At 34.8% G+C, this 57,671-nt stretch carries 45 protein-coding genes, 1 tRNA gene and 2 pseudogenes (1 of these 48 running past the window's edge); 11 read left to right on the top strand and 37 right to left on the bottom strand.

Annotated elements, in window-relative coordinates; all coding sequences use genetic code 11:
* The 13 genes from BMZ76_RS13045 to truA form a co-directional block, all read right to left on the bottom strand.
* Positions 1 to 200, bottom strand: a 200-nt coding sequence (locus BMZ76_RS13045) for a helix-turn-helix domain-containing protein (RefSeq protein ID WP_143071093.1), incomplete at its 3' end; no start/stop codon positions are given.
* A gap of 339 nt (positions 201 to 539) precedes the next feature.
* Positions 540 to 986, bottom strand: coding sequence for an endo-arabinase (locus BMZ76_RS13050; RefSeq protein ID WP_091207499.1), 447 nt, complete (start codon positions 984 to 986; stop codon positions 540 to 542).
* 172 nt (positions 987 to 1,158) lie between these two features.
* A complete protein-coding gene (locus tag BMZ76_RS13055) occupies positions 1,159 to 1,833 on the bottom strand; it encodes a hypothetical protein (protein WP_091207502.1) in 675 nt (224 codons plus the stop codon).
* 346 nt (positions 1,834 to 2,179) lie between these two features.
* Positions 2,180 to 2,764, bottom strand: a complete 585-nt coding sequence (locus BMZ76_RS13060) for a fasciclin domain-containing protein (protein ID WP_091207505.1) — start codon at positions 2,762 to 2,764, stop codon at positions 2,180 to 2,182.
* 299 nt (positions 2,765 to 3,063) lie between these two features.
* Positions 3,064 to 3,912, bottom strand: a complete 849-nt coding sequence (locus tag BMZ76_RS13065; RefSeq protein WP_091207509.1) for a hypothetical protein — start codon at positions 3,910 to 3,912, stop codon at positions 3,064 to 3,066.
* A 178-nt stretch (positions 3,913 to 4,090) separates the two neighbouring features.
* Positions 4,091 to 4,495 carry a hypothetical protein gene (locus BMZ76_RS13070; RefSeq protein ID WP_143071094.1) on the bottom strand — a complete coding sequence of 135 codons (405 nt, stop codon included), beginning with the start codon at positions 4,493 to 4,495 and terminating at the stop codon, positions 4,091 to 4,093.
* A gap of 142 nt (positions 4,496 to 4,637) precedes the next feature.
* Entirely contained in the window at positions 4,638 to 4,898 is a 261-nt protein-coding gene (locus tag BMZ76_RS13075) for a hypothetical protein (protein ID WP_091207515.1), read from the bottom strand.
* A 420-nt stretch (positions 4,899 to 5,318) separates the two neighbouring features.
* Entirely contained in the window at positions 5,319 to 6,233 is a 915-nt protein-coding gene (gene cysK, locus BMZ76_RS13080) for a cysteine synthase A (RefSeq protein ID WP_091207518.1), read from the bottom strand.
* 5 nt (positions 6,234 to 6,238) lie between these two features.
* Positions 6,239 to 7,075: a serine O-acetyltransferase gene (locus BMZ76_RS13085; RefSeq protein WP_208857667.1), complete on the bottom strand. Its 837-nt coding sequence runs from the start codon at positions 7,073 to 7,075 to the stop codon at positions 6,239 to 6,241.
* Between the two features lie 280 nt (positions 7,076 to 7,355).
* Positions 7,356 to 8,141, bottom strand: coding sequence for a hypothetical protein (locus BMZ76_RS13090; RefSeq protein WP_091207522.1), 786 nt, complete (start codon positions 8,139 to 8,141; stop codon positions 7,356 to 7,358).
* A 282-nt stretch (positions 8,142 to 8,423) separates the two neighbouring features.
* A complete protein-coding gene (lpdA, locus tag BMZ76_RS13095; RefSeq protein WP_091207525.1) occupies positions 8,424 to 9,812 on the bottom strand; it encodes a dihydrolipoyl dehydrogenase in 1,389 nt (462 codons plus the stop codon).
* A 442-nt stretch (positions 9,813 to 10,254) separates the two neighbouring features.
* Positions 10,255 to 12,009 carry an ABC transporter ATP-binding protein gene (locus BMZ76_RS13100; protein ID WP_091207529.1) on the bottom strand — a complete coding sequence of 585 codons (1,755 nt, stop codon included), beginning with the start codon at positions 12,007 to 12,009 and terminating at the stop codon, positions 10,255 to 10,257.
* A gap of 85 nt (positions 12,010 to 12,094) precedes the next feature.
* Positions 12,095 to 12,835: a tRNA pseudouridine(38-40) synthase TruA gene (gene truA, locus BMZ76_RS13105; RefSeq protein ID WP_091207533.1), complete on the bottom strand. Its 741-nt coding sequence runs from the start codon at positions 12,833 to 12,835 to the stop codon at positions 12,095 to 12,097.
* A 251-nt stretch (positions 12,836 to 13,086) separates the two neighbouring features.
* Here truA and BMZ76_RS13110 point away from each other — a divergent pair, with 251 nt between their 5' ends.
* Positions 13,087 to 13,584 (top strand): metallophosphoesterase family protein, encoded by a 498-nt coding sequence (locus BMZ76_RS13110; protein WP_091207712.1) that lies wholly within the window; start codon positions 13,087 to 13,089, stop codon positions 13,582 to 13,584.
* On the opposite strand, the gene BMZ76_RS13115 is transcribed toward BMZ76_RS13110, so the two are convergent.
* The 3 genes from BMZ76_RS13115 to BMZ76_RS13125 all read right to left on the bottom strand — a co-directional run bounded on the left by BMZ76_RS13115 (position 13,559) and on the right by BMZ76_RS13125 (position 16,697).
* Complete coding sequence (locus BMZ76_RS13115; protein WP_091207536.1) at positions 13,559 to 15,286, bottom strand: tetratricopeptide repeat-containing sensor histidine kinase; 1,728 nt, start codon at positions 15,284 to 15,286, stop codon at positions 13,559 to 13,561. The two genes, BMZ76_RS13110 and BMZ76_RS13115, sit on opposite strands and share 26 nt — an antisense overlap.
* A gap of 78 nt (positions 15,287 to 15,364) precedes the next feature.
* Positions 15,365 to 16,027, bottom strand: coding sequence for a response regulator (locus BMZ76_RS13120; RefSeq protein ID WP_091207539.1), 663 nt, complete (start codon positions 16,025 to 16,027; stop codon positions 15,365 to 15,367).
* Between the two features lie 256 nt (positions 16,028 to 16,283).
* On the bottom strand, positions 16,284 to 16,697 hold the full coding sequence (locus tag BMZ76_RS13125) for a DUF4293 domain-containing protein (RefSeq protein ID WP_091207543.1): 414 nt from the start codon (positions 16,695 to 16,697) through the stop codon (positions 16,284 to 16,286).
* A 182-nt stretch (positions 16,698 to 16,879) separates the two neighbouring features.
* Here BMZ76_RS13125 and rho point away from each other — a divergent pair, with 182 nt between their 5' ends.
* The gene (rho, locus tag BMZ76_RS13130) at positions 16,880 to 18,646 is read left to right on the top strand and encodes a transcription termination factor Rho (RefSeq protein WP_091207546.1); all 1,767 of its coding nucleotides are present in this window, start codon (positions 16,880 to 16,882) and stop codon (positions 18,644 to 18,646) included.
* A gap of 420 nt (positions 18,647 to 19,066) precedes the next feature.
* Here the strand turns inward: rho and BMZ76_RS13135 are convergent, their stop codons facing one another.
* Both BMZ76_RS13135 and BMZ76_RS13140 read right to left on the bottom strand, forming a co-directional pair.
* Complete coding sequence (locus BMZ76_RS13135; protein ID WP_091207549.1) at positions 19,067 to 20,266, bottom strand: LETM1-related biofilm-associated protein; 1,200 nt, start codon at positions 20,264 to 20,266, stop codon at positions 19,067 to 19,069.
* Between the two features lie 281 nt (positions 20,267 to 20,547).
* Positions 20,548 to 21,324: a superoxide dismutase gene (locus tag BMZ76_RS13140; RefSeq protein ID WP_167547467.1), complete on the bottom strand. Its 777-nt coding sequence runs from the start codon at positions 21,322 to 21,324 to the stop codon at positions 20,548 to 20,550.
* Positions 21,325 to 21,622: 298 nt separating this feature from the next.
* On the opposite strand from BMZ76_RS13140, the gene BMZ76_RS13145 reads away from it, so the two are divergent.
* Both BMZ76_RS13145 and BMZ76_RS13150 read left to right on the top strand, forming a co-directional pair.
* Positions 21,623 to 22,570, top strand: coding sequence for a YihY/virulence factor BrkB family protein (locus BMZ76_RS13145; RefSeq protein WP_091207553.1), 948 nt, complete (start codon positions 21,623 to 21,625; stop codon positions 22,568 to 22,570).
* Between the two features lie 54 nt (positions 22,571 to 22,624).
* Complete coding sequence (locus BMZ76_RS13150) at positions 22,625 to 23,056, top strand: META domain-containing protein (RefSeq protein WP_091207556.1); 432 nt, start codon at positions 22,625 to 22,627, stop codon at positions 23,054 to 23,056.
* A gap of 77 nt (positions 23,057 to 23,133) precedes the next feature.
* Here BMZ76_RS13150 and BMZ76_RS13155 read toward each other — a convergent pair whose 3' ends face one another.
* The 11 genes and pseudogenes from BMZ76_RS13155 to BMZ76_RS13200 form a co-directional block, all read right to left on the bottom strand.
* Positions 23,134 to 24,939 carry an acyl-CoA dehydrogenase family protein gene (locus BMZ76_RS13155; RefSeq protein WP_091207559.1) on the bottom strand — a complete coding sequence of 602 codons (1,806 nt, stop codon included), beginning with the start codon at positions 24,937 to 24,939 and terminating at the stop codon, positions 23,134 to 23,136.
* A 65-nt stretch (positions 24,940 to 25,004) separates the two neighbouring features.
* A complete protein-coding gene (locus tag BMZ76_RS13160) occupies positions 25,005 to 26,186 on the bottom strand; it encodes an acetyl-CoA C-acyltransferase (protein WP_091207563.1) in 1,182 nt (393 codons plus the stop codon).
* A 73-nt stretch (positions 26,187 to 26,259) separates the two neighbouring features.
* On the bottom strand, positions 26,260 to 28,650 hold the full coding sequence (locus tag BMZ76_RS13165; RefSeq protein ID WP_091207566.1) for a 3-hydroxyacyl-CoA dehydrogenase/enoyl-CoA hydratase family protein: 2,391 nt from the start codon (positions 28,648 to 28,650) through the stop codon (positions 26,260 to 26,262).
* A gap of 63 nt (positions 28,651 to 28,713) precedes the next feature.
* On the bottom strand, positions 28,714 to 29,205 hold the full coding sequence (locus tag BMZ76_RS13170; RefSeq protein ID WP_091207569.1) for a MarR family winged helix-turn-helix transcriptional regulator: 492 nt from the start codon (positions 29,203 to 29,205) through the stop codon (positions 28,714 to 28,716).
* 409 nt (positions 29,206 to 29,614) lie between these two features.
* Entirely contained in the window at positions 29,615 to 30,667 is a 1,053-nt protein-coding gene (locus BMZ76_RS13175; RefSeq protein ID WP_091207571.1) for a proline iminopeptidase-family hydrolase, read from the bottom strand.
* Between the two features lie 20 nt (positions 30,668 to 30,687).
* Positions 30,688 to 32,463, bottom strand: a complete 1,776-nt coding sequence (locus BMZ76_RS13180) for an AMP-dependent synthetase/ligase (protein ID WP_091207575.1) — start codon at positions 32,461 to 32,463, stop codon at positions 30,688 to 30,690.
* Positions 32,464 to 33,869: 1,406 nt separating this feature from the next.
* Positions 33,870 to 37,523 (bottom strand): phosphoribosylformylglycinamidine synthase, encoded by a 3,654-nt coding sequence (gene purL, locus BMZ76_RS13185; protein ID WP_091207580.1) that lies wholly within the window; start codon positions 37,521 to 37,523, stop codon positions 33,870 to 33,872.
* A 92-nt stretch (positions 37,524 to 37,615) separates the two neighbouring features.
* Positions 37,616 to 37,882: a T9SS type A sorting domain-containing protein gene (locus BMZ76_RS13190; protein ID WP_091207583.1), complete on the bottom strand. Its 267-nt coding sequence runs from the start codon at positions 37,880 to 37,882 to the stop codon at positions 37,616 to 37,618.
* Positions 37,883 to 37,987: 105 nt separating this feature from the next.
* A complete protein-coding gene (locus BMZ76_RS15750; RefSeq protein WP_143071095.1) occupies positions 37,988 to 38,218 on the bottom strand; it encodes a hypothetical protein in 231 nt (76 codons plus the stop codon).
* Between the two features lie 68 nt (positions 38,219 to 38,286).
* Positions 38,287 to 38,562, bottom strand: a pseudogene (locus BMZ76_RS15755) (endonuclease); the annotation flags it as partial.
* Positions 38,563 to 38,589: 27 nt separating this feature from the next.
* A complete protein-coding gene (locus BMZ76_RS13200; protein WP_091207591.1) occupies positions 38,590 to 40,191 on the bottom strand; it encodes an FAD-dependent oxidoreductase in 1,602 nt (533 codons plus the stop codon).
* Between the two features lie 640 nt (positions 40,192 to 40,831).
* Between BMZ76_RS13200 and BMZ76_RS13205 the strand changes: the two genes are divergently transcribed.
* Positions 40,832 to 41,113, top strand: coding sequence for a hypothetical protein (locus BMZ76_RS13205; protein WP_091207594.1), 282 nt, complete (start codon positions 40,832 to 40,834; stop codon positions 41,111 to 41,113).
* A 299-nt stretch (positions 41,114 to 41,412) separates the two neighbouring features.
* Here the strand turns inward: BMZ76_RS13205 and BMZ76_RS16420 are convergent, their stop codons facing one another.
* Together BMZ76_RS16420 and BMZ76_RS13215 are read right to left on the bottom strand one after the other, a co-directional pair.
* A complete protein-coding gene (locus BMZ76_RS16420; protein WP_091207599.1) occupies positions 41,413 to 43,968 on the bottom strand; it encodes an endonuclease in 2,556 nt (851 codons plus the stop codon).
* Positions 43,969 to 44,204: 236 nt separating this feature from the next.
* On the bottom strand, positions 44,205 to 45,731 hold the full coding sequence (locus tag BMZ76_RS13215; RefSeq protein WP_091207604.1) for a hypothetical protein: 1,527 nt from the start codon (positions 45,729 to 45,731) through the stop codon (positions 44,205 to 44,207).
* Between the two features lie 115 nt (positions 45,732 to 45,846).
* On the opposite strand from BMZ76_RS13215, the gene BMZ76_RS13220 reads away from it, so the two are divergent.
* The 5 genes from BMZ76_RS13220 (at position 45,847) to BMZ76_RS13240 (ending at position 49,943) form a co-directional block, all read left to right on the top strand.
* Positions 45,847 to 46,284, top strand: coding sequence for a PaaI family thioesterase (locus BMZ76_RS13220; protein ID WP_091207606.1), 438 nt, complete (start codon positions 45,847 to 45,849; stop codon positions 46,282 to 46,284).
* 125 nt (positions 46,285 to 46,409) lie between these two features.
* A complete protein-coding gene (locus BMZ76_RS13225) occupies positions 46,410 to 47,480 on the top strand; it encodes a chorismate-binding protein (protein WP_091207610.1) in 1,071 nt (356 codons plus the stop codon).
* A gap of 95 nt (positions 47,481 to 47,575) precedes the next feature.
* Entirely contained in the window at positions 47,576 to 48,292 is a 717-nt protein-coding gene (bshB1, locus tag BMZ76_RS13230) for a bacillithiol biosynthesis deacetylase BshB1 (RefSeq protein WP_091207614.1), read from the top strand.
* Between the two features lie 74 nt (positions 48,293 to 48,366).
* Positions 48,367 to 48,442: transfer RNA gene (locus BMZ76_RS13235), tRNA-His, on the top strand.
* 310 nt (positions 48,443 to 48,752) lie between these two features.
* Complete coding sequence (locus BMZ76_RS13240; protein ID WP_091207618.1) at positions 48,753 to 49,943, top strand: PAS domain-containing sensor histidine kinase; 1,191 nt, start codon at positions 48,753 to 48,755, stop codon at positions 49,941 to 49,943.
* Positions 49,944 to 50,137: 194 nt separating this feature from the next.
* Here BMZ76_RS13240 and BMZ76_RS13245 read toward each other — a convergent pair whose 3' ends face one another.
* From BMZ76_RS13245 to BMZ76_RS13270, 6 genes and pseudogenes are all read right to left on the bottom strand, one after another.
* Positions 50,138 to 51,169: a M28 family metallopeptidase gene (locus BMZ76_RS13245; protein ID WP_091207622.1), complete on the bottom strand. Its 1,032-nt coding sequence runs from the start codon at positions 51,167 to 51,169 to the stop codon at positions 50,138 to 50,140.
* A 3-nt stretch (positions 51,170 to 51,172) separates the two neighbouring features.
* Positions 51,173 to 52,171 (bottom strand): annotated as a pseudogene (locus BMZ76_RS16525) (DUF3667 domain-containing protein).
* Positions 52,172 to 52,286: 115 nt separating this feature from the next.
* Positions 52,287 to 53,057: a dienelactone hydrolase family protein gene (locus tag BMZ76_RS13255; protein ID WP_091207625.1), complete on the bottom strand. Its 771-nt coding sequence runs from the start codon at positions 53,055 to 53,057 to the stop codon at positions 52,287 to 52,289.
* Between the two features lie 112 nt (positions 53,058 to 53,169).
* Entirely contained in the window at positions 53,170 to 55,371 is a 2,202-nt protein-coding gene (locus tag BMZ76_RS13260; RefSeq protein WP_244281818.1) for a penicillin acylase family protein, read from the bottom strand.
* A 1-nt stretch (position 55,372) separates the two neighbouring features.
* Positions 55,373 to 56,236 carry a cyanophycinase gene (locus tag BMZ76_RS13265; protein ID WP_091207630.1) on the bottom strand — a complete coding sequence of 288 codons (864 nt, stop codon included), beginning with the start codon at positions 56,234 to 56,236 and terminating at the stop codon, positions 55,373 to 55,375.
* A gap of 40 nt (positions 56,237 to 56,276) precedes the next feature.
* Positions 56,277 to 56,729: an Lrp/AsnC family transcriptional regulator gene (locus BMZ76_RS13270; protein ID WP_091207634.1), complete on the bottom strand. Its 453-nt coding sequence runs from the start codon at positions 56,727 to 56,729 to the stop codon at positions 56,277 to 56,279.
* 229 nt (positions 56,730 to 56,958) lie between these two features.
* Here BMZ76_RS13270 and rocD point away from each other — a divergent pair, with 229 nt between their 5' ends.
* On the top strand, positions 56,959 to 57,671 hold the 5' portion of the coding sequence (rocD, locus tag BMZ76_RS13275; protein ID WP_091207638.1) for an ornithine--oxo-acid transaminase. It continues 571 nt past the right edge of the window; 713 of the gene's 1,284 nt are visible here — the first part of the coding sequence; it begins with the start codon at positions 56,959 to 56,961; the stop codon falls past the right edge of the window.

The following is a 57,671-nucleotide window of genomic DNA, read 5'->3' on the forward strand; positions in this document are numbered from 1 at the left end:
TTGGCTTTCTGTCGCTTTTCATATTTGCGTTGAGCTAAATCTGCATCGTATTTACCACTGCGTAAATCACAATTACGTTGTAGCTCTCGTGTTAAGACAGACTTGTCCTTTTTAATAAATAATGCTATTTGGCTTTTGCTGAAATTTTGTTCTAATAATACGCTAATAGTATATCTTTGTTCGCGGGTTAAATGGCTCATTATTTACAACTTTGGTCAGGAGCAAATAAAGACAATTTATTCCATTCGAGAGAGAGGGCTTTTTTGCCCTCTCTCTCGAAAAAATTGTCTTATCGATTTTCCTGAGAGTTGCATTAATTAATTGAATCTAGTTTCATAAAAACATAGTTTTATATATTTCTATTAAGACATTTCCTTTATTACTGTAAATCGAAGCTCTGTAGACTCAAGAATTAGGCTGTATAAATCCTTTTTCCGTTTGAGGAGCTTGCATTTAGCTGAGTTGAAATGCGTTTGTTTTTTTGTTTTTTTCCGAAATTCTTAATGATGAGTAACTTTACTCAACAAGTTAAAAATAAATTATTCTGATTTGTAAACATGAATGGACTGTCCCACTAATTTCCATTTTCCTTTAATTTTCTCTAACATTCTAATTTCATAAGAGTAACTTTTTGTACCGTCTTTAGCCGTTGATACTTCGTCATGGCTGACCCATGCAGTATTTTTCTGAATGCTCATTTTGTAATTTGTATTTACGGAAGAGCCGCCGTTGCCCATTTTTTTTGTGTCGGTATATGTCATTACGGCAGGAGGGACATCGATTGTTGTTCCGGTTGTAGTTGAAATCAAGATGCGGCTGTACGGTTGTATGTGCCAGCATTCGGCATGGCCTTTTCCGTCGCTGGCGCGCCATGTTGCCGATTCTTTTTCTAAAAGGCTGATAATTTTGGCTGATTCGTCAGTTTTCTGGCTATACGCCAAAAATGGTATGATAAAAAGAAGAAAAAAGGATAATTTCCATTTCATAGTATTAATGTGGTTAATGGTTATAGTTTAGGTTAATTTATTAAAAGGAATATACTAAAAAAAATTAGTTACTGTAATTGTAAATTTTATTTTAACGTAAATAAATCTTATTTTAGACTACTATTTTTCAGAATTTTAAGTTTTTAAATCCATTGGTTGAACCGTATTTAATTTATCTGAAATTACAACTTACACCACTCCATAAATTTGTAATTTTTGCTTGTTTACCTGGCCCATCAAAAATACCAAATAATCCCGATGAAGTCGAAAACTCGTGTCCTAAACTGGTTTTGGAAACCGTGATCACATAAGCGCTTTCCATTTCAGCTCTAGTTGATCCAATGCTAATTCCTGCCATTGTAGCAATCTTTGGAATATTCGCTGAATTACCGCCCAGGAACCAACCCGCAAAGTACCATTCGGTTTCTGCTGTTTTTGATTCAGATTCTTTTTTTATAAATACTACTGTTATACCATTGTTCCATGTTACCATATTTAAAGGTCCGGCACCGCATTCACTATTTACCTCAATAGATTTTGGTTTGGATTGGAGAACGTTATTTACGATTTCAATCATTTGGTCCAATGGTTTGCCAAAAGGAATTTCAGACGTAGAACCGGTGTTTTTATTTATAACTTGTAACGCATTAGAAGTCAGAATCAATCCTTGCGTGATTTTAGTTTCAACAATCGCAGTACTATCTGGAATCTTTTCCTTGCTTTCTTCAGCAATAATAACGGTGTCTTGCGCATCGTTTGTTATTGGAATTGGTAATGAATTTTTATCTTTGTTTTCGCAACCGATTAGGATTGCGAAAAGTAGAAGTATAAGAGTAAAGTATTTCATAATATGTATTTAGCTAAATTATTTAATTTTGATATAACCTTTTAAATGTTAGGAATGTCCGCGAATACTTGTCGATTATTTCAGCTACGAATTCTTATTTAATTTTAAAAAAAAGAGTATAATTTGTGGTTAACTTTTTCAAGCATTCGGGTCCTATGACTTTTGTTTTAAACGCACATTCACAACAAATGATTGCTGTTTGAAATTATAGTTAAATGTGCTTCCATTTCAAAGTAAGTCAAAGCTCTTGTTTGTGACAAAAAAAGAACTTTTATTTGTTCGTGACATCTCATAAAAAAAACCGTTGCATTACTACAACGGTTTTTAAAAGAATAAGTTAAAAACCTTATTTAGGCATAACTACAGTATCAATTGCATGAATGACACCGTTAGATGCAGCTACATCAGCAAGAACAACTGTTGCAGTTCCGCCTTTTGCATCTGTCAACATCACTTTTCCGTCTTTCAAGCTTAAAACGATTGTACCACCTTGAACAGTTGTAACGGTATATTTTCCGTTATTTTTGTTGATTGCATCAATTACTGTTGCAGCGTCAAATTTTCCTGATACAACATGATACGTTAAAACTGCTTTCAGTTTATCAAGACTTTCTGGTTTCAATAAACCATCTAAAGTTCCTGCAGGAAGTTTATCAAATGCTGAATTATTTGGTGCAAAAACGGTGAAAGGACCATCCCCGCTTAGTGTTTCCACTAATCCCGCTGCTTTTACTGCCGTAACCAGCGTTGAAAATTCAGTATTCCCTGAAGCTACACCTACAATGTTTGGTGTTTCAGCAACAGCCATTGTGTCTACTGCCACTACTGTAGTATCAGCCATTTCTGTTGTATCAGCTTGTTTTTTCTCTCCACAAGAAGTAGTGATTACTCCTAATAATACAAATGCACTAATTGTTGTTACTAATTTCATAATCAATGTTTTAAGTTTAAATTAAATTAAGATACTCAAATATACACATTTATATTATTTGTTTAATTAATTTAACAAATAATAAAGTAGCGATTAATTTGAAGCAATGCTTGCAGTAATTTTAACAATATAGAATGGCATCAGAAAGTTCAGATGTGAAAAAAAAAATGAAAAATCTAAGCTGAAAAACATTGCAAAAATGCCATATTATTAAAGTACTTAAAATCGGTTCCGTTCCACACGAATTTATTTGTTGTTGCGAATTAAGTTGCTACACTTTAGTTTTTGCAGATATTTTTTTACAATGTTGTTTCAAATTCTGCATTTGTGAAATTATATTCTTCAATTCCGTTGTAAGTTGCTGTGAAATTTAATTTAAGTTTTACGACTAAACGGCCATCAATCATTGTTTTTTCAACAATTGTAAAACTGCCATTTGTTGAATATAATTTCCAGTCTTCAGCTATGATGGTGTGTGTGCCAAAACATTTTGGAATTCCAATATATTTTCTAAATTCTAGTTTTTCGGTGTTACTTAAATCGTCGAAATAATAAGTGCCAAGTGGCATCTTAGTCAGGAATTTTGTGAAGTTTTTGAATTGAATGTTGTATCCACTTAAAGAATTTGATTCATACCTAACTGATAAATTTGCCGAAGATTCTTGTTCAGTTCTAGTTATATCAGAAAATTTGATTTGATCATTTAATTTTATGTAATCATTAAAAGTATTACAAGTACTCTTTCCAAATTCATTAATTTCAATAGTGCCATTTATTTGTATGGATTCGGAATTGCTTTTTAAAGTGTAAATTCTTTTTAATAAAGTGCCACTAAATTTAATTTTCAGCTTCTTATTCGCAACGAATTCAAATTCTTCAATACGAATAGTTGAAGATGGTATATAATCAGGCGTTGAAAAGTCCTTATTAGAAAAAGATTTTTTGTTAACAAATTTCGCATAAGATAATTCTCCATTTCGTAATATTTCAATGGTGAATAATTCAGAGGTAACATTACCTTTTTTTGACTTTACACTTACATTTATTTTTTCATCGCAGATATAAAAAGAACTAACATCAATTATTTCATCAGTAATTTTCTCTCCATTAATTTTCAATTCTACTTTATTGGCAGGTTTTTGCTCCAAAATCAGAATTTCTTCTTCCTTATTTGGTGAGCAACTTAAAAAAAAATTGTGAGTAATAACAGTAAATTTTTCATATTTTATTAGTTAGGTAATTTTTGCAATCCGGTTACTGTTCGTTAAATATAGGTTGCATTATTCATTTACAGTATTTAACGATACTCTGGCTGTTGGAACACTTTTATTTGGATAAGTGATATTTAATTTTTCCGTCTGAATAATTAGTTAATATTAAATTTTTACCGTCAGAATCTATTTCTATAACAAACTTATTATTTCCAATTTTTAAAATATTGTTTTTGGGTTCTATCAAATCAGGATTAAAATAATTTTCATTACTAATTGTGTATGAATAGTTACCAGTTTCGTTTAAATAGGTATTTCCATTAATATTAACACTATTTGATTTAAACTCAAACTTAGAATTGCCGTTTTGTAAAACCTTTAGTTGGTTGTCCTTTTGTTGCGTAATATTTGTTAAATTCCAGCCACCGATAATTTTTTCATTCATAGTTGTTGAATCATCTGGCGAGCAGGAAACAAAAATCATCATAAAAATAGCGAGGAAGAAAGTGAAATTTTTCATATTTGGTTTGTTTTAAGTTTGACATTATGAGTTGCGCTAACGATTGTGATTTATTAGTGCTCTCAAGAGCAGAATTATTCTCCAGAAGAACACTTTGCATAGATGTTCATTTCAATCAACTTTTGATTCAGTAGTTCACAATCTATTTAGTTTGTTTTAATTCTACTTTTTTATTATCAATAAATAATCTACAACTGACGGTAAAAAAACCTGAAGTATTTGTTTTAATATCTAACTTTTGTCCCTCTTTGTTTATTAGATTACCTGATAAATTACTGGGGGTAATAAAATTTATTTGTTCATCTTGCAGTTCATTATTTACATAAAGTTTTTCCCCACTGAACCAATTAGTAGTTATCTTAATGACGGTTTCTTCGTATTTTGCAATCCATTCACTCTTCATTGTTTAATTTTTTTTTGTTATTTGGTTTTCTTATTATTTACAAGTAATGCCGATTTACTCCAAAAAAAACTGCAGTCAATCTATTAAAAAGTGATTGGTAAAGTTTTGTTTCGTTTTATGTTTCCCAAATATATAAATAATTATTTACAAATTATTGAAAGAGCTTTGGTATTTGTGGGATGGTTCTTATAAGTGTGTGAGCTTTTGATTAGTCGGTATTGCGTGAAGGATGGCAGTGAAAATCCTTTTATGAAGCGTAGCGCAATAAAAGATTGCAACATACAGCCTGACCTTGTTGCCGCACTAAATAAAGTAATTTTTACAATAGCACTGCAACAAGGACACGCCACAAAAAAATAAACGTCACAAAAAAACCGACTTGTTTTCACAAATCGGTTTGTATTTAAAGGAGATTTCCGTTTATACAAATAAGCCTTCAATACTTAAATAATGTTCGCCGGTGTCGTAACAAAAAGTTAGCACTGTTGCGTTTTCGGGAATTTCGAGAAGCTTTTTGGCTACTGCCGCCAGTGATGCTCCCGATGAAATTCCAACGAACATTCCTTCTTCTTTGGCGGCTCTTTGGGTATAGGCATATGCTTCATCTTTGCTTACTTGGATGGTTCCGTCCAGTAAATCGGTATGTAAGTTTGTGGGGATAAATCCTGCTCCAATTCCTTGAATAGGGTGGGGAGCAGCTGCGCCTCCGCTAATAACAGGTGAAGTTTCCGGTTCGACGGCGTATACTTTCAGGTTGGGAAAATGTTGTTTCAGTATTTCGGCACAACCCGTGATGTGTCCGCCGGTTCCTACTCCAGTTATCAAGTAATCCAGTCCGTCAGGGAATGCTTTTATAATTTCCTGAGCGGTGGTTGTTTTATGAATTTCAATATTGGCAGGATTATCAAACTGCAGCGGTGACCAAGAATTTGGTATTTCAGTTACTAATTCCTGTGCTTTTACCAGTGCGCCTTTCATTCCTTTTTCACGGGGAGTCAATACAAATTCGGCACCATAAAGGCTCATGAGTCGGCGTCTTTCTATCGACATTGATTCTGGCATGACTAACACTAATTTATAGCCTTTTACGGCCGCAACCATCGCGAGTCCAATTCCTGTATTTCCGGAAGTGGCTTCAATTATAGTTCCTCCCGCTTTTAATAATCCTTTGACTTCTGCATCTTCAATCATAGCAAGAGCGATTCTGTCCTTGATGCTGGCTCCAGGATTTGCACGTTCCAGTTTGATCCAGACATTGTGGTTGGCACCAAACAAACGATTGATTTTTACGTGCGGCGTGTTGCCTATTGTTTCGAGTATATTGTTGTATTTCATAATATTTATATGGAGAAAAAGTTAATATCTTTTATTTCCTGTTGATTCAAAACAGTATTTTTATTGGACTGCATGACAAATGAATACGGATTTACACTCTTGGTAATAAACGTGTTTCCACCCACGATACTGTGGTTTCCTATGATGGTGCTTCCACCCAAAATAGTGGCATTGGCATAAATAATTACATGATCTTCTACGGTTGGATGACGTTTTTTTTCCTGCATGCTTTTCTCGACTTGCAACGCTCCCAAAGTCACTCCTTGATAAATGCTGACATATTTCCCTATTATTGTGGTTTCGCCAATGACGATTCCGGTTCCATGATCAATCATAAACGGAACGTCAATAGTAGCACTAGGATGAATGTCGATTCCCGTTTTGCTGTGCGCATATTCGGTAAGAATTCGTGGAAGCAGGCAAGAGGTTCGGGAAGCAATTGCATTGGCAATACGATAGACTTCTATGGCAAAAAATCCGGGATAGGAATTGATTATTTCCTGAATACAATCGGCAGCGGGATCCGTATCGAGAATTGCTTGTGCGTCTTTTTGCATCGAATGATACAATTCCGGAAGTCCGGTGTAAAAAGCTTCGGCATCATCGAGAATTTCATTGGCCGTTTTGTCTTTTACAATTTCAGATAAAATAGTGATAAAATTAGCTTTGTTTCGGTCTAAAAGCATTTCGATTTGGATGGTTTCCAAGGCTTTCTCCGGGAATAATATTTTGAACAAATCATCAATCCAATTGATAATTTTAGATGAATCGATGGCTCTTACCCAATTTTTATTTTGGTTTTCATGCAGTGTATTCGAAAAACGGTTGGTTTCAGTACTCATTTATAATAGAATAAAATCAGAATTAAACGAGAAAAAAGACTCGAAATACAAATATAGAGCAGAATTGAATAGGTTCATTACCCTGCTATGTAAATAAATGTTAATATGTTAAATTCCCACAAAATGGATGCTTTGTGTTATGAATTCTACCATGAAAAAAACCGATTGACTTTCGCCAATCGGTTTAATATTCCTGACATCAAAAATATATTATGTGGATTTTTGAAATGATAAAAAGTTTTAAGTGGGTGGTAGTTCAATAATGAAATTTCGCTAAAAGTTACTTGATAAAAATTCTGTTTTTTGAACTAATAACTTTACTGTACATTGCATCAAAAGTATGCTGTTTGATAAAATTGGATATCTTTTTTAATTCATTTATTTGATGTAAAGTCGAACGTTTGATGACGCGTGACATTCTAATTATAGTGTCGGTATTGTTATCAATTTCCATCGCTAATATGGATTGAACAATGTCTTTTTTCATGATATACCCCACCATTCCCTGCTCCGTAACAGCATTAAGCTGTTGAAACTTTTTTGCGATTCTCAAATTTTGAATGCCCTGATAGCTAAAATTTTGTTGTTTGTCTAAAAAGGTTTTCTTCAAATTCGAAATTAAAGAATCATTGTTGGTTTGTGCTAAGCCGGTGGTCTCCATTTTTATAATCGAAAACTGAACAGCTGTATCTTTTTTAAAATGTAATATAGTATTTATACTTCTCCTGCTGGTGACAACTGTTGAAAGGTGTTTTCTAAGTGTTGACTGGTGACCAGATATACCAAAGCTGTGTTTGAAAGTTCCGTCAGTGCAATACGCAAATACAATCGACGAGGCGCTTAATGATTCCATACTTAGCGTTACATCATCTGCAAATTTCATGTTAACCTGAATAGAAGTAATACCATTTATGAATGTTACCGCATCAATATTTCCCTTAATCAAATCAGTATCCAGTGCTAATTTAAATTCGTTGTTGTTTGAATTCAAAACGCCATCAAAAGAAGTTTTAAGGTCACTAAAAACTTCATTTATTGTTCCGGCATTAAGATAAATATTTTTCATAAGACATCTATTTAAATAGTTATAAAAAGAAAATTGATTTCGATTAATTAATTATTTTAATGTATCCAAATTACGGAATAAGGGCTGCAATTTTTGTTACGTAATTCTTTTTAAAACTTTCATAATTCTTATGCTTGACGATTCATTTTGACAATGCATTAATCCCATAAAAAAATCCGATTTGCTTTCACAAATCGGATTAATATTTTTCTTTTTCAAAACGTTATGTAGAGGCGCACTGCGATGCGTCTCTACCGTGTATGTCTACATTATTTTATCTATTTACAGATGGATTACTTCGCCATACGCATCAGCAACCGCTTCCATAACCGCTTCGCTCATCGTTGGGTGTGGGTGAATTGATTTTAGGATTTCGTGTCCTGTAGTTTCCAGTTTACGCGCCACAACCGCCTCAGCAATCATATCGGTAACTCCGGCTCCAATCATGTGACATCCTAACCATTCTCCGTATTTAGCATCAAAAATTACTTTTACAAAACCATCCGGAGTTCCGGAAGCTTTCGCTTTTCCTGACGCTGAGAATGGGAATTTTCCAATTTTCAGTTCGTATCCTTTTTCTTTAGCTTGTTTTTCAGTCAATCCTACAGAAGCAATTTCTGGAGTTGCATAGGTACAACCCGGTACGTTTCCGTAATCGATAGGCTCTACATGAAGTCCTGCAATTTTCTCCACACAATTGATTCCTTCAGCAGAAGCTACGTGCGCTAACGCTTGTCCCGGCGTAACATCACCAATGGCGTAATAGCCCGGTATGTTCGTTTGGTTGTAAGCATTTACCAAAATTTTATCTTTGTCAATGGCAATTCCCACTTCTTCTAATCCGATATTTTCAATGTTGGTTTTGATTCCAACAGCAGAAAGTAAAATTTCAGCTTCCAAAACTTCTTCTCCTTTTGCCGTTTTAACAAATGCTTTTACTCCAGCTCCGGTAGTATCAATTCTTTCTACTGATGAGTTTGTCATGATTTTAATACCTGCTTTTTTCAAAGAACGCTCCATTTGTTTCGAAATATCTTCGTCTTCAACAGGAACTACATTTGGCATAAATTCTACGATAGTAACTTCAGTTCCCATAGAGTTGTAAAAGTGTGCAAACTCAACTCCAATTGCACCAGAACCAACAATAATCATTGATTTTGGTTGTGTTGCTAATGTCATCGCTTGTCTGTATCCAATCACTTTTACACCATCTTGAGGCAAGTTTGGCAACTCTCGAGAGCGGGCTCCCGTTGCAATGATAATATGATCCGCACTGTATTCCGTAACTTTATTTTCTTTGTCAGTTACATCAACTTTTTTTCCTGGTTTAAGTTTTCCAAAACCATCAAGCACGTCGATTTTATTTTTTTTCATCAAGAATTGAACCCCTTTGCTCATTCCGTCAGCCACTGTGCGGCTGCGCTGTACAACAGCAGGGAAGTCTTTATCAAATGATGAAACAGTCAATCCATAATCAGAAGCGTGTTTTAGATAATCAAAAACCTGAGCTGATTTTAGTAACGCTTTCGTAGGGATGCAACCCCAGTTCAAGCATACACCGCCTAAGTTTTCTTTTTCAATTATGGCTACTTTAAAGCCTAATTGTGATGCTCTAATAGCAGTAACGTAACCACCCGGACCACTTCCTAAAACTATAATATCGTATTTCATTTTAAAGTTTTTTATTTGTTTTTTATTGGTGAAATGAATTCGTAAAAACTCATTTCGTTTAACGTGTTTTTCTTATTTAATTGATTGGGCGAATTTAAGAATTTATTCTGTTTTGAGAAAGTTTCGAAGTAATAAAGTGGGAAACAAACAAATTTTCAGAAAAACACTTTTATTTTAAACTAATTGCAAAAGTGTAAATCCAGATTTGTTTTTTTTACTGCTGCATCTTTGTAAAAAAGTAAAGTGAAATTTACGGACATGGATTCAACAGATTTCACTCTTAACTTTCTTAGTCTCATTGTTGAAAAATGAAATGCGGATGACACGGATTCAGCGGATTAACACTGATTTTAATCTTGAATCCTTTGCTTCTCTGTGCCTTTGCTTCTTTGTTCCTCTATTCCTCTGTTCCTCTGCTCCTTCTATTTCTTTGCAGCAAAAACTAATTTGCTACCGAAAATTGGGAATCGTACAAATTCTTGTAATACCCACTTTCGCGGTTGATTAATTCTTGGTGTGTTCCTTGTTCTACAATTAAACCTTTATCCATCACCACAATTTTATCAGCGTTGACAATCGTTGCCAAGCGGTGCGCAATGACAATTGATGTTCTGCCTTTGGTAATCGTTTCCGTAGCACGCTGAATCAATTCTTCGGAATACGTGTCTATTGATGACGTGGCTTCGTCCAGAATCAAAATACTTGGATTGCTCACGTACGCTCTCAAGAAAGCAATCAGTTGGCGTTGACCGGAAGAAAGCATAACGCCGCGTTCCTTCACATCAAAATCATAATTATCCGGTAAGCTCATGATGAATTCATGTACGCCAATTTTTTTGGCTGCGGCCAAAACTTGTTCGCGACTAATTTCAGGGTTATTTAAGGTGATATTATTGAAAATAGTATCGGCAAAAAGGAAAACATCCTGCAATACAACCGCAATTTGTTTTCGCAGGGAACTCAATGAGTAATTTTCAATATTATGATTGTCAATATAAATGGAACCACTGTTGATTTCGTAAAAACGATTCAGTAAGTTAATTATCGTTGATTTTCCGGCACCTGTAGAGCCTACAATAGCAATCGTTTGTCCGGCATTGACCTGTAAATCAATTCCTTTAATCACTTCTTCATCTGGAATATACCCGAAACAAACTTTTTTAAATTCGATGTCTCCCTTAAAGATTGGCGCTTCAATAATTCCGGTATCCTGAATTTGATCTTCGGTATCCAAAATGTCAAAAACACGGTTCGCTGCAATCATTCCCAGTTGCATCTCGTTGAATTTATCCGCAATTTGGCGCAACGGATTGAATAACATTGAGATGAACATTGTGTACGAAAATAAATCTCCAAAAGTGGTAAAGTTATCTCCGTTTAATATTTTGATTCCACCATACAATACAATAAAACCAAGTGTTAAAGACGAAATAATATCCGCAATGGGGAAGAAGATGGAGTTATAAAGAATGGTTTTTATCCAGGCTTTTTTGTGTTTGTCATTGATACTTTTGAATTTTTCGTATTCAATTTTTTCACGATTAAAAAATTGGACAATCTTCATTCCCGTTACGCGTTCCTGCACAAAGGAATTCATATTGGCAATTTGGGTACGCACTTCCTCGAAAGCGACCTGCATTTTCTTTTGGAATATACGCGTGAAGAAAACCAGAATTGGCATTGCCACAATCACAATCCAAGTCAGTTTCCAGTTCATGTAGAACATAAAAGCCAGTATTACAACCATTTTCATCAAGTCACTGATAATCATAAATAATCCTTGACTAAAAATTCGGGCAATCGATTCAATATCCGAAACCGAACGCGTCACGAGTTGGCCCACTGGAACGTGATCAAAATATTTCATTCGGAAACTCAGAATATGGCGAAATAATTTTGTTCGAATGTCTTTTACAATGTCCTGGCCTAGCCAGTTCGCCCAATATACAAAGTAAAATTGAGAAAATACCTCTAGTAAAAGTACGATTCCCATTAGGATTACATACATCAATAATCCTTGTTGGTCTTGGGTCGAGATGTAACCATCAACGGTTTGTTTCAATAAATACGGACGCAACGCCGCAAATACCGATAGCGAAATGGCGAAAATAATCACACCATTAAAACGCCACTGATAGGGTTTGGTAAATTTTAATATTCGTTTGAATAATCGGGTATCAAATGCTTTTGCTTTCATATTTTTTGGAGCTGTTCCTGCTATCCGTTGCAATCTTTTATGTTTTTAAAGAAAAAACATAAAAGGATTTTCACTGCTATCAGGGCTATTGCGTAATGTATTCGTATTCTATTTTGGATAAATATAAACCATGTGCCGGAACCGAAAAACCCGCTTTATCTCGGTTTTTACTTTCTACAATGGCAGTAAAATCAGCCAGTGTAATCTTGTGTAATCCTATGTTTACTAATGTCCCCACAATGGCACGCACCATATTTCGTAAAAAACGGTTGGCAGAAATGGTAAAAATCAAATTGCCGTTTTCTAATTTCCAATTGGCTTCAAAAATTGTGCAGTCAAACGTATTCACATCCGTATTTACTTTTGAAAAACATTGAAAATCAGTATGATTGAACAGTAGTTGCGCCGCTTCATTCATCAAATCAATATCTAATTTTTGATGGAAATACCAACTTTTTTCCTGCGAAAAAACATCTTTGAACGTATTGATATGGTATTCGTAGGTTCTTTTTGTGGCATCAAAACGGGTATGCGCCTCATCATGAACTGGAATAATGTCATAAATAACAATGTCTTTAGGCAAATAGGAGTTGAGTTTGTGTACTAAATTTGGAATGTCAAATGGGTTTTCAAAATCAAAATGAGCATACATCTCTTTAGCATGAACACCGGTGTCCGTTCGTCCGGCTCCCATAAGATTGATAGGTGTATTTAACAGCACCGAAAATCCTTTGTTTAGCGTTTCCTGAACAGAAGCAGCATTCGGTTGGCATTGCCAGCCGTGATAATTGGTTCCGTTGTATGCTAATTTGATGAAATATCTCAAGTGAATTTTTTTGAAGCCACAAAGATACTTATTAATTTTTTTGCCACGAAATCACTAAGACGCAAAGTTTGTTAAGTTTCGATTTGATTTTTTATTTAGAATTCGAATGTTTATTTTTACCACAAAATCCTAGCCCAGATAGCAGTGGAAATCCTTTATTATTTTTTCTTAAAAAATAATAAAGATTGAAACGGATAGCGGGACACGAGCGAAGCGAACTGGCGAAGCAAATTGCTCCTAAAAAAATTACTTTGAAAAAAATACTCCTGCTTTCTGATACGCACAGTCACGTTGATAACACGATTTTGAAATATGTCGCACAGGCTGACGAGGTTTGGCATGCCGGCGATATAGGCGATTTGGCTGTAACGGATGCGATAAAAAAGCTAAAACCATTGCGTTGCGTGTATGGTAATATTGACGATGCCACAGCCAGACTGGAATTTCCGTTGCACAACCGATTTATGTGTGAAGGAGTCGATGTTTGGATTACGCATATTGGCGGTTATCCTGGGAAATACAGTCCGACTATTAAAGCGGAGATGGAATCAAATCCTCCAAAATTGTTTATTTGTGGACATTCGCACATTCTAAAAGTCATATTCGATAAGAAACATAATTTATTGCACATGAATCCGGGAGCTGCCGGAAAAAGTGGTTTTCATCAGGTCCGCACGATGTTACGTTTTGTGATTGAAGGAGACAAAATCAAGGATATGGAAATTATTGAGATTGAAAAACGGGTCTGATTATTTTTTTCTGATACGTGATAGGCACCATTATTTTTATTCTTGTGCCAGAATCAAGTTTGGAATCTACAGTAATAGTTCCTTTGAGATTGTTAATTCGAGCTCTGATTTGGTTGAGACCAAAACCTTCCAGAACATGAAATTTGCTGGAATCAAATCCCTTTCCGTCATCCATAATATCAATATCCAGAAAATCGTTGTTTTCATGAATGTTTAATCTTGCGTGATGCGCATGACTGTGTTTTAGGGTATTATTGAGAAGTTCCATAATAATGAAATAAATTTTCATTTCGAAATCTTCATCATAACGCGTTTTTCTTTCCACAGAACTAGAGTAATCAAAATGAAGAATCGAATTGGAATTTTTTTCGCATAAATCGTCCAATGCATCAAATAAGCCAAATCTCGCCAAAAGTGAAGGCATCAGTTCATGAGATAAATCCCGAACTTGATTGTGCGCTTCCTCGAGAATGGCTTTGGTTTTTATAATTTCTTCCGATGAAGATTGATTTTGAGACGTATGAGCATGAAGATGTAATCCTGCCGACGAAAGCAATGCGCTAATGTTATCGTGCAGAAAAGAAGCTATTTTTTTCCGTTCTAATTCCTGCCCGTTTATGGACGCATTGATCATGTTTTCCTGAGCTTTACTTCGGAGGTCTTTTAGTTTATTTTTCTGCTTTAGTTTAGCGTTTTCTGATGATATGTAGAAAAGGATGAGTAAGAATAGTAAAATGAGAATGACTACAATTACAATTTTTTTATTTCTGGATTGCTTTTGTAATAACACATATTCCTTAGTTTTAAACTCGCTTTCTATTTTATCAATTTCCCTTTTGTATTCGTCAATTTCAAGATTTATTCCGGCAGCATTGGCTTTATTGAGTCTTTCTTCGTTGTTTAATTCTGCGGTGATGGAATTGAAAAGAGACAGATTTTTATAGGCGTTTTTATAATCACCATTTTTTAATAAAAACTTAGAATACTCATGATGTGAATAAGATAAGTCTGATTTTTCATTTCCTTCATTTCCTAATTTTATCGAATTTTTGAAAAAAAATTGTGCTTTTTCAGTGTCATTTTTATAATTATAATACATCCCATTAAGCATGTTTAGTGCAACAATAGTAGAGATGTCGCCATGTTTTTTATGATGTTTGTTGATGTACTTTAGATAGGGTAGTCCATCATTATAACGGCCAATATCAAAATAGGCCCATGTCAAATTGAGTTTCGTAAACACTATTTGGGCTGAGTCTTTTATTCTGGTGCTGTATTGTAACGATTTTTTATAGTGATAAATCCCTTTTTCATATTGCTTCTTATCAAAACAATAAATGTTGCCTAAATTATTGTTGATCCAGTTTTTTAAAACATCGTTATTGGTTTTGTTGGCATACGTTAAGCCTTTATGGTAATAGAAAAAAGCTTTGTCATATTCAGATAACTGGTCAAAATTTGCAGCAATAGTGTTGTAAGCACCCGCAATTAGATTGTCATCTTTGAGTTGGATTGCTTTGCCTAAAGCCAGTCTTGATTGTATGAATGACTTTTCGTAACTGCCTTCTTTCATTAGCAGTATAGCTTGATTAGAAACCAAAGTGACTTCTTTTTTTGTAGGTATCTTTTTTTGTGCAAAAACGGTATTTCTTGAAAAATTAAGTAATAAAAGCAATACTATAATTATTTGTCGGTATAACATAGATACTTTGATTTTTTTTAGGTTTATTACTTTGTTGAGGGAATTGTGTGGAAGTGAATGTTATTTTAGATTGCCAACTTAGGATTTAATCAATTGGTGTTTAATGGCATATTTTACCAAACTTATTGAGTTTTTGGCATCCAGTTTTTTCATAATGTTTTTTCGATGAGTTTCCACCGTATTTACGCTAATAAATAATTGGTCACTAATTTCTTTACCACTGAATTCAAGTGATATCAAAGTAATAATTTCCAGCTCTCTTTCGGTCAATGTTAAGTTTCCTTGTAGATAAGATTTGTTTAATTTTGGATTGTCTTTAGTAACAGTGCTGAATATTTTCTCTCGAACAGCTTTACAGAAATATTCCTCCCCGTTGTAAACAGACTGAATCGCTTCAACAATATTTTCTCCGGCACATTTTTTTGTCAAATAACCACTGCTTCCTAATTTCATTACTTCTTTGATTATTCTCAAATCATCGTGACTGGATAAAATAATAATCTTACAAGGAAAACCTTTTAAAGCAAACTCTTTAATGACTTCAATTCCATCTTTTTCGGGCATATTAATGTCCAAAATAAGGATGTCTGATTTGTTTTGGAGTACTTCTTCATATACACTATTTCCATTCACTGAAAACCCAACTACTTCAAATTTAGGATTGGTATGTAGTAAAGTTTTGATTCCATCAATAAGAATTTGATGGTCATCAGCTAGATGAATTCGTATTTTGTTTAACATATCGTGATTGTTATTGCCAAATTTATGAAAAAAACAATAGATTCTTTATTTTTAAAACCTTTATTATTATTATTATTATTATTTATTTTAATGAATAAGCAATATCGTAACCATAACTAATTTAGTTGCTTGATAAACGAATTCTGCCTCAAATGTTTTAAAAAAATGTGTAATAATCACAAAAAATAGCGGTACAAAAAAACCCGAATTGTTACATTCGGGTTTCCTTCGCACTAATAAACTAAAGTTTATAGGTTTACCTCAATCTGTCCGCAGATTTTACAAGATCTTCATCCTTTTTGATGGCCTTATTAGCCAAGACTAATAACACGATAGCAACTACAGGTAGAAACATCCCAATACCTTTCTCCGAAACAGTAACTGTTTCTCCAGATAGATTTAGTGAACGATATACAAACAATCCTAATAAAATCAAATTTAATATGATATTCAATCTGCCAATAACAAACTGATTTTGTCTTTTTTTATAGGAAACAATACTCAATAAAGAAAGAGTAGTGCTTAATCCCAATAGTATGGTGTATACTTGGCTTTGCATAAAATAGTATTCCTTATTATCGCTCATTGTCCATAACGGAATAAAAAATAGTAAAATGCCAGTAACTACAAAAGCAAGTAATAAATAAATAGTCTGGATTCGCTGTATCATTTGTTTAATATGTTTTACAAAAATATATTTTCTTTTTTATAAATACTATTGTCTGATTAAATTTTATTCGTATTATTGCATCATAATTCCGTAAGCACTTCATACTGCGGTTGATTCAACTTAAAGTTTACTACCTATCTTTTACATTATTTCCAAAAATTAATTAAACTCATAGAACATTCATGTTTGATATTTCTGCATTAAAAGAAATGAAGCTTTCTGAGCTTCAAGAAATAGCTAAATCAGCTAAAACCATAAAATTTAACGGTGTAAAAAAAGATACTTTAATCACTCAGATTTTGGATCATCAAGTGGCTAATCTTGACGCTGCAACAGATACCAAAGTGGAAGGTAATCTTGAAGACGATAAACCTAAAAGAAATAGAATTGTTCCTGTTAAAAAAACAGCCATTCAAAAAGCGGTGAAGAATTCTCTTTTTGAAACGGAAGAAATTGCAGAAACGACAGGCAATGATGAAAATAATCTTCCGACTGAAGTTGTTTTAAAAGAAGAACTGGATGCAAAACAAGAATCTGAGGGGAATGAGACAAAAGTAGGTAAGGTAATTAAATTTAATAAATCAGCTTACGAGAAAAAAATTGCTTTAAAAAAGGATAAAGAAGAGATAAAAGACGCAAACACAGAGGATGTGTTAGTTTCAGAAAAAGCAACTGAAGATAAAGCAGAAGATCCTCTTGCTCCCGCAAAAAAGATTAACCCAAATCAATTACACAAACAGAATCCTATCGCAAATCCAAACGGAAATGGGAATGGGAATCAAAATCCGAATTTCAAAAATAAGAAAAGTAATTTTGCTGCTTCCGATTTTGAATTTGACGGAATTATAGAAAGTGAAGGCGTTTTGGAAATGATGCCTGATGGATATGGTTTCCTGCGTTCTTCAGATTACAATTATTTGGCCTCGCCAGATGATATTTATCTATCAACTTCTCAAATCAGATTGTTTGGTCTTAAAACCGGAGATACTGTAAAAGGAGTGGTTCGTCCGCCAAAAGAAGGAGAGAAATTTTTCCCATTAGTACGCGTTTTAAAAATTAACGGACATGATCCTCAAGTAGTTCGTGACAGAGTTTCATTCGAACATTTAACTCCTGTTTTTCCATCAGAAAAATTCAAGTTGGCAGAAAAACAAAGCACGATTTCAACACGAATAATCGATTTGTTTTCACCAATAGGAAAAGGACAACGTGGAATGATTGTGGCGCAACCCAAAACCGGTAAAACGATGTTGCTTAAGGAAATTGCCAATGCGATTGCGGCAAATCACCCTGAAGTATATTTGATTGTTTTATTGATAGACGAGCGCCCGGAAGAAGTTACGGACATGCAACGAAGTGTGCGTGGAGAAGTAATTGCCTCCACTTTTGACAGAGAGCCGCAAGAGCATGTGAAAATCGCAAATATCGTTCTGGAAAAAGCAAAACGATTGGTAGAATGTGGTCACGATGTAGTGATTCTGTTAGATTCTATCACACGTTTGGCCAGAGCATATAATACAGTTCAGCCCGCTTCAGGTAAAGTATTAAGTGGTGGTGTAGATGCCAATGCATTGCAAAAACCAAAACGTTTCTTTGGAGCTGCCCGTAATGTTGAAAATGGTGGTTCATTAAGTATTATCGCTACTGCATTAACTGAAACAGGTTCAAAAATGGACGAAGTTATTTTCGAAGAATTTAAAGGAACCGGTAATATGGAATTACAATTGGATAGAAAAATTGCTAACAAACGTATTTTCCCAGCTATCGATTTGACTTCTTCAAGTACACGACGTGACGATATGTTATTGGATCAAAAAACATTGCAAAGAATGTGGATTATGAGAAAATACCTTTCGGATATGAATCCAGTGGAAGCTATGGATTTCATTAATGATCGTTTCAAAAAGACGAAGAATAATGAAGAGTTTTTAATCTCGATGAATGATTAATAAAAAAGTTCAAAGTTGGCTAGGAGTAAGCGGGATAAAAAATAAATCGGAACAAAATTAATTCTGTTCCGATTTATTTTTTATCACTGTTTGAGTTTAATTTCATTTTTTAAATGTGCTTTGTTTGGAGTTACTTAATAAGGAACTAATACAATCTGATTTCTTCTTCTAATTCTTGGATGCATTAATATTACGAATCTTTCATACATCTTCAGATGTTTAGATTATCTTGTAAGGTAAATTCACTTTTTTTTAACCAACGATGAATTTAACTATTTCCATAAATACTACAACTGCTATAAAGTTCGGTTTTGTAAAAGACCCTTTTAAATTATTTAACAAATAGTCTTTTAAATGGCGCATCACATATTTATTATGGAATGATGTATTTATTCTTTCCTATTTGTTATTATACTTCTTTCATTCATTATCCAGATTTTCATTAAAAGCGGATGGAAGTAGCGTAGGGATGAATTTGATTAAAATAGGCAATAATAAACTACCGCCGGGAAGTAAAAATATAGTCAAGGAAGGAATGGTTTTGCAAATTTCCAATAGTTGTTTTTTGACTTTTTTCTTTTCTTTTTCGTCCAAATCTCGTCTGGTAGAGTAGGCTAATAACACCATCAACTCCTTGCTTTGCTCAATTTCCTTAATCAGTCGTTTTTTATTACGGCTTATTAGTGTAACCACGCTTTGAGTGGTTTGGTCGTAAAAATGTTTTACAGGATTTGAATAATTAAAATACGGTATTTCTTTTTTATGTTTAGAAATGAATTCGTTGGTACTATAGATACTTTCGCCGACAAAAGAATCTGGGACAGATAAAATCTCAGCTAAAGAATGCAAAAAGTATCTCTCGTCGTTTTCTATTTTCCCATCGCTCCACAAAGCCATTCCAGCAATATCTATCAAATAATATTGTTCTAATTCATTTGTAAAATAATCCAATTGTAACGTTTCTAAACTCTGAACAGAAACTTTGGAGAATTTGCTGTAGCGTATCGAGGCTTCAAAAAGTTTAATTAACAAATCATCATATTGTGATTTTTCTAACTTGATTTTTAACGCAAGTGTTACAATATTGACAACCGTTTCTTCAATTTTTTTCAGATATTTTTCCGGAATTATTCCATGTATCAAATATTGGCGAAAAGCAAGCACGTCAATGAATAATAATGCGTTAGTTACCAGATGGGAGAAACTTTTGCTTATGATGCTGTCATTAGTTTGAACACGTTGATCAATTATTTTTTCTAAAGTTAAAGCAGGGGAATATTTTGGAAGAATTTTTTTAAATAAATTAAATCCCTGAGGATTCATTTGATTGTAAAAAGTATTTGCTTGTTTGACGAAATTCTCAGAACTGATATCTTCATTAGTCAAACAAAAAACTTGGTATAAGGTATTTAAAAGTGCGACTTTTGAAATCTCTTCTTTGAACCAACCTTTCGTTTCGATGGTTGTTACGGTATCAAATGCTATAATATGACCGTAGATAAAACCAGTATTTCTTACTTTTTGATAAAATGTATCAGTAGTTTTAGAAACTGCTTCTTTTGAAAATTTTTGTTCACTAAAAAATTTGTCTATCCAACCTGATGCCGAAGGGTTAATCATTGCTTTAATTTGAAGTTACAAAGCTATGTTTTTTTATGGTCGTTTCAACTGGTGTATTCTTGTTTAACACAGATACTACAATTAATTAGCATTGTTTTTTTGGTTTTAAACAAGATAAATTTAATTGTTATAATTTTTGATAAAAAACACTCGCAATCACTTGCTGTATTTCAGTGCAATTACTGAAAATTTTTTGTATTAAAAATGACATTTGGATATCTAAAAGGTGCACTATAATTTGAAGCCCTGAATTATAAATAAAACAGGGCTTTGATAAGTATTTAAGAATTGAATAAAGCTTCAGCGGCTTCCCAATTGACTACATTCCAAAAAGAAGCAATATAATCTGCTCTTCGATTTTGATTTTTAAGATAATATGCATGTTCCCATACGTCTAATGCTAAAACCGGTTTCCCTTTTAGTCCTTTTCCTCGCAATCGCATCAAAGGATTGTCTTGGTTTGCTGTTGAACCAATAACTAATTTTCCGTCCTGAACCACTAACCAAGCCCATCCGGAGCCAAAACGTTTCATGGAAGCATCACTAAATTGTTTTTTAAATTCATCCAAAGAACCAAAAGTAGTTGTTATTGCGTCCCCTAATTTCCCTTTTGGAGTACCGCCGCCATTTGGCTTCATTATACTCCAAAACAGGCTGTGATTGTAGTGTCCGCCACCATTGTTACGAATTGCTTCTGGAAATTTCGACATTTTTTCAAAGATACTCTCCAGTGATTTAGAATGTTCCACTAAGTTGTTATCTAAAGTTTCTATGGACTTATTCAAATTCGTTACATAGGCTTGATGATGTTTACCATGATGAATTTCCATTGTGGCTTTATCAATATGTGGCTCTAACGCATCATACGCATACGATAATTTCGGAAGGCTGTAGTTTCCTTGAAAGTTTTCAGATTCTGATTCCATGACTTGATTTTCAACTTTTAAAGTGTTTTCAGCCGCTAATACTGAATTAAATAAGCTAGAACCAATAATTGTTCCTGTTGAAAGTATTGCCGTTTGTTTTATAAAATTTCTTCGTGTATTGTTATTTTCCATAGCTTGAAAATTTATCCTAAAAAGGTTATTAAAATAGATTATAAATTTAAACATTAAATGGTAGTTATGGGTTAATAAAGACTTAAAATTTGGTTAGTTTTATGTTTCTAATCTGTTTAAGAGAGACAAAAGGTGCAAGAATTTTATAAAATCTATTTCTATGTGGTAAATAATATCTTTGTAATTTTGAAAGCAATGTTATAGAAAATAATACCATGTATTGACCATACTTTTCAATTAATAAAAAGAAGGATTAGATGTAGTTTTTTGATTAAAAAAAAATAAAATAGTTACAAAAATGAAACATAAAGAAATAGCAGTTTTAAGTTGGGGTTTATTAAAGCGAACTTACAATGAATTTGATGATGACAACGGGTTTAAGTTAAGTGCGTCACTATCCTATTATACCATCTTTTCATTACCTCCTTTATTAATTATTATCTTGTCGATTTTTAGTTTTTTCTTTGGAAGAGAAGCCGTTACCGGAAGATTTTTTGGACAAATTAATGGAATGGTTGGGAACGAAGCCGCTATCCAAATTCAGGAAACCATCAAAAATATTGAATTGTCTGATAGCGTTACATTTGCAACAATACTTGGAGGAATTATGCTATTGGTAGGAGCTTCGGGTGTATTTGCCGAAATACAAAGTTCGATTAATTCTATTTGGGGATTAAAAGCAAAACCAAATAAAGGAATTGTGAAATTCGTCCAAAACAGATTAATGTCGTTTTCTATGATTGCTTCAGTTGGGTTTTTATTAATGGTGAGTTTAATGGTTAATACCGTAATGGATATAGTCAATACGCGATTGCTTGTTTATTTTCCAGATACAACGGTTTACATATTTTATGTTTTTAATATTTTAATATTATTTGTAACAACGACTATTTTGTTTGCTATTATTTTCAAAACGTTGCCTGATGGCCATATTGCTTGGAAAGATGCCTTAATAGGCTCCAGTTTTACTTCTTTTTTCTTCATGATAGGTAAATTTGCCATTGGTTTTTATTTAGGAAGCTCAACCGTTGCTACTGTTTATGGTGCAGCGGGGTCAGTAATCATTATTTTAATCTGGGTTTACTATTCAGCTATAATCTTATATTTTGGAGCCGAATTCACTAAAGTGTATGCCAATGCCCATGGCAAAAAAATTATTCCAAATGCCTATGCTGTTGGAATAAAAGTAGAGGTTACAGAAATCAAGAAGAAAAAGACTGATGTCATTCCTGATGAAGAAAAATAATAAATTTATTTCTAGTAGATAAAATGAGTTGTTTATAAATATCAATTAAAACAAATGAAAAAAATAATTTTATCACTGACCATTTTTTGTTCTGTGCTTGTTTATTGTAATTCCGTAAAAACTATTAATACTGAAAAAGCTTCATTGCAAGGTGCTTGGCAATTGATTTACATATTAGGACCACGAATAGACTTTTCTGGATTGTATCCAAATGATAAGCCAACGATTACTTTCGATTTAAAAGAAAACAGAGTTTTTGGAAAAAATAGCTGCAACAGTTATTCTGGAACATTGAATGTTGATGGAAATAAAATTAGTTTCAAAGGGCCTATGGCAGTTACTAAAATGTTTTGTCCAGGCGAAGGTGAGAATGTTTACATGAATACACTGGAAAAGATAGATTCTTACTCTATTTCAGAAGATGGTAAAACTTTAAATTTTATTGTGGGAGATGTCGCAATGATGCGTTTAAAAAAAAATAAATAATAGTATTTTGAAGAAATAAAGAAACCGCCTTGTTTTCAGGAACAAGGCGGTTAAAAAAAACTAAAAACTAATTTTTATTAGAAACAATATTGATTTTCAGCTACTAATTTTGATGTAATTGTTTCTCTTAATGCAACAACATTTGGCATGTTACTGTATTTTGTAAAACGACGTAATCCCATTAACATCATACGTTGTTCGTCTCCTTCAGCAAAAGAAATAACACTTTCTTTTCCTTTTTGAGTAACGATGTCTACTGCTTGATACAAGTATAATTTTGCCATAGCAATTTGCTCTTGTACTTTGGCTTCACCTTCTTTTTTAGCTAATTTTTCCGTTCTAAGAATAGTGCTTTCCGCCATGTATACTTCTATCAGCATATCCGAAGCAGCCATCAAAATTTGTTGGTGAGCGTCTAAATCAGTTCCGAATTTTTGTATTGCGCTACCAGCTACCATTAAGAATGCTTTTTTCAAATTCTTAACAATTTCTTTTTCCTCAGCAAATAACTCAGAGTAATCTGGCGTGTCAAAAGATGGAATACCTAATAATTCCTCGCCAACTTTTGTTGCAGGTCCTAATAAATCAACATGACCTTTCATTGCTTTTTTAATCAACATACCTACTGATAGCATTCTGTTGATTTCGTTTGTACCTTCATAGATACGTGCAATACGAGCATCTCTCCAAGCACTCTCCATTGGAGTATCTTCAGAGAATCCCATTCCTCCATAGATTTGAATACCTTCATCAGAACAGCTTTGAACGTCTTCAGAAACAGCTACTTTCAAGATGGAACACTCGATAGCATATTCTTCAACACCTTTTAATTCTGCTTCTTGATGAGAAATTCCTTCTGCTTCACGTGCAGTAATTCTGTCTTCAATGTCTTTTGCTGCTCTATAAGTAGCACTTTCACCAGCATAACAGTTAGTCGCCATATCAGCTAATTTAGAACGAATAGCTCCAAATTGAGAAATAGCGGTGTTAAACTGCATTCTTTCGTTTGCGTAAGCAGTTGCATTTGTAATTACTCTACGTTGTGCGTCAAGACAAGCTGCAGCCAGTTTGATACGTCCAACGTTTAAAGCATTCATGGCAATTTTGAATCCGTTTCCTCTTTCAGATAACATGTTCTCAGCAGGAACTTTTGTTTCGTTAAAGAAAACCTGACGAGTAGAAGAAGCTCTAATTCCTAATTTGTGCTCTTCTTCACCCATTGAAATACCGTTATCAGCAGCATTTTCTACAATGAAACCAGTAATGTTTTTATCATCACCAATACGTGCAAAAACGATAAACATGGAACAAAATCCTGCATTCGAAATCCACATTTTTTGTCCTGTAATAGAGTATGTTTTTCCATCTTCTGATAAAACAGCTTTTGTTTTTCCAGAGTTAGCATCTGATCCAGCACCTGGCTCAGTCAAACAGTAAGCACCAAACCACTCACCAGAAGCTAATTTAGGCACGTATTTTTGTTTTTGCTCTTCTGTTCCGTATAAAGTGATTGGCATAGTTCCAATTCCTGTATGTGCTCCAAAAGCAGTTGAGAATGACCCCGTTGCTCCAGAGATATAATCACAAACCAAAACGGTGTTTACAAATCCCATTCCCATTCCACCGTAAGCTTCAGGAACTGCTACGCTTAAGAAACCTAAGTCTCCTGCTTTGCGCATGGATTCTTCAGTTAAGGCATAATCTTTCTTTTCAAAACGGTCTTTATTAGGCCATAATTCTTTGTCTACGAACTCTTTTACAGAGTCACGCATCATTAATTGTTCTTCATTGAAGTCTTCAGGAGTGAAGACATCTTCGCACTTTGTTTCTTTAACCAAAAACTGACCGCCACGGGTTACGTTTTTTTCAATTGTATCTGCCATTTCTTTATTTTTTAATATTTTTTATTTATTATCTAATTCCTCAATATATGGATGTAAATCTTTGACTACAAAAGTTCGTAAATCCCTGCAGAACCTTGTCCCGTTCCAACACACATACTCACAATTCCGTATTTGCTTCCTCTACGTTTCATTTCGTCGAATAATTGAACAGACAATTTTGCTCCGGTACAACCTAGTGGGTGTCCTAATGCGATTGCTCCACCATTGACATTTATAATATCCGGGTTTAGGTTTAATTCTCTTGTTACAGCTAGTGCTTGTGACGCAAAAGCTTCGTTTAACTCAATTAAATCAATATCATTCAAAGTTAAACCAGCTTGTTTCAATGCTTTTGGAATCGCTTTTACAGGGCCAATTCCCATGATTCTTGGCTCCACTCCAGCCGAAGCAAAGTTTACCAAACGGGCGATAGGAGTAAGGTTTAATTCTTTTACCATTTCTTCGCTCATGATTAGAACAAAAGCTGCTCCATCACTCATTTGAGAAGAGTTTCCTGCAGTTACACTTCCACCAGCTTCAAAAACGGGTTTTAAACCTGCTAAAGCTTCTACAGAAGTTCCGGCTCTTGGACCTTCATCTTTATTTACGATATAGGATTTAGTTTCTTTTTTACCGTTCTCGTTGATAAACGTTTGTTCCACAGTAATAGGAACTATTTGTTTGTCAAATTTACCTTCGGCTTGCGCTTTCAGGGCTTTCATGTGCGATTGGTAAGCAAACTCATCTTGGTCCGCACGAGATACATTGAATTGTTTGGCAACCGCTTCCGCAGTTAGTCCCATTCCCCAATAGTAATCTTCGTTTCCAGCTTTTGCAACAGCATAATCAGGAGTCGGTTTGTAACCTCCCATTGGAATAAAGCTCATGCTTTCAGCTCCGCCGGCAATGATACAATCCGCCATTCCAGACTGGATTTTGGCTGTAGCCATACCAATTGTTTCTAATCCTGACGCGCAATAACGGTTTACGGTTACACCAGGAACATCTTCGATTTTCAATCCCATTAAGGAAATCAATCGTCCCACGTTTAGTCCTTGTTCTGCTTCCGGCATCGCATTTCCTACCATCACGTCATCAATACGCTTTTTGTCGAAATCAGGTAACTCATTCATCATAAACTGAATCGTTTCCGCTGCCAATTCATCAGGACGTTTAAATCTAAACACTCCTTTTGGGGCTTTCCCCACGGCTGTTCTGTATGCTTTTACTATATAGGCTGTTTTCATAACTAATATTTTGAATTTTGAATTTTAAATGAAACTCATTCCTGATTTATAATTCCTAATTTTTACTTTAAAATTAATTTCTCAACGGTTTCCCTTTGGTTAACATAAATTGGATTCTCTCCAATGTTTTTCTTTCTGTACAAAGTGACAAGAAAGCTTCACGTTCCAAATCCAATAAATATTGTTCAGTTACTAATGTTGGTTCTGATAAATCACCACCAGCCATCACATAAGCCAGTTTGTTAGCGATTTTTTTGTCGTGTTCCGAGATGTATTTTCCGGCTTCCATTTGGTCCGTTCCTACTAAGAACATTCCCAGAGCTTGTTTTCCAAGAACTTTTACATCGCTTCTGCGAATTGGTTGTGTGTAACCGGCTTCGGCCATTAGTAGAGCGTGTTTTTTTGCTTCAGCAATCTGACGGTCTTTGTTTACTACAATAATATCTTTCCCTTGTTGTAAAAGTCCGGTATCAAAAGCTTCATATCCAGAAGTGGACACTTTTGCCATAGCAATAGTCAAGAAATATTCTTGCAATACGTTCAACTCCACATCATTTTTATGGAATAAATCGGATGCACGCAATGCCAATTCTTTTGAACCACCACCACCTGGGATTACTCCAACACCAAACTCCACTAATCCCATATACGTTTCCGCTGCAGCGACTACTTTATCAGCATGTAAGCTCATTTCGCAACCACCACCAAAAGTCATTCCGTGTGGTGCAACTATTACTGGAATTCCAGAATAACGTACACGCATCATCGTGTCTTGGAACATTTTGATCGCCATGTTCAACTCATCGTATTCTTGCTCCACAGCCATCATGAAAATCATTCCGATATTAGCTCCAACAGAGAAATTCGCTGCTTGATTTCCAATAACCAAACCCTGATATTCTTTTTCAGATAAATCAATTGCTTTATTGATAGCGGCCAAAACATCACCACCAATAGTATTCATTTTAGATTGGAATTCTAAATTCAAGATTCCGTCTCCTAAATCTTGTATAATCGCTCCGCTATTACTCCACACTTTTTTGCTTTCGCGTATGTTATTCAGGATAATAAAGGAATCCTGACCCGGAACTTTAGTTTGTGATTTTGTTGGGATATTGTAGAAAAAAGTTGCTCCTTCTTTAATAGAATAAAAACTAGAACTTCCAGAAGCCAACATATCATTTACCCAAGCAGCTGGTTCAAGACCTTCTGCTTTCATCATTTCGATTCCTTTTGCAACACCAATAGCATCCCAAATTTCGAAAGGTCCATTTTCCCATCCGAAACCGGCTTTCATAGCATCGTCAATCTTATATAATTCATCTGAAATTTCAGGAATTCTGTTCGAAACGTAAGCAAACATTCCAGCAAAACTTTTTCTGTAGAATTCTCCTGCTTTGTCTTTTCCTTTCACCAAAACTTTAAAACGGTCAATTGGTTTATCAATCGTTTTTGTCAGTTCTAAAGTTGCAAAAGAAGCTTTTTTAGCCGGACGGTATTCTAAAGTGTCTAAATCCAAAGACAAAATATCCTTGTCTACTTTTTTATAAAAACCTTGACCAGTTTTGCTACCCAACCATTTGTTTTCCATCATTTTGTTGACGAAATCCGGTAATTTGAACAACTCGTGTTGCTCGTCATTCGGGCAGTTTTCGTAGATTCCATTGGCTACATGTACCAAAGTATCTAATCCAACTACGTCAACGGTTCTGAAAGTAGCCGATTTTGGGCGACCAATAACCGGACCAGTCAATTTATCTACTTCTTCAATCGTAAGTCCCAATTCTTTAACCAAATGAAACAAACTCTGAATCCCATAAATCCCAACTCTATTCCCAATAAATGCTGGAGTATCTTTGGCCACGACCGAAGTTTTGCCCAAGAATTTCTCGCCGTATATAGTAAGGAAGTCCAACACTTCTGTTGAAGTTTGTGGGCCAGGAATGATTTCGAATAATTTTAAATAACGCGCAGGGTTAAAAAAGTGTGTCCCACAGAAGTGTTTTTGAAAATCGTCGCTTCTTCCTTCACTCATAAAGTGAATCGGAATTCCAGAAGTATTTGATGTTACTAAAGTTCCCGGTTTTCTAAATTTTTCAATTTGTTCAAAAACCATTTTCTTGATGTCCAAACGTTCCACTACAACCTCAATAATCCAATCAACAGCAGCAATTTTCGCCATGTCATCGGTAGTATTTCCAGTTGTAATTCTGCTTGCGAATTTCTGACTGTAAATAGGAGAGGGCTTCGATTTCAGGGAATTAGCTAAATGCTCATTCACTAATCGGTTTCTTACAATTTTGCTTTCTAAAGTAAGCCCTTTTTTGGCTTCTGCTTCGGTAAGTTCTCTTGGAGCAATGTCCAAAAGTAAAACCTCAACACCAATGTTAGCAAAATGACAGGCAATTCCTGAACCCATAATTCCGGATCCAATTACTGCAACTTTTTTAATTGTGCGTTTCATACGTAGTTAATATTTGTTTTTTTATTTGAATATGGTATCGCCATTCTTAATTATTTTTTTGAATCAGGCAATGTCCTTTTCTGTTTTTTCAGTTTGCTCCATCAGTTCGCTGACGCTCGCGTGATTAAATATATTTTTGTCCAAAATTAATTCATTGATGATTTCAGCCACTTCAATAAAATGTTGCAGCTTCTCTTCAGAGATGTGTTGTTTGACGGTTTCATTAAATTTCAAAACCGTATTCTTAGATAATTCTCTTTTTTCTTTACCAAAATCAGTAAGGTAAATCAAAACACCACGGCCATCCTCAGGATTTTTCTTTCGGATAATTAAGCCTTTTTCTTCCATAGATTTCAGGGTTCTGGTTAAGCTCGTAGCTTCCATTCCCATTTTAGGTCCCAAAGAGGTCGATGGCGTTCCACCTTCCTTATCAATACTTAATAAGGCGAATCCAGTAGCCATGCTCGCATCGTATTTCGACGCTTCTTCATTATACATTCTGGCCACCGCTTGCCAGGTGGCACGTAAAATATAATCTATCGTTTTATCTCTCATAAGTAACTATATCGATTTCAAATATAATCAAAAATACTATGCATGCATAATATATTAAATTATTTTTTTGTTAAAAAGTATTAAATATAAAAAAACTCAGCTGAAATAGAGCAGATTATATCGTTTTTTACTAGTAATTAAATTTTTTGGGCGTATCCCTGCGGGTCGGGCTGTGCGTTGTATCTTTTTTTCCGCTATGGCTTCATAAAAGGATGCCACTTCTATCCCTTACGCAAATCCTGCTGGGGAGAATGATTGGGGAATCTAGTATACTTGGAGTTATAAGGAGTTTTCCGCAATTAAAAGTAGTTTATTACAATTATATTTGATTTTTAGTTTGATCATTATGAATTCTAAAATCAAAAAACCACGAACATCAATTCGTGGTTTTTTGTAATATGTATTTTGGTTATGCCTTCTTAAACTCACCATTATCCACATCTTTAAGGAACTTGATCACGCCCGTAAAATAGGTTTTAGGATCATCGTATTGTGAAAGGTGACTTCCGTTAGGACAAAACAAGAAGCGTCCGTTTTGTACTTCTTTAGACATCCATTCCATGTGTTTGGGATCCATAGTGTCATATTTGGCACCAATAACCAGAGTGGGAACGCTAATCGTTTTAAGTCTGGCAGTGACATCCCAATTCTTTAAAGAAGCATTTCCTGTAATTCCAAATTCACTTGGCCCTTGCATATAAACATAAACATTTGGGTTGATGTGTTTGAAAGTTCTGTTTATGGATTCTGGCCATTGATCAACAGGCATTCTTAAAATGTGTTCCGTATAATAATATTTAAAAAGCAGTTCGGTGTATTTTGGATTGGTATAATCTTTGTTTTTTTCAAATGTTTTTATTTGATCAAAAACTGCTTGGGGAAGTTTTGGACCCAGCACTTTTTCTGCATATTTGTTGTAAGCAGGTGCGCTGGCCATCATATTTGAAATAATCAGTCCTTTCAGGTTCTTTTGGTATTTCAAAGCGTATTCCATCGCGAGGATTCCGCCCCAGGATTGTCCCAAAATATAAAAGTTGGTATTGTCACAGCCTAATGCTTTTCGGACCTGTTCCACTTCCTCCACAAAACGTTCGTTTGTCCATAAACTGTTGTCATTGGGTTGGTCGCTATAATAGGATCCCAACTGGTCGTAATAAATGTATTCGATACTTTCGTTTGGGAAATAACCGTCAAATGCCTCATATAATTCATGCGTCAAACCTGGACCGCCGTGCAGCAACAACACTTTTATTTTAGGATTGTTGCCCACTCGTTTGGTCCAAACTTTAAACGTGCCTTTTGGCGTTTTTATCGGAATCATTTTGATGCCGCCAGTGAGTTGGTCGTCCCGATTAGAAAAGTCTAAATAATTTGCTTTTACGGAATCTTCCTTTGATTTTTCCTGACAATTAGAAAAAATGAATAAACTGATAACGGAGCAAATCAAGACTTTTAGTTTCATAACGATCGGTTTTATAACGGCTAGTTGTATATTTTATGGAATAAATCAATGTATTTTTCCATTACTATTTTTCGTTTCAGTTTCAGTGTAGGCGTTAGCTGTCCGCCTTCCACAGACCATAAATCTGGTGTGAGCTCAAAACGTTTTATCTTTTCCCAATTTCCGAATTTTTCATTCAGGTTGTCAATTTCCACCTGAATTCTTTCGATTACTTTTTCGTTGGCAATTATTTCTTCATTGCTTTTTCCAACGTCTATTCCATGAATAATGGCCCATTCTTTTATGAAGTCAAAACTCGGCTGAATAAAAGCTGCCGGCATTTTTTGTCCGTCACCAATAACCATGATTTGTTCAATAAAACGCGATTGTTTCATTGTATTTTCGATTAATTGTGGTGCTATATATTTACCTCCGGAGGTTTTGAACATTTCTTTCTTTCTATCGGTGATTTTCAAGAATCCGTCTTCGTCAAAAATCCCAATATCTCCCGTGTGGAAAAAGCCGTTTGTAATTACTTCGTTCGTTAATTTTTCGTCTTTGTAATAACCCAGCATTACGTTCGGTCCTTTGCAAAGGATTTCACCGTCTTCAGCAATGATAACTTCTACATTGTCGATTACTTTACCTACCGTCCCCACTCTGAAACCACCATTTCTTAAGTCATTTACGGAGATTACCGGAGAGGTTTCAGTCAAACCGTATCCTTCCATAACCGGGATTTCGGCAGCGGCAAAAATTCGGGCTAATCGCGGTTGCAAAGCAGCGCTTCCGGAAACCATTAAATCTAAATTTCCACCTAAACCTTCTTTCCATTTGCTGAAAATCAGTTTACGGGCAATTTTGAGTTGGAACTCATACCAAAATCCATTTTTGCCATACGGCTCATAGATTAAACCTAAGTCAATTGCCCAAAAGAATAATTTCTTTTTGATGCCGGTTAATTCTGTTCCTTTGGCATATATTTTATCATATACTTTCTCAAGAAGCCTAGGTACAGCAGTGATTACCGTTGGTTTTACTTCTTTAAGATTGTCACTGACTCTATCAATTGATTCTCCAAAATATACCGAAACACCGTAATATTGGTATAAATACAAAATCATTCTCTCAAAAATATGACAGATAGGCAGGAAACTTAAAGCGCGGCTTTTTCCTGCTTCAAAAGGAATTCTTGCCGCGCTATCGATTACATTAGATACAATATTTTTGTGCGAAAGCATAACGCCTTTTGGTCTTCCTGTTGTTCCGGAAGTATAAATAATAGTCGCTAAATCTTCTGTTTTTACGTTGTTTTTACGTTGTTCCACCTCATCTTGGTTTCCGGTGTCTACACCAAGAATCAATAATTCATTCCAGTTTTTACACCCTTCAATTTCGTTGAAAGAGTATACTTCTTTTATACTAGGGACTTTAGCTCTAATTAAATTTACTTTTCGAAGTACTTCAGCATCCGATACAAAACAATAAATCGCACCTGAATGATTCAGGATGTATTCATAATCTTCTTCAGAAATGGTTGGATAAATAGGAACAGTTTGCGCTCCGGTTTGCAAAGCACCAATATCCATAATATTCCATTCGGTTCTGTTATTAGACGAAATAATGGCAATTTTATCGTCTTTTTGAACGCCCAATCGGAGTAATGCTCTCGAAATGGCGTTAGCTTTTGCAATATATTCCTGGGTCGATGTTTTTACCCAGACACCGTTGTGTTTGCTTACTAAAGCATCCGGAATGGAATTGTATTTTTCTTGCTGATAATAGGGAAAATCAAAGAGGCGAGTGATATTTATCATTATGGAAATGTTGGTTTTGTTCGCAAATTAAAAAAAAATTAGCGATAAATTTTAAAATTTGGAAATAATATCGCAAAATTTTGAAAGCATTGTTGATTATTAACGAAATCGTTTTCTTGAAGGGATTATCAAAGAGATTTTCCTAATAAAAAAGCATTTCTTTTCAAGAGGGCTCACACTACTATTTTGCAATTTTAAATAATTCTTGATTTGTTAAAAGTTTAGATTAAAGTGTTCTCAAGGCATTTTTGGAGGTTACATAATTTAATTTTTTAAACCTCAACAGGAGTTTTATTATTTAATGTTGAAAGTGCTTTAAATGTGATAAATATATATTAGTACTAAAGTACTTTTTTATAATTTACCCGTCTAAAAATAATTTTTTGCCACGAAATTTTTAGTGATAAATTAGTACTCTATTCTCTAATTCATAAATTTTGACATCGATAGAGGAAAAGGAATTGCTCCGCTCAACTTTTGGTTGGTTAAAAGTTAAGCGAATACAATAGGCATCTGTCTTCATCGTTAATGTTCTAATTTTTGTTTACTAATTCAAAATATTAGAAAAGGAAAATAATACAGCCTAAATTTTTAGCACGTAAGAACATACTGCAATTCCGTCAACAATTTTTTTTAAACCACTCATTAAAACCCTTAATTATTCTTTTATTGGCTTAGTGATTGTATTAATTAACTAATTACAAAAGTGGTATTTTTTATTCATAAGTTTTTATTAATGTTTGTAATGTTTTACATTAAATAAATTTATGGTACTTTAAATGGACAACCTTCTGTTCTGCTTAAAGCAAATTAATCTCGGAGCATGGTAAAGCAATCCGTACAGCACAATTGGGCTTAAGCATACGTTTTTTAGTTAAAATATTGCTAATGTTAGATGAGTAACGCTTGGCTATGATTTTATGTAGTAATACAGCCGGCGCAGCTTTTGGTAACCTTGGCGCTGTAAAATATAAAATCAGTTACATAGAGTAAGCTGCAAAACTGATGTTCACAAACTTACTTTAATACTAAGAGGCAAAATTTTGTAATAATGGCTAATACAATATTATTTCCTTTGACGCTCGTTTGCAGAGAGTTCTTGCCTATTTGTGTAAACTAAGCGCAGCGTTTTCGATCTTTTTTTTTTTTTGAATAATCTTAAAATCTATTTTCAGCAATTTACGTTGCAAAGTACTTAATTAAGCCAATTATTTAAATAGATGTTTCAGTTGAAAATGAGCAGTATAGAAGATGATTTAAAAAAAAATTCAAAATTATATTGTAAAATTTTTGAAAATATTGTTGAAATGCAATGCCGTTGTTTCACTTAAATCAAATTTTAAGATTGTTTCGTAAAAAAAAGCGCTCCTTATTCAGGAACGCCTTTCAAAAATCTATTTTGTAACTTATTTTTTATCCATCCATTTTCTGGCATTGACAAACGCTTCATGCCAAGGCGAAACTTCATCGTCTCTATCTTTCGGATAATGTGCCCAATTCCATTGGAACGTAGAACGCTCAATGTGCGGCATCATAACCAAGTGACGTCCTGTTTTGTCGCAAAGCATCGCAACATCATAATGCGATCCGTTTGGGTTAGCAGGATAGCCTTCATAGGCATATTTAGAAACAATATTGTAGTTTTCTTCGCCCATTGGCAAATTGAATTTACCCTCACCATGCGAAACCCAAACTCCTAGTGTACTTCCTGCTAATGAAGAAAGCATCACCGAATTATTTTCTTGTATCGTTACCGATGTAAAAATACTTTCGTGTTTGTTACTTTCGTTATGCAGCATTTTTCCGTGAACTTCATGCTCCGGATTAATTACTTCCAGTTCCATAAACAATTGACAACCATTACAGATTCCAACAGATAAAGTGTCGTCCCTTCTAAAGAAATTGTTTAAAGCTATTTTTGCTTTTTCATTGTATAAAAATGCTCCGGCCCAACCTTTGGCAGAACCTAAAACATCTGAATTGGAGAAACCACCAACAGCTCCAATAAACTGAATGTCTTCCAAAGTTTCACGACCTGAAATCAAATCGGTCATGTGAACGTCTTTTACATCAAAACCGGCTAAGTACATGGCATTTGCCATTTCACGCTCAGAATTACTTCCTTTTTCACGGATAATAGCTGCTTTTGGACGCGTTTTAGAATTGTCGATAACTGGTTTTTTTCCTGTAAAATGTGTTGGAAAAGTATAGTTTAAGGCTTGATTTTTATAATTGTCAAAACGCGCTTGAGCCGCCCCGTTTTTCGATTGTTTTTGATCCAATAAGAAAGAAGTTTTATACCAAACATCTCTGTATTTAGCAATGTCTAACTTGCAAGGACCAAAATCTAAAGTCGCTTCATTTGTAGCGGTTCCCAATTTATAGAAAGAAACGTTATTGGCGCTTAATTTAGATTCAACATCAGCATCTGATTTTGCTTGGAAAACAATTCCGATATTTTCAGCAAAAAGATATTTGATGATGTCTTTTTCTTCGAAAACGGAGAAGTCTATTTTAGCTCCTAAATTCACATCGGCAAAACACATTTCTAATAAAGTTGTGATCAATCCACCACTTCCAATATCGTGTCCTGCAAGGATATTGTTGTTTAAAATTAATTCTTGTATTGTATTAAACGCTCTTTTAAAAAATGCAGCGTCTTTAATCGTTGGTACTTCCTTTCCAATAGTATTCAACGTTTGTGCGAACGAAGAACCGCCTAATTTGAAATCATCTTGTGACAAATTGATATAATAAATAGAACCGCCGTCTCTTTGTAAAACGGGTTCCACTACTTTTCTGATGTCGGTACAATTTCCACCTGCTGAAATAATTACTGTTCCCGGTGCGATTACCTCTTCATTTGGATATTTCTGTTTCATTGAAAGTGAATCTTTTCCTGTTGGAATATTGATTCCCAATTCGATTGCAAAATCAGAACAACCTTGAACTGCTGCATACAAACGCGCATCTTCCCCTTCGTTTTTACACGCCCACATCCAGTTAGCCGAAAGTGAAATTCCGTCTAAACCATCTTTTATTGGAGCCCAAACTATGTTAGACAATGCTTCTGCAATAGCCGTTCTGCTCCCTGCAACGGGATCAATCAATGCTGCAACAGGAGAATGACCTATTGAAGTGGCAACTCCTTCTATTCCTTGGTAATCCAAGGCCATTACACCGCAATTGTTCAATGGCAATTGCAAGGGACCGGCGCATTGCTGTTTAGCCACTTTACCACCCACACAACGGTCCACTTTATTGGTCAACCAGTCTTTACAAGCTACTGCTTCCAGTTGAAGGACTTGCTCTAGATACGTTGAGATGTTCTTCTTATGGTACACTAAATCAGTATAATTTCTTTTGATTGTTTTGTCTGTCATGACCACTTTTGGAGAACTTCCAAAAAAGTCTTCCAAGGCAAAATCCATTGGTTTAGCACCAGTTGATTTTGATTCGAAAGTAAAACGGTGGTCTCCAGTTACATCACCCACTTGATACATTGGAGAACGTTCCCGGTCGGCAATTTTTTGCAGTAAATCAATATTTTCTTTACCAATAACCAATCCCATTCTTTCTTGAGATTCGTTACCAATAATTTCTTTTGCCGAAAGGGTAGGATCTCCTACAGGCAATTTGTCTAAATCAATTAATCCACCGGTATCTTCCACTAATTCCGAAAGACAGTTTAAATGTCCTCCAGCTCCATGATCGTGAATGGAGACAATTGGATTAATATCGCTTTCTACCAGACCACGAATGGCGTTGGCAGCACGTTTTTGCATTTCTGGGTTCGAACGTTGGATCGCGTTCAACTCAATTCCTGAACTGAAAGCACCTGTATCTGCTGAAGAAACGGCAGCGCCACCCATTCCGATTCTATAATTTTCACCACCAAGGATAACAATTTTATCGCCTGTTTGTGGTTTTTTCTTTATTGCCTGATCTAATTTTCCGTAACCAATTCCACCCGCTTGCATAATCACTTTGTCGAAACCTAGTTTGCGTGCGTCTTCTTCGTGTTCGAAAGTCAGAATAGAACCTGTAATTAACGGTTGTCCAAATTTATTTCCAAAATCAGAAGCTCCGTTGGAAGCTTTGATTAAAATATCCATTGGGGTTTGATACAACCATTTTCTTTCGGGCATACCGTTTTCCCAAGGTCTGTTTTCGGCTAAACGAGAGTATGAAGTCATGTAAACTGCCGTTCCAGCCATTGGCAAAGAACCTTGTCCTCCTGCTAAACGATCCCGAATCTCTCCTCCAGAACCTGTTGCAGCTCCGTTGAAAGGCTCAACGGTTGTCGGGAAATTATGTGTTTCTGCTTTTAATGAAATAACCGAATCAAATTCTTTTATTTCGTAAAAATCAGGTTTGTCAGCGCTCTTTGGAGCAAATTGTTGTACACGAGGACCTTTTACAAAAGCAACGTTATCTTTATAAGCCGAAACAATATCGTTCGGATTTTCCTGTGATGTTTTCTTGATTAATTTGAATAAAGAAGATTCTTTTTCTTCCCCGTCAATGATAAATTTCCCGTTGAAAATCTTGTGACGACAGTGTTCTGAATTGGCTTGTGAAAAACCAAAAATCTCAGAATCTGTTAGTTTTCGCCCTAATTTAATCGCTAGATTATCTAAGTATTCTACTTCCTCAGGACTTAAGGATAATCCTTCTTGTTTGTTGTAAGCCGCAATATCATCGATGTCCAAAATGGCTTCCGGCATTACGTTAATAGTGAAAATATCTTGATTCAATTCGGCGTATTTTTGCGAAAGCATCGGATCAAAATCAAAGAAATCAGCAGTTGCTTTGTGAAATTCTTCGATTCTGATGATTCCGGAAATTCCCATATTTTGGGTAATTTCCACAGCATTGGTGCTCCACGGCGTTATCATAGTGGCGCGAGGACCAACAAAAAAATCCGTCAGTACGGATTTTTCTATTTTATTTGAATCGGCAAAAAGCCAGTTAAGTTTTGAAATGTCTTGAGCCGAAATTTCGTTTTGCGTTTGTACTGCAAAAACAGTTTTGCTTTGGTTTTCAAAGAAATGGATCATTGTTATGTAGTTTGTTGTATTGCGGTGCAAATTTAGTCAATTAAGATTAAATTTTGGGTATAAAAAAAGCGGCAAATTTGCCGCTTTCCCAATTAGTTGATTATTAATTTCTTTATGACCGAATCCGAACCGATGCTAACTCGAACCAAGTACGTTCGTTTTACACTATTTGGTAACGTAATTGCTGATCTGGTACTGTTTTCTTCTTCAAAAATCTTCTGACCAATTATAGAATAAATTTCGATAGCATATATTTTATTTGAATTATTGATGAAGAAAGTTCCATTGGATGGATTTGGATAGAGTGCGATATCATTGATATCCAAAGCAATGCTGGTTTTTGGCGCGTTTTCGGCCATGCTACGTCCTAAATTGTTACACGTATCAGAAGTGTAAGAATCCCACTGCGTTGTTTTATTAAAAGTAGTAGTTGGAGAAGTAACGGTAGATTTCCTTCTGATAGTCTAATCCGCTGCAAAGTTTGCCGTTCCGCCGTTAAAAGTTCCTGTGATATCAATTAAATCGCCGTTTTTGAATAAACCTACAGCGTCATTTCTGTTAAAAGTCATTGCAGTTTCAGCTGTAAAAAGGTTTGCAGAGGCTATAGGATAATAAATGGAGGCCATTAAACTATTTACAATAGTGAATTTACTTCCACTACTCAAAGTTCCTGTTAGACTTAATCTATACTTCAAGCGCCGGCACCTTTCGTTTGTTTTTGGATGCTATAAATCGATAAGTCGATTGTTGCGCCAGTTGCATTCTAAATTTCCAACGCTTTATTGTTTGAGGAACCTTCAATATATTCAGAAAACAACAAGTCCGTTGCAGTTGAGCTACCCGCTGCAGCAGTTGTAACATTTACCGTGTTACTTGCTGTAGGCATATTTCCTGCGGCATATTTAGCTTTTAAAGAGAAAGAGAAGGCAGTAGAAGCGGTTAGTCCCGTGATAGTTGTTGATGTACTGGATACAGTTGCTTTTAAAGCACTGTTCAAGTTTACATTATATCCACTCACTCTAATATTATCAGTAGAGGCCGTCCAGCTAAGTAGAGATCTTAATTTTTAGATTTTAGGCTCATTGTGCATAATTTTTTTTAAATCTGATGATGCCGGTCCATTTATCACATTACCTACTTTTGTGAAACGAGAACCGTGCATTGGACAATCGAATGTTTTTTCATCGGCATTCCATTGCAGTATGGCACCTAAGTGAGGACATACCGCAGAACAGGTATGAAGATTATTTTGTTCATCACGATAGGCTGTTATTTTCTTTAACCCTACTGAAATTATTCCACCTTCACCTGGTTTTAAATCGGTTACTTCCTTTAAATCTTCCGGAACAACATAGTCAGCAAATTGCGCAACCATGTTTCCAATCTCGTGCAGGTAATCACCAGTTTTTTTTAGGCTTATGCGAGACGGGCTGTATATTTCAATCCAAGGATTCTCTTTTCCGGTAATTATATCGTTAATAATCATTCCCCCAAGTGTTCCATGTGTCATACCGTTACCGGAATCGCCTGTGATAATGTAAATGTTGTCTTCCCCAGGATTTTTGCCAATGTATGCCAATGAATCAAGAGGTTCCATAACCTGACCTGACCATTTGAATTCAATAGCTCCAGTTACAGGAAAATGTTTTTTTGTCCATTTTTCTAATTTCGCATAACGGTCTTCTTCTTTAATATTTTCGTCATCTGCCTGCCCCGTGCGATGGTCTTCACCACCAGCAATCAACAAGTCATACTGTTCATCATATTCTTCTAAACGGACATAATGGTACGGTTTTACGATCCATTTTGCACTCATATCGCCAGTGTCCCACCATAATGCGTAGGGGAGTTTTCCTTTAAGAATTTTAATACCTATAACATAGGATCGATAAGGCCATTGCTTAGTATGCATCGTTACCCAGTCGTTAATCGGGGTGTTGGTTGCAACTACAATGTGATTTGCTTTTACTTTAAAACCGTTTGCAGTAGCGCCCTGAGTAGTTATATTTTCTGCTTTTGTTTGTGTATATATTTTTCCACCTAAGTTTATTAAAGCTTCTGCCAATCCTTTAATATAAAGCAGTATGTGGAATTGTGCTTGATCTGAAAACTTAATACACAAATTGCTGTCTTCCGAAACTATAGAAGGGATATAATTTAACATCTCTGTAGTAAGTCCTGCACGTTTTGTAGCTTCGTATTCTTTTTCCAAAGTTTCTACTGTGTCAGAAGAACTTAAAAACAAATAACCATCAACTCTTTTAAAATGACAATCAATATTATGATGTTCTACTGTATTGGCTATCCATTCAATTGCAGCCATATGGCTATTAGCTATTAATTTTGCAGCTTGTTCATCGAAATTTTCTTCCAATTCAAAATACCGATCGTCAAGCGCACAAGTAAGATGAGCGGTAGTTCTTCCAGTTTCACCGCTTCCTATATATCCGTCTTCCACTAAAATTACTTTTCGTCCCGACTTTGCAAGACAGTAGGCGGTAGTCAGTCCCGCAATGCCGCCTCCTATCACTAAAATATCTGTATCAATATTTTGGTTTAATTTCTCAAAAGTTAGCTTCTCAATATTGGAAGAAAACCAATACGAAAGATTAGTTCCAGAAGTTACAGTGCCATCTTCGAACTCGAGTGTATGATTAGACGTTTTCATTTGAATTTATTTCGTTAAATTTTTGCATTAAATAAAGATATTAATTACTGACAGTTAGAATGTTATAGAATTTAATAAATATATTATAATATTTAAAGTTTTGTTCCTATTTAAATTATTTAGAGGTATTCTGATAATTACTTATCATTTGATTTGTATTTAAAGTATCGAAAAATTCACAGAAGAAAGTATTTTAAAATTCACCGATAAGTTCAAAACAGATTGAGATTTTTTAGAATATTTGGCAAAAATAAAGTCGAAATAAAGTTTTAAATATGTAAGATGCAATCGCACAAAATTTACTATTCGTAAAAAGAATTCCCAAGAGATTGTAACGCATGCCATCATATTGAAAGTCCGATGGTAAATACTATTTTTCACAGAGTTCGATTTGGTTTATGAAAAGCATTCATAATTGTTTTTGAGATAAATGCAATCGCAAAAAGTTTCTCGACAAAACAAAAAGCAAAATGATTAAAAATCAGTAGCACTACAGCAATAATTTCGTTAAAAAAGTTAGAATTACTACGGCAAGTAGTGCTTTACAGTCAATAATTGGTCAGGTTTTTATTCATGAATTTGTTTTTGGTGGCAAAGAAGATCTCAAACAAGGAAGAAGCAATAATTCAAAAAAAAGAAATTGATAATCGCCGTTGAAACAAATGATACTGGCAAAATCAAAAGAGTATATTTTGACCAACTTGAAGATTATTGGTGTAAAGAAATACACAAAATATTTGATACACATATTTCCAAATCGGCATCAATAAAAACAGACAAAAGGACTGGAAATAATCCGTTAAAAAAAGAGTTTGATTTAAAACAGATTAAGAGTGACAAAGGAAAATCTTCAAAAGAATTACTTACTATAATTCATCAAGTAAAAATCTTGGTTGAGAAGTACTTTTTCTTGCGTTCATAAAAAGCATATTTAGACGGATTTAGACGGGTTTAGTTACCGAATTGATAGGTCAATTTACAATTAAAACATATGTGAATTACATATTAACGGAATGATGAACACTCAAAAATTTGTATATCGAGATATTATAACAGGTAAATAAATGAAGACCTTGAAACATTTCATATACCGCAGTCATAGTATTATTTTAGATTATGATAAAAGAAAGGAAACCTAAAAGCGATGTTGAAATACAGGGTCAAGGCATCTTTTTTTTAAAAATAAAAACAAAAAAAGCGGCAAATTTGCCGCTTTTTGAATTAGTTGATTATTAATTTTTTTATGACCGAATTAGAATCGATAGTAACTCGAACCAAATACATTCCTTTTGTGATATTTGGCAGCGTAATTTCTGATTTGGTGCTGTTTTCTTCGCTATAAATCTTCTGCCCAATAATAGAATAAATTTCGATAGCATACATTTTATTCGAATTATTGATAAAGAAAGTTCCATTCGATGGATTTGGATAGATAGCGACATCATTAGTATCTAAAACTGTTTCAATTTTAGACTCTTTAACAACCATTCGACTTCCTAAGTTATTACAAGTATCTGATGCAAATGAATCCCATTGCGTTGTTTTATTGAAAGTAGTAGTTGGAGAAGTTACAGTAGCTTTTCTTCTGATTGTTTGATCAACCGCAAAGTTTGCTGTTCCGCCGTTAAAAGTTCCAATGATATCAATTAGGACTCCATTTTTGAATAATCCTACAGCATCATTCCCATTAAAAGTCATTTCACCAGCTGATGTAGAAAGATTAGCCGAGCTTATAGGATAACAAGTGGATGCCATTAAGCTATTTACAATAGTGAATTTACTTCCGTTATTCAAAGTTCCTGTCAGCGATAATCCGGTACTCCAAGCACCAGCACCATTGCTTTGTTTTTTAATACTGTAAATAGATAAGTTAATGGCAGCGCCAGTTGCATTCGAAATTTCCAACGCTTTGTTGTTTGAGGAACCTTCAATATATTCTGAAAATAATAAATCGGTTGCAGTGGAGCCAGTTGCAGCCGTTGTGACATTCAGGGTATTACTCGTTGCAGAAATATTCCCTGCGGCATCTTTAGCTTTTACAGAAAAAGAATAAGCTGTTGCGGCAGTTAATCCGGTAACATTATAGGTTGTGGTTGAAACGGTTCCTAATAAAGTGGTTCCTCTGTACACATCGTATCCGGTTACTCCAACATTATCAGTAGCAGCGGTCCAAGATAAAGTGGTCGCAGTTTGAGTTGTTCCTGATGCTGTCAAAGCTGTAGGTGCAGATGGCGCTGTTGTATCAGCAGTTCCGGCAACTATATTTACGGTATAATCCTCTACTTGGCCATACGGAATCGCTTCACACGAAGTTGGAATGGCATTGTATTTCATTGAAACTCTCATTCTCGTAGTTCCTAATGCAGCCGAAACTGGTATAGTGATTGTTCCCGTTGCCGGAGTTGTTGTTGAAGTAGCTTTTGACCAAGCCAATTCACCAGCATCTGTAAATAATCCGTTTTTGTTATAATCAATCCAAACGGAATATCCTTCACTGAAAGCTGTACTTGTCCATGACGGTGTGATGGTAATGGTATTTGCAGTTCCAGAAGTTACATTTGTAGTTATTGCAGTGAAATTTTCATAGCCTGCAGTCCCGGTAGTGGTATTATTTATGGAACCAAAAACGACTTTTCCTATTTTTTCATCCGCAGTGCTGTTTCCTTGAGAAGCACAATACGCAATTGATGTTCCCGCGGTAGTTGTAGCGTTTACAATGTTACTTGAAGCTGAAGAATTTCCAGCTGCATCTTTAGCGACAACATAAAAGGAATATGCTGTTGCAGCTGTTAGTCCAGTGATCGTAGTTGTTGTTCCGGTAACAGTCGTTTTTAGAGCGCTGTTCATATAAACATTATATCCAGTCACTCCAATATTATCAGCGGAAGCCGTCCAGCTTAATGAAATGGAGTTTGAAGTTGTTCCGTTAGCTACTAAATTTGTTGGTGTGGTAGGAATTTGTGCATCAGCTGTTGGGTTCCAAATCGCCTGTACATATTCAGGATGATCAATATATGGATTCCTATTGTTTTGAGCCGTGTAAATAGCATTGTTGCGAGCAATTTCTCTATTATTAACAGGATCTTGATTGTGCCATGTTATCAATAAGTTTAAAAAAGCTGTAGTGAAAACCTGATTACTTGTGCCATTAAACATTGCATAAGAATAGCCGGCAACAGTATTTTCATAACGTGTGGCAAAATAAAAGTACATGCGTGCAATGTCACCTTTGAACTCGTTGATAGGTTCGAAAATAGGTCCGGCATAACCAGAAGTTGTACTTGCTCCAAGTTTACTTCCGTTTAAGGAGGTCCAAGTTGGTGAAGTTACCGGTCCGTGTGGATAATTAGAACGCTGTCCGTTTACTTTTCCGTCAGTTGGCGTGATGAAATGGGCATCTGAAACCATTGGAGCTGCTGAACCAAAAGTAGACTGCGGAATAATGTGTTCTCTATTATAGCAATCGCCTTCTACGCTATAGGTGCCGCATCTTTGAGTGGTGCCGGCTGAATAGGTGTACGGATCTGTTCCTGATGGATTTTCAGAATACATGTCTAATATCGTAGCATCATTTTCATAGTAATAATCTCTGTCTGAGGTTTGATAAATAGTGTATAATCCCGAATACCCATTATCTGTATGGCCTTTGATGATGTTGTACAATTGTGTTTTTAAGGTGTAACTAGTTCCGGTAGCGGTCGTGTAATAGCCACTTGGTATCTGGGCTATACTAACTGAAACGATCAGGAATAATAAGGCTGAGTAGATTTTTTTCATAAATTAAAACTGTTTTAGGTTATTGGGGTTAGTTTCCAGTTGTAAAACTTGATTTTCAAATTTTAAAAAACTGAAGACATGCAAATTTATAACTTTTCTGGTGGTTTATGTTAAGGAATTATGAAGATAATTGTGAATTTCTTAACATAATTAATTACATTTTGTAAGGTCGTAATTCAATTTTTAGTTTTGCAATAAACTGTTTACTGACGTGACATCTCGGCATTCAAAGTGATTTATTTTGGAAAAGTTTTGTTTTGGTACGCACCTAAATCTGGAGGTAAAACTCGCAAGTTTCCTCTAATATCAAACGGAATTAAATACGCCGAATTCCCTTTTGCGAAAGCGGCAGAAGTTTCGTCTATATTGAATTTGTTTCTTAATATATTAAAGAATTTGGGATCCTTGTTCAAAAGTATCGCATTGTAATGTGCCGTATCCGTATTAAATTGATAATCGGGATTTGTCGTGAATTGGTTGGCAACATTATCAAATTTAATCAGGCAATTGTTGAATTGGTATTCAAAAGCGGCTCCGGTTTTTTTGGTTAAACTCATTTCGTTTGAATATGAACCATAAATAATGCAGTTGTTGAAGGTCGCAGCGGTTAAATCTTTCACTTCTGGAACTGCTCCCAAAATATAATTGCTCACTAAAACCGCCACTTGTTGTGAACTGTTCCAGTTATTATAAAAGGTAGAATGTACAAATGAATAATTTCCTCCGTACGTGCAGGCTAAATTGGCTAATCCTGCATTATTGATGACTATATTTTCTCCATTTATTTTTGCGGTCTGCGCCAAAATTCCGTAGTTGCTACTGTTGTAAATTTGGGTGTTTTTGACAGAAACTGTAGTGCCATCATTGTTTTGAATCAACAAACCAATGGTAGCATTTTTAATGGTGAGATGATTAAAAGTATTATTGGTACTGCCATCGGAGAGCCAAATGGTTCCCCATTGTCCTGGCACATCCGAAAAATCCGGTTCTAAACGGTCGCCTTCAAATATGACTTCGTTTTCTAGTTTATCCGTAGTTGACAGTGTTCCATTAATATTTATGGAAGCATTATTGGCTACAATGAGTCCGGAATTCGCATGAAAATGAACTCGGGTTCCAGCCTCAAAAGTAGCCGTTTTGTTAGAAGGAACCGCTGCATAGCCATAAATCACATACGGTTTGTCATTGGTAAATTGCAATTCATTTCCATTTACAGGATCATTTTCATCCAGATAAAAACCATCTATTTTTTCGTTTCCAATAGGAAGTGTTTCGGTGGTTCCATCAGCAAAACGTTTTGGATATAGGAAAACAGCGTCTTGAATTAGCGTTACCAGTTTAACATTTTGTAGGTTTTCGCCACTGTCAAACTGAATTTGATCAGTATATAAAAAATCGTTTGGGATAGCATCGGCGATATTAGCAGTAGTTTCAATAAAAATATACAAACTGTCTTTAGCTAAAAGATCCACATTATTGAAAATTTTGCCATTTGTCCCTTGCAATCCATCAACGGTAATTCTGTATTTTGAGTTCAATCCTTTTCCTAATTTTATACTTGGAATAGTGATGTCATTCTTGCTATTGTTGTACACTTTAAGTCGGTACGTGCTGGAACCAATATTAGAGAAAACGGTATCTAAATAAATAGTGTCTTTCGAAAATTTCAAATCGCCAGTACTTGTTACAGTCTCAAAATCGGAACGACAGGAAAAAATTGAAAGCATTATTCCAATAAAAAGTAGTAATGGGATAGGACGCATTTCGTTAGATTTTTTGTAAAAATAGGAAAAATCTATTTCGGAATTAGAATAACAATTGTAATTACTATTTTGTGACTTATCTTTTATTTAATTTTACATTTTAAAAGCCAATAACATGACATTCGACAAAGAAAAAATACTTCAGTATTGCAATCACGTTTCTAAAAATACCTTAATGCAAACATTGAATATTGAATATACTGATGCAGGAGAGGATTTTTTAGTGGCCACAATGCCCGTGAATTCTTCCGTGCATCAACCAATGGGATTGTTGCATGGCGGCGCTTCAGTGGCTTTAGCAGAGAGTGTAGGTAGTGCTGCCTCTATGCTATACGTTAATTCCGACGTAAGTGAAATTCGCGGTATCGAGATTTCAGCCAATCATTTGAAAGCAAAACGGGATGGAATTGTAACGGCAACCGCTAAGATTGTCCACAAGGGCCGAAGTATTCACCTTTGGGAAATACGAATTACTGATGAAAACAATAATTTAATCTCACTTTGTAAGTTGACGAATATGGTTTTGCCAAAAAGAAAAAACGGAGATAAATAATGGAAGTAAATGTAGCTAAAGCCAAAAAACAGTTTCTGGAAAAATTGACTAATATGGTTTTGAAAAAATCAAGCAAGTAATAACACCTAGAGTTTTAATGAAATTTATATTTTAATAAATTAAAGATGATTGATTTTTTTATAAAAGTAAAGCAACAAAAAGCTCAGAATTTACCGTTTGTACTATACAGAAAACCAAATGATGTCAAACTAGTAGGTTTTTTTCAGAACAATGACCATTTATATTTTGCAGAAAATTTTGAAGAAACAGGTTTTGTTTTTGCTCCTTTTGAAGGCAGTCAAAGAATACTCATTCCTAAAAATCAATCTGTAAAATGGGAAGAATTGATTACTTTTTTGGAAGAAAATCAAGACTTAAATTTCAGAGATTCAGAAGATAGTACAGCTAAAGTACATTTTGAAAATCTTGTTCAAAAAGGTATTGATGTTATTGCAAAAGGGACTTTAAAAAAAGTGGTTGTATCAAGGAAAGAAATCGTTGATTTGTTAAATTTTGATTTAGTTTTGATTTTCGAAAAATTAATTCAAAGTTATCCAACTGCTTTTTGCTATTGTTGGTTTCATCCAAAAATAGGATTATGGATGGGTGCCACGCCAGAGCGATTATTGAAGTCCAGTAACAATAATTTCGATACAATGTCATTAGCTGGAACGCAAAAAATTCAGGGTGCGAAAGAAGTAGTTTGGGAGAAAAAGGAAATGGAGGAGCAGCAGTTTGTAACCGATTTTATTTTAAATAATCTTAAGGATCTAACTTCAGAAGTTTCCGTTTCAAGTCCCTATACCGCACAAGCTGGAACTTTAGCGCACATTAAAACAGATATTGAAGGGGTAATCAATGAGAATTCAAGTTTGAAACAAGTCGTTTCCGTTTTGCATCCAACACCCGCCGTATGCGGATTGCCAAAAGAATCTGCCAGAGATTTTATTATTAAAAATGAAGGCTACGAAAGAGAATATTATACCGGTTTTTTAGGGGAATTAAACAAGGAAGGAAGTAATGAGGAAGAATTAAATTCCGATTTGTTTGTCAATTTGCGATGCATGCAAATTAAAAATAATCAAGCGCATTTGTATATGGGTTGTGGTATTACAAAGGACAGTATTCCTGAAAAAGAGTGGAAAGAAAGTGTTAATAAAGCTGTTACAATGAAAAAAATATTGAATATGCAGTAATATCTTTGTTGCAGAAACCAAAATATAAAGAGTTATTGGGTGCAGATAATGAGCTCTTTCAATTATTAAGAAAAAAATTATTAAACGAATTTTAGATGAAATTAGATATACTTGCTTTTGGTGCACATCCTGATGATGTGGAATTGGGTTGTGCAGGAACCATTTTAAAAGAAATTTCTTTAGGAAAAACGGTTGGAATTATCGATTTGACCCGAGGAGAATTAGGGACGCGGGGTTCAGCTGAAATAAGAGATCAGGAAGCAAATGCTGCTGCAAAGATCCTTGGTGTTTCAGCGCGTGAAAATTTAGAAATGCGCGATGGTTTTTTTGTCAATGACGAAAAGCACCAATTGGAAATCATAAAAATGATTCGCAAGTATCAACCGGCAATTGTTTTGTGTAATGCCATAGATGACCGTCATATCGATCATGCAAAGGGAAGCAAATTAGTTTCGAATGCTTGTTTCTTGTCTGGATTAATGAAGATTGAAACTTCATTGGAAGGAAAGCAGCAAAAGGCTTGGCGACCAAAATTAGTGTATCATTATATACAATGGAAAAACATAGAACCAGATTTTGTAGTTGATATTACTGGTTTTACCGATAAAAAAATTGAATCGATTTTGGCCTACGGTTCACAGTTTTATGATGCAAATTCTAATGAACCGGAGTCACCAATTTCGAGTAAAAACTTCTTGGAAAGCCTGAATTACCGATCCAGAGATTTAGGAAGGCTCACAGGAGTAGATCATGCGGAAGGATTTACTGTAGAAAGATATTTGGCAGTCAATAGCTTAGGAGATTTAATGTAAATTTCATGTAATTTTACAAAAAAAATATTTGCAGAAGTAAACTTATGTCGTATATTTGCCACCGCTAAGCAAATGGTGGTTGTAGCTCAGTTGGTTAGAGCATCGGTTTGTGGTACCGAGGGTCGCGGGTTCGAGCCCCGTCTTCCACCCAGAAAGCAAAAGCTTCGAAGAAATTCGAGGCTTTTTTTGTGGGATAAAGTTTCGTGAAAGTATAGCGATTATTTTATTGGCGTGAATATTGTAAAAGGAAATGAAGATGGCATTGCACTCAAATATGTTACTTACGATTTCACAAGTAATGCAAGTGCCGTTGTAGTTTTCCGGGCAGACATTCCTGTTTCGAGTTATAATGGTTGTTTTACATAAAACGTATTTTCTTTTGTGTATCTTTGGGCACATTACATAGTTAAATCAAACGAATATATACTTTCAAAATTTTAAATATTATTTACATAATTTAATGAAAAACGAGAAAATCAATTCTAAAATTCTTAAAAGTAATTACGTTCCGACTGCCGAATTTTATAGCCAAATAATAGATAGTTTACATGATTACTCGATTTTTACTCTTGACAATGACTTTATAATTAATAGCTGGAGTTCCGGTTCAACCAAAATATTTGGTTACGAGCCAGACCAAATTATAGGACAGCATTTTGATGTGATTTTTACTGATAAAGATATACAAAATGGTATTCCGCAAACAGAAATTAAAGCTGCATTAAAAGAGGGAAGAGCTACTGATAACAGATGGCATATTTGTAAGGATAGAAGTGAATTTTATGCTAATGGTTTGGTTTTTCCGCTTATTGGAATCGATGGTGAGATGTTAGGATTCGTAAAAATCCTGCGAGATTTGACCGAGAGGAAGAAATCTGAGGATGCGATAAAAAAATATATAAAAGAACTGGAAGATCTTAATTCGCACAAAGAGAACGTTCTTGCTATTGTTTCACATGATTTAAGAAGTCCCTTGTCTGGCATTATTGGAACGGCAGAATATTTGAAAACAAATCTGGACCGATTAGAAACCAGTAAGGTAAAAGAAATGCTTAATTTGCTTCACAAAACCGCGGTTGATGAATTAAATATGCTGGACAATTTAGTCGAATGGGCCAGAATAAAATATGCCTCGGATGTTTTTTCTCCATCAAAAATTGATCTCTTTGATTATGTACAAAAGGTTTTTAAATCTTTTAAGGAATTGGCATCTTTAAATAACATTCATCTTATTAATCAAATTGAAGCTAATACCATTGTTTTTGCAGATGGGAAAATGTTATATTCGGTTTTTCAAAATATTGTTTCTAATGCTATTAAGCATTCGTTGACTGACGGAGAAATTATCGTTTCGGCGAAAATCGAGGCTCAAATAGCCATAATTCAAATAAAAGATTCCGGAGTTGGAATGTCTAAAGATGTTCAAGACAAACTTTTTACTCCGCAAATGAGTACACTATCTAAAGCAAGAAAAGATAACAAAGGTGCCGGAATTGGACTTTTATTGGTTAAAGGATTTTTAGAGCGAAATGACGGTAAAATATGGGTTGAAAGTGTTGAAGGAAAAGGTACTTCATTTTATTTTACATTACCTGTTGAGGAACCTTTGTATAAAATTGACAGCGCGGATAATATAGAATTTGACGAGTGAGTTTAGTTCTATTAATTAATAAAAAAAAAAGAGCTTTGAAGTGATTCAAAGCTCTTTTTTTATGGGTTTTGCACAAGGGATAGGAGTGGAAATCCTTTATTGTCTCGTTTTTTAGCGAGACAATAAAGATTGTAACGGATAGCCCGACCACGCTGTAACGTTAGTGAAAGCGTGGATGTGCCCAAATATTCAATCTATTTTTTGTCCACAATAGGTCTTTCGGCGCGGTTTGCCAGTTCCCAAGCGGTTACAAACGCAAATTGAGCTCTTTTGGTTAACGCATCGTATTCAATTTTGTCCGCGCTGTCCGTTGGTTTGTGGTAATCAGCATGAACTCCGTTGAAAAGGAATACAGATGGAACACCATTTTTAGCAAAGTTGTAGTGGTCCGAACGCTCATAAAAATGATTTGGATCTTTAGGATCGTTGTATTTATAATCTAAATTCAATTGGGTGTATTTAGTGTTTGCAATGGTGCAAATGTTGTCTAAATCAGTTGATAATCGGTTTGCGCCAATCACATAAACATAATTATTGCTGTCTGCGTGGGCTTCATCACGACGGCCTATCATATCAATATTGATGTCAGTAATGGTGTTTGCTAACGGGAACAACGGATTTTCAGAATAGTAACGGGAACCATGCAACCCGTGTTCTTCGCCGGTAACATGAAGAAAAAGTATAGAACGTTTTGGACCATGTCCTGCTTTTTTAGCCATTTGGAAGGCTTGTGCAATTTCTAACAATGCAACGGTTCCTGAACCATCATCATCGGCACCGTTATAAATTTCTCCATTTTTTGTACCTACATGATCGTAATGGGCCGAAACTACCAAGACTTCATTTGGTTTTTCAGAACCTTCAATGTAAGCCCAGACGTTTTCTGAATCTGGTAAGTTTTCATTGCGTTTAGCATTCAGGAAAGCAGCCGGAATTTTTTGGTAGAAGTCAGAAGCTCCAGTGGGATAGCTGATACCGCTTTTTTTGTATTGATTGATGAGGTAAACGCCTGCTTTTTTCTGACCTGCAGATCCCGTTTCGCGCCCTTCCATTTCGTCTGAAGCTACGATGTAAAGGTGTGTTTTTAGTTCTTCAGCGGTAATGGTATTCATGTATTTTGTTGGATCGACATGAGTGGTACTTACTTTTTGAGTAATACTTATTTTTTGAGTAGTACAGCTTATGGTTAATGCGACCATGAAACCTAATAAAGGGATTTTTTTCATTTTTTAATGTAAATTAATAAAGGTGTAAATAGCAAAGATTGATAATATGATAATAATCAGCACGAAGTTAATAAAAAATAACAAGCTGCTTTTTAAGAAAGATATTAAGCGGGTTTCACCATAAAAACGATGATGCGCGGGATAGAAATAATATATCATCCATCCGATACCAATAAAATTAACCAGAAACTGAATTAGAGAAATGAAACTCGATTCTGAAATTGGTGTCAGTCCTTTGTTAATGAGGAACAGTAACAAAAAAATTAGTAATAAAAAGGAAAAGTAATGTAAGGTAAAAATACCGTGATCAAAGTAATACCAGCGTTTTTTATTATGGAAAAGCCAAAGAAAAAAAGCAAATATTGGCATGAATATAAACAGAACTTTGGGTAAATTATGGGTGAAGGTGCGTATGAATTTTTCAATAATTTCGCTTTGTGTGTTTTTCTCTTTAACTAATTGGAATTTTTTATTTATCCAATAACTGAAATCAGATAGCTTTTCTGATTCCGGAGCATTTTTTTGGATAGAGTCCAGTTGTTCCACGGAGGCGTATCCAAAATTAAATAAGTGATCTTCTTCTTCTGAATCCCTAAGGTTCTTTTTAATGGAATAATTTTTAGATAAACAATTTTGAAATGTTTTGTTTTTAGTGGTATTGCTAGATTCCTTTTCGCTGGTATTATCGGAAAAATTGAACTTTCAAAGAAAAATGGTAATCAATAAAAAAGTGATAAAGCTTCTAAAGATATACAATCTAATGGGAGCCAAATAAGACAATCGTTTTCCCTAAAGATAATCTTTAATAAGCGTGGCAGGTTTGAATAAAAGATTTTTTATGGTGCACCAAAAAGCGTTTTCATAATGTGTTAGATCCTCAAAAAAGTGAATAAAGAAATGGTGAAAAGTCTTTGTGGTATCGGTGTTTTCTTGTCCACAATTTGGACAGAATTTATTTTCCACCAAGTATCTGCAATTAAGGCTGGTTTTTTCGTTTCGGATTTTGCTTTACAACATAAAAAAAAATATAAATTCTAGATTTTTTACTGCATTTTAATTTATTAAACTAACAAAAAAACCGAACTTATACTGTTTTTAAAAACTTATATTTTCTACGTTATTTTAAAACTTCTTTTAGGAAAGAATTCATACGCTCCCAAGAACGTTTAGCAGCTTTTTCGTTATAAGCGGCACCTTTTGAATTATCGTTTCCAGCTTCAATTTCAGTAAAGGCATGTACTGAATTTGAGTAATAAATCATTTCCCAATCTGCTTTACTATCTCTCATTTCTTCTTGAAATGCGGCTACTTCTGCAGCTGGAACATATTTGTCATCTGCGCCGTGTAATACTAAAATCTCTGCAGTTATTGGAATATTTTTTCTGGAAGCATCACGACCTAAACCTCCGTGAAAAGAAACTGCTCCTTGAATTTTCATTCCTGCTCTCGCTGCTTCAAGCGCTCCTGTTCCGCCAAAACAATATCCAATTACTACAATATTGTCTGGGTTAGCCCCCGATTTTACTAACTGATCCCATGCCAATTGCATTCGCCGGTGATAATTAGCTATATTACTTTTGTAGAAACCTGATTGTTTTCCAGCCTCTTGTGTGTTAATTGGGTAGTTTCCTTCACCATAAATATCTGCCACAAACGCATAGTAGCCCATTTTTGACAGTTTTTCTGCTGATTGTTTGGAATGTGCGTCTATTCCTTTCCAAGCGGGAAGGATTAAAATTCCGGGCTTAGTTTTGCTTCCTTTTTTAGGACCAATTGACAGTCCATTTAATTTTTGATTTCCATCCGTGTATTTTACGGCTTTTAATTGTGCAAATGCACCATTGGAAAATAATAATAATCCAAAAAGTACAAAGAAAGTATTTTTCATAATGAACATTTTTATTTTTACAAATGTCTCAATTAATTTGTCCTAAAATTAAAACTTTGATTTTTTTATCTTATGACAGTATTTTTAATTCTTATTATCAAGAGTAAAGCAATTATTCTCCCGGATGATAGGTCTTCTCGGCATTTTTTTGCACGTCTTCTTTATAAAATAATACGTTTTTGAATTGTCCTTTTCGGTACATTTCAGCCTGATCGTAAAAATGTTTTGATTTTGGATCACCGCTGTTTCCGCCTGCCAGTAAAGATTTAGCTTTTATTTTAGGTCCAAATTCGACTGCGCACACAAAACTGTTGCCGTTAGTTCCGTAGCGTTTTTTAGTATTTTTTTGATAGTTGCTTTTAAAAGCGGGTAAACTTCCCCAAAGCGCCGGTCCGTATCCGATTGGTAAACTTCCCAAATCATCTTCATAAACCATTGTTATTTCACCGGAAGTTCTCTGGAAACGATTGATTTCTCCCCAAGGAATTTGCCAAGTTCCAAATTTAATTTTTAATTCGTTTACCACCATTTGCAATTGCGGAATCAATTGATTTGGAAAAGCATTTTTCGCAAAATTACGGGTGTTCTCCACTTGATCCAGTTCTCCTTCATTAGTATATACTTTTTGAATAATTGGATCTAATTTATAAGCCCATTCCACAGCTAAGGTTGTAGCCACAGAATTTTCCTTAGCATGATAATCCCAATTTTTCAATAGGGTTATCGGTTCTAATAATGCTGCGTAAAGCGGATCTGAGGCAGTGATATTTTTCTCGAAACTGGAAATCAACGATGGAATTAAAAATTCGAAAGCCGTTAGTTTCGTGTCGTAACCATCAGCAATTACTTTGTCTAACGTATACTTATTGCCTTGGCTTAGTAGCCTGACGGCATTTAGCCCTCTGAAACTTTCGCCGTCTGGTGCCATGTACGGCAAGTAATTTTCTTCTTTTGGACTATTGTCACCCGCCACGGTATATGGTGTAGAGTTGCAGTTTTGCAGCCAGCCGTTTATGGGATTGTAGGAATGAACTGTTTCTGAAACTTCGTGTAGGCCTTTCCATTGTGTTGCCGGTGTTGTGCCGTCCATCACTTTTGACCAATTGAGTTTCTTGTCCCGAATTGGTACAAAATTCCCATGCCAGTACGCAATATTTCCTTCTTTATCGGCATAAACGGTATTGTTTGAGGTATTGGCTTTCAAATCCATTGCCTTTTTATAATCTTCAAAACTTTTCGATTTAGTTCTCACCCAACTTTGTTCCAGTCCTTTCATCGAGCGATTATTCGATTTTAAGCTTATCCATTTTCCGTCTCTTTTGGCCATGATTGGACCGTGATTAGTATAATACGTATTGAATGTTTTGGGGATAAGTTTACCGTTTTCCAGATACTTGATGGTTATTTTTTTTTCGATAACCGGAACTAATTTGTTGTCATATTCGTAAAATAGTTTGTTGTTTTTAGTCACGATTTTCTCAGCATACATATCCGCTACATCCACATTTGACGAGGTATGCATCCAACCGCAATTTTCGTTAAATCCTTGGTAAATGAAAAATTGCCCCCAAGTCACTGCTCCATAGGCGTTCAATCCCTCTTCGCTACTCATTTGTATTTCTGGTCTAAAATAAAAAGTGGTATGCGGATTAATGTATAAAATTGCATTTCCAGACGCCGTTTTTGATGGAGCAATTGCAAATCCGTTAGAACCTGTTTGCACATCTTTTTCACGTTCTATGTACGACATTTTATCGGTGTTTCCGGAATAAAAAGCTTTCAATTCTCCAGTTGAAAGATCAGCGGTACTAATGGCTCCAATACTTCCATCGGTCCAAAGTAATGGAAACCAAGGTTCAAAATGCGTCAACAAAGCGGGTTTTACTTCAGGGTGATTGTGTAGGTAAAAGTTGATTCCGTCCGCGTAACTGTTTAATAATTTTTTCAGCCAAGGCGCTGCTTTTTTATAATCGGCTTTGGCTTCTTCGGTGTCAATCAAAAGTTTTATTTCCAAATCATTATATAAAACCGACTGTCCTTTGATTTCTGAAAGGCGTCCCAGTTTTTCGATATAATTCATTTCTACCCTTTTAAAATCGTCTTCGCATTGCGCGTACAGCATTCCAAAAACTGCATCTGCATCGGTTTTGCCATATACATGCGCAATTCCCCAAGTGTCTCTGATAATTGTTACTTTTTGCGATAGTTTTGTTAGTCTTTCTATTTCTTGATTTGATATCTTTTGTGCAAACATGGAAAAACTAAAACAAAAAACTAAAATTTTTAACGGCAAATCATTCTTGAAATATTTCATTTTATTGAATTTTAAATTTTTGACCTTCAGTGTAAACAGCCATTTCAAGGCTTTTGATACTAACTAAATTTTCTTTTTTAGATTTGGCAATTCCTTTTGGTTTTTTAACGACAATAACTTCGCTTTCGCCAACAATTTCGATTTCTTTATTGCGAACAATCAAGGCGGTACTTTCGTCGACGCCAATTCCGATATGAGTTGGAAATTCAACTAAAGCAGACAGTAAGCGATTATATCGGCTTCTTTTTAGAAAATGCTGATCGATAATTACGTTTTTGACAAGTCCCAAGCCTGTAGTTGTTTCCAAATTGTCATATCGAATATTGTTAAAAGTTTCGCTATACTTGGATTCTAATTTTTGATTTCCGGTAATCGTGTGTTCACACATAACTGCGGCTCCTGCGCTAGTTCCGGCAATTGTACTTCCATTTTCGTACGCACGGTGAATTGCTGTATATATAGGAGTGTTTTTCACCACGTTCATGAAGCGAGATTGATCGCCTCCGCTGATGAAAATTAATTTGGCATTTTGCAACGAATCGTTAAGCACTTTATTTGTCGCTGTTGTTTTGTCAAAATTCAGCATGATAATTGGATTCGGAGTCAGTTTTTCGAATTGTTTTTTGAAATAAATATAAGCACTGTCCGGTTCCTCGCTCGACATTGGTAACACGACAATATAATCTTTTTTTTGCAAATCAGATAGGCTTACTAATTGTGTCATCATTGCGTCAGAACGTTGTCCTCCTCCAATAATGAATAATTTTCCCTTCAATTTTTGAGCTTGCAAAGTTCCAAAAAATAAAAATAAAAGCGTGCCAATAACAAATTTAAAATAGAGTAGGGAATGAGTCGGTTCTTTCATAAATTATTTTTTGGAGATTAGGTCGGCATTTTAATAATAATTACAGAGAAACGTTTCTTTTAAAAGCGCAACCCAATTCAATTATGGAATCGGTTTTGGCAATACCGGGAATATTATCAATTTTTTCGTACAGAACTTTTCGCATGTGCTCGTGATCTTTGGCTATGATTTTTATGTAAAGGGTAAAAGATCCGGTAATGTAGTAACATTCTGTTATTTCCGGAATTTTTTTCAGTTCTTCAATAATCCTATCAGAGTCCTGATCTTTATTCAACGTAATTCCCGTAAAAGATCCCCAATCATACCCTACTTTTTTTTCATTGATTACTGGTTTTATCCCTATAAGTATTCCTTGTTCCATTAATCTGTAGATGCGCTGATGCACCATGGTATTTGATATTTTTAGATTGGCTGCAATGGCTGAATATGCCATTCTTCCATCTTTTTCTAATTCTTTAATAATATTGATATCAAATTCGTCTACTATGTCCATGTTGCTTTAATTGTATATAATGCTTTTGTGTTTGTATAAAAGTACTTATTTTTATTTAATTCGGAATACATCTGTAAATTGATTCTCGAATTCTTAAATGACTTATTTTAATCTAAAATTAAAGAAATATTTTCAAATAAGATCTTTTTAAAAGTCAAAATATTTATTTTATTGGTAAATTAAAAAAAAATAGTAATTTTGTTTTTTCAAATAGTAAATCCGAAATATTATGACACACAGAGAGCAAAACCTTTCTTCAAAATCTGAAGCGTTGATTGCAAAAGAGAATCAATACGGTGCGCACAATTACCATCCATTACCTGTAGTTTTAGAAAAAGGCGAAGGCGTTTATGTCTGGGATGTGGACGGAAAGAAATATTTTGATTTTCTATCAGCATATTCAGCTGTAAATCAAGGGCATTGTCATCCGAAAATTGTGGGTGCTATGATAAAACAAGCACAAACATTGACCTTGACTTCACGTGCTTTTCATAATGATCAATTAGGACCTTTTGAGGAATATGTGACCAAGTATTTTGATTTTGATAAAGTATTGCCAATGAATACTGGTGCAGAAGCAGTGGAAACCGCTTTGAAATTATGTAGAAAATGGGCGTATGAGGTAAAAGGAATTCCTGAAAATCAAGCACAAATCATCGTTTGTGAAAACAATTTCCACGGAAGAACAACAACTATCATTTCATTTTCGAATGATGATAATGCACGTAAAAGCTTTGGACCATTCACAGCAGGATTTATTAAAATTCCATATGATGATGTTGAAGCATTGGAAAACGTATTAAAATCAACCTCAAATATTGCAGGATTTTTAGTTGAACCTATTCAAGGTGAAGCTGGAGTTTATGTTCCCTCTGAAGGATATTTAGCAAAAACGAAAGCGCTTTGTGAGGCACATAATGTTTTATTTATTGCAGATGAAGT

It is taken from the genome of Flavobacterium xueshanense (genome assembly GCF_900112975.1).
Classification (GTDB): domain Bacteria; phylum Bacteroidota; class Bacteroidia; order Flavobacteriales; family Flavobacteriaceae; genus Flavobacterium; species Flavobacterium xueshanense.

Excerpts from the sequence above, each read along its gene's own strand:
- BMZ76_RS13050 (WP_091207499.1), bottom strand. The coding sequence starts at position 986 with ATGAAATGGAAATTATCCTTTTTTCTTCTTTTTATCATACCATTTTTG.
- BMZ76_RS13055 (WP_091207502.1), bottom strand. The coding sequence starts at position 1,833 with ATGAAATACTTTACTCTTATACTTCTACTTTTCGCAATCCTAATCGGT.
- BMZ76_RS13060 (WP_091207505.1), bottom strand. The coding sequence starts at position 2,764 with ATGAAATTAGTAACAACAATTAGTGCATTTGTATTATTAGGAGTAATC.
- BMZ76_RS13070 (WP_143071094.1), bottom strand. The coding sequence starts at position 4,495 with ATGAAAAATTTCACTTTCTTCCTCGCTATTTTTATGATGATTTTTGTT.
- BMZ76_RS13075 (WP_091207515.1), bottom strand. The coding sequence starts at position 4,898 with ATGAAGAGTGAATGGATTGCAAAATACGAAGAAACCGTCATTAAGATA.
- cysK (WP_091207518.1), bottom strand. The coding sequence starts at position 6,233 with ATGAAATACAACAATATACTCGAAACAATAGGCAACACGCCGCACGTA.
- BMZ76_RS13085 (WP_208857667.1), bottom strand. The coding sequence starts at position 7,075 with ATGAGTACTGAAACCAACCGTTTTTCGAATACACTGCATGAAAACCAA.
- BMZ76_RS13090 (WP_091207522.1), bottom strand. The coding sequence starts at position 8,141 with ATGAAAAATATTTATCTTAATGCCGGAACAATAAATGAAGTTTTTAGT.
- lpdA (WP_091207525.1), bottom strand. The coding sequence starts at position 9,812 with ATGAAATACGATATTATAGTTTTAGGAAGTGGTCCGGGTGGTTACGTT.
- BMZ76_RS13100 (WP_091207529.1), bottom strand. The coding sequence starts at position 12,009 with ATGAAAGCAAAAGCATTTGATACCCGATTATTCAAACGAATATTAAAA.
- BMZ76_RS13115 (WP_091207536.1), bottom strand. The coding sequence starts at position 15,286 with ATGTTATACCGACAAATAATTATAGTATTGCTTTTATTACTTAATTTT.
- BMZ76_RS13120 (WP_091207539.1), bottom strand. The coding sequence starts at position 16,027 with ATGTTAAACAAAATACGAATTCATCTAGCTGATGACCATCAAATTCTT.
- BMZ76_RS13125 (WP_091207543.1), bottom strand. The coding sequence starts at position 16,697 with ATGATACAGCGAATCCAGACTATTTATTTATTACTTGCTTTTGTAGTT.
- rho (WP_091207546.1), top strand. The coding sequence starts at position 16,880 with ATGTTTGATATTTCTGCATTAAAAGAAATGAAGCTTTCTGAGCTTCAA.
- BMZ76_RS13135 (WP_091207549.1), bottom strand. The coding sequence starts at position 20,266 with ATGATTAACCCTTCGGCATCAGGTTGGATAGACAAATTTTTTAGTGAA.
- BMZ76_RS13140 (WP_167547467.1), bottom strand. The coding sequence starts at position 21,324 with ATGGAAAATAACAATACACGAAGAAATTTTATAAAACAAACGGCAATA.
- BMZ76_RS13145 (WP_091207553.1), top strand. The coding sequence starts at position 21,623 with ATGAAACATAAAGAAATAGCAGTTTTAAGTTGGGGTTTATTAAAGCGA.
- BMZ76_RS13150 (WP_091207556.1), top strand. The coding sequence starts at position 22,625 with ATGAAAAAAATAATTTTATCACTGACCATTTTTTGTTCTGTGCTTGTT.
- BMZ76_RS13155 (WP_091207559.1), bottom strand. The coding sequence starts at position 24,939 with ATGGCAGATACAATTGAAAAAAACGTAACCCGTGGCGGTCAGTTTTTG.
- BMZ76_RS13160 (WP_091207563.1), bottom strand. The coding sequence starts at position 26,186 with ATGAAAACAGCCTATATAGTAAAAGCATACAGAACAGCCGTGGGGAAA.
- BMZ76_RS13165 (WP_091207566.1), bottom strand. The coding sequence starts at position 28,650 with ATGAAACGCACAATTAAAAAAGTTGCAGTAATTGGATCCGGAATTATG.
- BMZ76_RS13170 (WP_091207569.1), bottom strand. The coding sequence starts at position 29,205 with ATGAGAGATAAAACGATAGATTATATTTTACGTGCCACCTGGCAAGCG.
- BMZ76_RS13175 (WP_091207571.1), bottom strand. The coding sequence starts at position 30,667 with ATGAAACTAAAAGTCTTGATTTGCTCCGTTATCAGTTTATTCATTTTT.
- BMZ76_RS13180 (WP_091207575.1), bottom strand. The coding sequence starts at position 32,463 with ATGATAAATATCACTCGCCTCTTTGATTTTCCCTATTATCAGCAAGAA.
- purL (WP_091207580.1), bottom strand. The coding sequence starts at position 37,523 with ATGATCCATTTCTTTGAAAACCAAAGCAAAACTGTTTTTGCAGTACAA.
- BMZ76_RS13190 (WP_091207583.1), bottom strand. The coding sequence starts at position 37,882 with ATGGCCGAAAACGCGCCAAAAACCAGCATTGCTTTGGATATCAATGAT.
- BMZ76_RS13200 (WP_091207591.1), bottom strand. The coding sequence starts at position 40,191 with ATGAAAACGTCTAATCATACACTCGAGTTCGAAGATGGCACTGTAACT.
- BMZ76_RS16420 (WP_091207599.1), bottom strand. The coding sequence starts at position 43,968 with ATGAAAAAAATCTACTCAGCCTTATTATTCCTGATCGTTTCAGTTAGT.
- BMZ76_RS13215 (WP_091207604.1), bottom strand. The coding sequence starts at position 45,731 with ATGCGTCCTATCCCATTACTACTTTTTATTGGAATAATGCTTTCAATT.
- BMZ76_RS13220 (WP_091207606.1), top strand. The coding sequence starts at position 45,847 with ATGACATTCGACAAAGAAAAAATACTTCAGTATTGCAATCACGTTTCT.
- BMZ76_RS13225 (WP_091207610.1), top strand. The coding sequence starts at position 46,410 with ATGATTGATTTTTTTATAAAAGTAAAGCAACAAAAAGCTCAGAATTTA.
- bshB1 (WP_091207614.1), top strand. The coding sequence starts at position 47,576 with ATGAAATTAGATATACTTGCTTTTGGTGCACATCCTGATGATGTGGAA.
- BMZ76_RS13240 (WP_091207618.1), top strand. The coding sequence starts at position 48,753 with ATGAAAAACGAGAAAATCAATTCTAAAATTCTTAAAAGTAATTACGTT.
- BMZ76_RS13245 (WP_091207622.1), bottom strand. The coding sequence starts at position 51,169 with ATGAAAAAAATCCCTTTATTAGGTTTCATGGTCGCATTAACCATAAGC.
- BMZ76_RS13255 (WP_091207625.1), bottom strand. The coding sequence starts at position 53,057 with ATGAAAAATACTTTCTTTGTACTTTTTGGATTATTATTATTTTCCAAT.
- BMZ76_RS13260 (WP_244281818.1), bottom strand. The coding sequence starts at position 55,371 with ATGAAATATTTCAAGAATGATTTGCCGTTAAAAATTTTAGTTTTTTGT.
- BMZ76_RS13265 (WP_091207630.1), bottom strand. The coding sequence starts at position 56,236 with ATGAAAGAACCGACTCATTCCCTACTCTATTTTAAATTTGTTATTGGC.
- BMZ76_RS13270 (WP_091207634.1), bottom strand. The coding sequence starts at position 56,729 with ATGGACATAGTAGACGAATTTGATATCAATATTATTAAAGAATTAGAA.